The 57294-nt window shown below is 72.9% G+C and carries 46 protein-coding genes (2 of these 46 only partly in view); 21 read left to right on the top strand and 25 right to left on the bottom strand.

The window, feature by feature from the left end; translation table 11 throughout:
- A protein-coding gene (locus ACZ60J_RS15225) for an HtaA domain-containing protein (protein ID WP_469682093.1) crosses the window boundary here: on the top strand, positions 1–144 show its 3' portion. 1326 nt of this gene lie to the left of the window's left edge; only the last 144 of its 1470 coding nucleotides appear in the window; its start codon lies off the left edge, out of view; it ends in the stop codon at positions 142–144.
- A 19-nt stretch (positions 145–163) separates the two neighbouring features.
- Positions 164–817 (top strand): PhzF family phenazine biosynthesis protein, encoded by a 654-nt coding sequence (locus tag ACZ60J_RS15220; protein ID WP_469682091.1) that lies wholly within the window; start codon positions 164–166, stop codon positions 815–817.
- A gap of 78 nt (positions 818–895) precedes the next feature.
- On the opposite strand, the gene ACZ60J_RS15215 is transcribed toward ACZ60J_RS15220, so the two are convergent.
- The gene (locus ACZ60J_RS15215; RefSeq protein WP_469682089.1) at positions 896–1543 is read right to left on the bottom strand and encodes a biliverdin-producing heme oxygenase; all 648 of its coding nucleotides are present in this window, start codon (positions 1541–1543) and stop codon (positions 896–898) included.
- A gap of 139 nt (positions 1544–1682) precedes the next feature.
- Positions 1683–2540 (bottom strand): type I methionyl aminopeptidase, encoded by an 858-nt coding sequence (gene map / locus ACZ60J_RS15210; RefSeq protein ID WP_469682087.1) that lies wholly within the window; start codon positions 2538–2540, stop codon positions 1683–1685.
- 72 nt (positions 2541–2612) lie between these two features.
- Between map and ACZ60J_RS15205 the strand changes: the two genes are divergently transcribed.
- Complete coding sequence (locus ACZ60J_RS15205) at positions 2613–2858, top strand: hypothetical protein (protein ID WP_385378408.1); 246 nt, start codon at positions 2613–2615, stop codon at positions 2856–2858.
- Here ACZ60J_RS15205 and ACZ60J_RS15200 read toward each other — a convergent pair whose 3' ends face one another.
- Positions 2859–3464, bottom strand: a complete 606-nt coding sequence (locus ACZ60J_RS15200) for a hypothetical protein (RefSeq protein ID WP_469682085.1) — start codon at positions 3462–3464, stop codon at positions 2859–2861.
- 161 nt (positions 3465–3625) lie between these two features.
- On the opposite strand from ACZ60J_RS15200, the gene npdG reads away from it, so the two are divergent.
- Both npdG and ACZ60J_RS15190 read left to right on the top strand, forming a co-directional pair.
- Complete coding sequence (gene npdG / locus ACZ60J_RS15195; RefSeq protein WP_469682083.1) at positions 3626–4363, top strand: NADPH-dependent F420 reductase; 738 nt, start codon at positions 3626–3628, stop codon at positions 4361–4363.
- Positions 4364–4592: 229 nt separating this feature from the next.
- Positions 4593–4787 carry a hypothetical protein gene (locus ACZ60J_RS15190; protein ID WP_469682081.1) on the top strand — a complete coding sequence of 65 codons (195 nt, stop codon included), beginning with the start codon at positions 4593–4595 and terminating at the stop codon, positions 4785–4787.
- Here ACZ60J_RS15190 and ACZ60J_RS15185 read toward each other — a convergent pair.
- Positions 4784–5611, bottom strand: coding sequence for a site-2 protease family protein (locus ACZ60J_RS15185; protein ID WP_469682080.1), 828 nt, complete (start codon positions 5609–5611; stop codon positions 4784–4786). The genes ACZ60J_RS15190 and ACZ60J_RS15185 overlap by 4 nt on opposite strands.
- A 72-nt stretch (positions 5612–5683) precedes the next feature.
- Here ACZ60J_RS15185 and ACZ60J_RS15180 point away from each other — a divergent pair, with 72 nt between their 5' ends.
- Positions 5684–9286, top strand: a complete 3603-nt coding sequence (locus ACZ60J_RS15180; protein ID WP_469682442.1) for an AfsR/SARP family transcriptional regulator — start codon at positions 5684–5686, stop codon at positions 9284–9286.
- Positions 9287–9342: 56 nt separating this feature from the next.
- Here ACZ60J_RS15180 and ACZ60J_RS15175 read toward each other — a convergent pair whose 3' ends face one another.
- The 3 genes from ACZ60J_RS15175 to panB form a co-directional block, all read right to left on the bottom strand.
- Complete coding sequence (locus ACZ60J_RS15175) at positions 9343–10194, bottom strand: ABC transporter permease (protein WP_469682078.1); 852 nt, start codon at positions 10192–10194, stop codon at positions 9343–9345.
- Entirely contained in the window at positions 10191–11222 is a 1032-nt protein-coding gene (locus ACZ60J_RS15170) for an ATP-binding cassette domain-containing protein (RefSeq protein ID WP_469682076.1), read from the bottom strand. Before ACZ60J_RS15170 ends, ACZ60J_RS15175 begins: the two co-directional genes overlap by 4 nt.
- A gap of 112 nt (positions 11223–11334) precedes the next feature.
- On the bottom strand, positions 11335–12195 hold the full coding sequence (gene panB, locus ACZ60J_RS15165; RefSeq protein WP_469682075.1) for a 3-methyl-2-oxobutanoate hydroxymethyltransferase: 861 nt from the start codon (positions 12193–12195) through the stop codon (positions 11335–11337).
- Between the two features lie 285 nt (positions 12196–12480).
- Between panB and ACZ60J_RS15160 the strand changes: the two genes are divergently transcribed.
- Positions 12481–13509 (top strand): endonuclease/exonuclease/phosphatase family protein, encoded by a 1029-nt coding sequence (locus tag ACZ60J_RS15160; RefSeq protein WP_469682074.1) that lies wholly within the window; start codon positions 12481–12483, stop codon positions 13507–13509.
- 41 nt (positions 13510–13550) lie between these two features.
- Here ACZ60J_RS15160 and ACZ60J_RS15155 read toward each other — a convergent pair whose 3' ends face one another.
- The 4 genes from ACZ60J_RS15155 to ACZ60J_RS15140 all read right to left on the bottom strand — a co-directional run bounded on the left by ACZ60J_RS15155 (position 13551) and on the right by ACZ60J_RS15140 (position 19127).
- Positions 13551–15305, bottom strand: coding sequence for an NAD+ synthase (locus tag ACZ60J_RS15155; RefSeq protein WP_469682073.1), 1755 nt, complete (start codon positions 15303–15305; stop codon positions 13551–13553).
- A 50-nt stretch (positions 15306–15355) separates the two neighbouring features.
- Positions 15356–16690 (bottom strand): DUF4352 domain-containing protein, encoded by a 1335-nt coding sequence (locus tag ACZ60J_RS15150; protein ID WP_469682071.1) that lies wholly within the window; start codon positions 16688–16690, stop codon positions 15356–15358.
- Between the two features lie 175 nt (positions 16691–16865).
- Complete coding sequence (locus tag ACZ60J_RS15145) at positions 16866–18512, bottom strand: multicopper oxidase family protein (RefSeq protein WP_469682069.1); 1647 nt, start codon at positions 18510–18512, stop codon at positions 16866–16868.
- Positions 18513–18602: 90 nt separating this feature from the next.
- Positions 18603–19127, bottom strand: coding sequence for a hypothetical protein (locus tag ACZ60J_RS15140; protein ID WP_469682068.1), 525 nt, complete (start codon positions 19125–19127; stop codon positions 18603–18605).
- A 72-nt stretch (positions 19128–19199) separates the two neighbouring features.
- Between ACZ60J_RS15140 and ACZ60J_RS15135 the strand changes: the two genes are divergently transcribed.
- Positions 19200–19946: a DUF998 domain-containing protein gene (locus ACZ60J_RS15135; protein WP_469682067.1), complete on the top strand. Its 747-nt coding sequence runs from the start codon at positions 19200–19202 to the stop codon at positions 19944–19946.
- Positions 19943–20857: an alpha/beta fold hydrolase gene (locus tag ACZ60J_RS15130; protein WP_469682065.1), complete on the top strand. Its 915-nt coding sequence runs from the start codon at positions 19943–19945 to the stop codon at positions 20855–20857. Before ACZ60J_RS15135 ends, ACZ60J_RS15130 begins: the two co-directional genes overlap by 4 nt.
- 77 nt (positions 20858–20934) lie before the next feature.
- Here ACZ60J_RS15130 and ACZ60J_RS15125 read toward each other — a convergent pair whose 3' ends face one another.
- From ACZ60J_RS15125 to ACZ60J_RS15115, 3 genes are all read right to left on the bottom strand, one after another.
- Positions 20935–21639, bottom strand: coding sequence for a DUF305 domain-containing protein (locus ACZ60J_RS15125; RefSeq protein ID WP_469682064.1), 705 nt, complete (start codon positions 21637–21639; stop codon positions 20935–20937).
- Positions 21636–22289 (bottom strand): DUF3105 domain-containing protein, encoded by a 654-nt coding sequence (locus ACZ60J_RS15120; protein ID WP_469682063.1) that lies wholly within the window; start codon positions 22287–22289, stop codon positions 21636–21638. Before ACZ60J_RS15120 ends, ACZ60J_RS15125 begins: the two co-directional genes overlap by 4 nt.
- A gap of 73 nt (positions 22290–22362) precedes the next feature.
- On the bottom strand, positions 22363–22794 hold the full coding sequence (locus ACZ60J_RS15115; protein ID WP_469682061.1) for a hypothetical protein: 432 nt from the start codon (positions 22792–22794) through the stop codon (positions 22363–22365).
- 171 nt (positions 22795–22965) lie between these two features.
- Here ACZ60J_RS15115 and glnA point away from each other — a divergent pair, with 171 nt between their 5' ends.
- Complete coding sequence (glnA, locus tag ACZ60J_RS15110; protein WP_469682060.1) at positions 22966–24327, top strand: type I glutamate--ammonia ligase; 1362 nt, start codon at positions 22966–22968, stop codon at positions 24325–24327.
- Positions 24328–24397: 70 nt separating this feature from the next.
- Here the strand turns inward: glnA and ACZ60J_RS15105 are convergent, their stop codons facing one another.
- The 3 genes from ACZ60J_RS15105 to ACZ60J_RS15095 form a co-directional block, all read right to left on the bottom strand.
- On the bottom strand, positions 24398–24703 hold the full coding sequence (locus ACZ60J_RS15105) for an antibiotic biosynthesis monooxygenase family protein (RefSeq protein WP_469682059.1): 306 nt from the start codon (positions 24701–24703) through the stop codon (positions 24398–24400).
- 203 nt (positions 24704–24906) lie between these two features.
- A complete protein-coding gene (locus ACZ60J_RS15100; RefSeq protein ID WP_469682058.1) occupies positions 24907–27003 on the bottom strand; it encodes a PIG-L family deacetylase in 2097 nt (698 codons plus the stop codon).
- Positions 27004–27294: 291 nt separating this feature from the next.
- A complete protein-coding gene (locus tag ACZ60J_RS15095; protein WP_469682056.1) occupies positions 27295–29571 on the bottom strand; it encodes a PIG-L family deacetylase in 2277 nt (758 codons plus the stop codon).
- Between the two features lie 239 nt (positions 29572–29810).
- Here ACZ60J_RS15095 and ACZ60J_RS15090 point away from each other — a divergent pair, with 239 nt between their 5' ends.
- The gene (locus ACZ60J_RS15090; RefSeq protein ID WP_469682054.1) at positions 29811–32798 is read left to right on the top strand and encodes a bifunctional [glutamine synthetase] adenylyltransferase/[glutamine synthetase]-adenylyl-L-tyrosine phosphorylase; all 2988 of its coding nucleotides are present in this window, start codon (positions 29811–29813) and stop codon (positions 32796–32798) included.
- A gap of 45 nt (positions 32799–32843) precedes the next feature.
- On the opposite strand, the gene abc-f is transcribed toward ACZ60J_RS15090, so the two are convergent.
- Together abc-f and ACZ60J_RS15080 are read right to left on the bottom strand one after the other, a co-directional pair.
- Positions 32844–34529 (bottom strand): ribosomal protection-like ABC-F family protein, encoded by a 1686-nt coding sequence (gene abc-f / locus ACZ60J_RS15085; protein ID WP_469682052.1) that lies wholly within the window; start codon positions 34527–34529, stop codon positions 32844–32846.
- Between the two features lie 235 nt (positions 34530–34764).
- On the bottom strand, positions 34765–35640 hold the full coding sequence (locus ACZ60J_RS15080) for an NAD(P)H-binding protein (protein WP_469682050.1): 876 nt from the start codon (positions 35638–35640) through the stop codon (positions 34765–34767).
- Between the two features lie 133 nt (positions 35641–35773).
- Between ACZ60J_RS15080 and ACZ60J_RS15075 the strand changes: the two genes are divergently transcribed.
- A complete protein-coding gene (locus ACZ60J_RS15075) occupies positions 35774–36172 on the top strand; it encodes a winged helix-turn-helix transcriptional regulator (RefSeq protein WP_469682049.1) in 399 nt (132 codons plus the stop codon).
- 38 nt (positions 36173–36210) lie between these two features.
- On the opposite strand, the gene ACZ60J_RS15070 is transcribed toward ACZ60J_RS15075, so the two are convergent.
- From ACZ60J_RS15070 to ACZ60J_RS15060, 3 genes are all read right to left on the bottom strand, one after another.
- Complete coding sequence (locus tag ACZ60J_RS15070; protein WP_469682047.1) at positions 36211–36951, bottom strand: PP2C family protein-serine/threonine phosphatase; 741 nt, start codon at positions 36949–36951, stop codon at positions 36211–36213.
- A 118-nt stretch (positions 36952–37069) separates the two neighbouring features.
- The gene (locus ACZ60J_RS15065) at positions 37070–37756 is read right to left on the bottom strand and encodes a hypothetical protein (RefSeq protein WP_469682045.1); all 687 of its coding nucleotides are present in this window, start codon (positions 37754–37756) and stop codon (positions 37070–37072) included.
- A 70-nt stretch (positions 37757–37826) separates the two neighbouring features.
- Positions 37827–38459 carry a TetR/AcrR family transcriptional regulator gene (locus tag ACZ60J_RS15060; RefSeq protein ID WP_469682043.1) on the bottom strand — a complete coding sequence of 211 codons (633 nt, stop codon included), beginning with the start codon at positions 38457–38459 and terminating at the stop codon, positions 37827–37829.
- A gap of 121 nt (positions 38460–38580) precedes the next feature.
- Between ACZ60J_RS15060 and ACZ60J_RS15055 the strand changes: the two genes are divergently transcribed.
- Positions 38581–40119, top strand: coding sequence for an APC family permease (locus ACZ60J_RS15055; RefSeq protein WP_469682042.1), 1539 nt, complete (start codon positions 38581–38583; stop codon positions 40117–40119).
- An 88-nt stretch (positions 40120–40207) separates the two neighbouring features.
- Positions 40208–41809 carry an amidohydrolase gene (locus ACZ60J_RS15050; protein ID WP_469682041.1) on the top strand — a complete coding sequence of 534 codons (1602 nt, stop codon included), beginning with the start codon at positions 40208–40210 and terminating at the stop codon, positions 41807–41809.
- A 28-nt stretch (positions 41810–41837) separates the two neighbouring features.
- Here the strand turns inward: ACZ60J_RS15050 and ACZ60J_RS15045 are convergent, their stop codons facing one another.
- The 3 genes from ACZ60J_RS15045 to ACZ60J_RS15035 form a co-directional block, all read right to left on the bottom strand.
- Positions 41838–42758: a phosphatase PAP2 family protein gene (locus ACZ60J_RS15045; RefSeq protein ID WP_469682040.1), complete on the bottom strand. Its 921-nt coding sequence runs from the start codon at positions 42756–42758 to the stop codon at positions 41838–41840.
- Between the two features lie 126 nt (positions 42759–42884).
- Entirely contained in the window at positions 42885–43937 is a 1053-nt protein-coding gene (locus ACZ60J_RS15040) for a LacI family DNA-binding transcriptional regulator (protein ID WP_469682038.1), read from the bottom strand.
- Between the two features lie 26 nt (positions 43938–43963).
- Positions 43964–45646: a glycoside hydrolase family 13 protein gene (locus tag ACZ60J_RS15035; RefSeq protein ID WP_469682037.1), complete on the bottom strand. Its 1683-nt coding sequence runs from the start codon at positions 45644–45646 to the stop codon at positions 43964–43966.
- A 220-nt stretch (positions 45647–45866) separates the two neighbouring features.
- Here ACZ60J_RS15035 and ACZ60J_RS15030 point away from each other — a divergent pair, with 220 nt between their 5' ends.
- The 7 genes from ACZ60J_RS15030 to pulA form a co-directional block, all read left to right on the top strand.
- Positions 45867–47141 (top strand): extracellular solute-binding protein, encoded by a 1275-nt coding sequence (locus ACZ60J_RS15030; RefSeq protein WP_469682036.1) that lies wholly within the window; start codon positions 45867–45869, stop codon positions 47139–47141.
- 7 nt (positions 47142–47148) lie between these two features.
- A complete protein-coding gene (locus ACZ60J_RS15025; RefSeq protein WP_469682034.1) occupies positions 47149–48207 on the top strand; it encodes a carbohydrate ABC transporter permease in 1059 nt (352 codons plus the stop codon).
- Complete coding sequence (locus ACZ60J_RS15020; RefSeq protein WP_469682033.1) at positions 48204–49076, top strand: sugar ABC transporter permease; 873 nt, start codon at positions 48204–48206, stop codon at positions 49074–49076. The genes ACZ60J_RS15025 and ACZ60J_RS15020 overlap by 4 nt, the downstream gene beginning before the upstream one ends.
- A 75-nt stretch (positions 49077–49151) precedes the next feature.
- Positions 49152–50780 carry a glycoside hydrolase family 13 protein gene (locus ACZ60J_RS15015; RefSeq protein ID WP_469682031.1) on the top strand — a complete coding sequence of 543 codons (1629 nt, stop codon included), beginning with the start codon at positions 49152–49154 and terminating at the stop codon, positions 50778–50780.
- On the top strand, positions 50777–51787 hold the full coding sequence (locus tag ACZ60J_RS15010; RefSeq protein ID WP_469682029.1) for a LacI family DNA-binding transcriptional regulator: 1011 nt from the start codon (positions 50777–50779) through the stop codon (positions 51785–51787). The genes ACZ60J_RS15015 and ACZ60J_RS15010 overlap by 4 nt, the downstream gene beginning before the upstream one ends.
- A gap of 312 nt (positions 51788–52099) precedes the next feature.
- Positions 52100–53872: a carbohydrate-binding module family 20 domain-containing protein gene (locus ACZ60J_RS15005; RefSeq protein WP_469682027.1), complete on the top strand. Its 1773-nt coding sequence runs from the start codon at positions 52100–52102 to the stop codon at positions 53870–53872.
- Positions 53873–53913: 41 nt separating this feature from the next.
- Positions 53914–57294, top strand: partial view of a pullulanase-type alpha-1,6-glucosidase gene (gene pulA / locus ACZ60J_RS15000; RefSeq protein ID WP_469682025.1) — the 5' portion only. The gene runs 2001 nt beyond the window's last position; 3381 of the gene's 5382 nt are visible here — the first part of the coding sequence; the start codon lies at positions 53914–53916; the stop codon falls past the right edge of the window.

The raw sequence follows: 57294 nt of genomic DNA, 5'->3' as shown, positions 1-57294 counted from the left end.
GGCGGCGGCACCGTCGGGGGCGGCCTCGCCGCCACCGGCGCCGAGATCCCGGCCGGCGCGCTGCTCGGCGCCTCCGGGCTCATCGTCGCCGCGGGCGCGGGCGCGGTGTTCGCCGCGCGCAGGCGCCGCACCGCCCAGAGCTGACCCGTGCTTCAATTCCCGCGTGAACGATCTCGACGTCCTGAGGGTCTTCTGCGCGGGTGACGGCAGCCACGGCAACACGCTCGGCGTCGTACGCGACGGCCGGTCCTGCCCCGACGACGCGTCCCGGCAGGCGCTGGCCGCCGAACTCGGCTACAGCGAGACGGTGTTCGTCGACGATCCCGAGCGCGGGATCGTCGACATCCGCACCCCCGGCACCCGGATGTCCTTCGCCGGGCACCCGCTGGTCGGCGTCGCGTGGCTGCTCGACATCGAGGAGCTGCAGCCCCCGGCGGGCGCCGTATGGGCGCGCGACGACGGGGAGTTCACCTGGATCACCGCCCGCCCCGAGTGGGTCGAGGGCAAGCGCACCGAGCAGTACGCCGACGCCGCCGCGGTCGACGCCCTGCCCGGCCCGCCCCCGGGCGAGGGCTGGCTGTACGCCTGGGCGTGGGAGGACGAGGCCGCGGGCCGGATCAGGGCCCGCGGTTTCCCGCGCCGCCCCGACGGGGCGATCGTCGAGGACGAGGCCACCGGTTCGGCGGCGATCCTGCTGACGGCCGAGCTGAACCGCGCCCTCAACATCACCCAGGGTGCGGGCTCCCAGATCCTCACGGCCCCGGGCCCGGACGGCACGGTGGACATAGGCGGCCGCGTCCGCTTCGCCACCGCCTGAGCCCCGGCAACACGGAAGGGGGGTGGGCCCGATGGGCCCACCCCCCTTCCCCGTTCAGCCCGCCGCGGGCGGTACGCGTTACGCGCTGAGCGGGAACTGCTCGCCCAGCTCGCGGAAGACCGCGCCGTTGTAGTCGAAGGCGCGCTTGCACTCGTCGATGATGCGCTGCTTCTCCAGATCGTCCGCGGCGATCGTGTCCAGCAGCTCGCGGTAGGTCCGCTTGAAGGCGGCCGGGTTGGAGATGTCCGCGAAGACGTAGAACCGCACGCCGTCGCCCTTGCGCTCGAAGCCCCAGGTCCGCTCCGCCTTGTCGCGGATGATCTGGCCGCCGGAGAGGTCGCCCAGGTAGCGGGTGTAGTGGTGGGCCACGTACCCGCCCGGCCAGGAGGCGGCGCACTCGGCCACGCGGGCCGCGTAGGCCTCGGTGGCGGGCAGCGCGACCAGGGTCTCGCGCCATCCGGGACCCCGCAGGTGGGCCAGGTCCCGCTCGATCTCGGCGAGGCGCATCAGCTCGGGCTGTATGAACGGGCCGGCCACGGCGTCGTCCTTGAGGGCCTCCGCGGCGTCCTCCAGGGCCTTGTACACGAACCACAGCTGCTCGGTGTAACGCGTGTACGCGTCCACCCCGAGCCGGCCGCCGAGCAGGTCGCTCATGAACGTCGAGGTCTCTGCCTCGGTGTGCTGCTCGTGCGAGGCGACACGGATGACGGTGGAGAAGGCGTCCAAGGCGGACCTCCGAGGAATCGGAAGGAAAAGGGGGAGCCGGGCGTGGCGGTCGCGCCGCCACACCCGATCCTCCTACTTAGGCTTACCTAAGTCAATGTGTTCCCGACGCCTTGTCGGTAAAAACCTCCGCGAGCCGTTTTCAGGGGAGCGTCAGGATCTCCGCCCCGGTGTCCGTGACCACCAGTGTGTGCTCGAACTGCGCGGTCCGCTTCCGGTCCTTCGTGACGACCGTCCAGCCGTCCTCCCACATGTCGTACTCGTGGGTGCCCAGGGTCAGCATCGGCTCGATGGTGAAGGTCATCCCGGGCTCGATGACGGTGGTGGCGTGCGGGCTGTCGTAGTGCGGGACGATCAGGCCGGAGTGGAAGGACGAGTTGATCCCGTGGCCGGTGAAGTCCCGGACGACGCCGTAGCCGAAGCGCTTCGCGTACGACTCGATGACCCGGCCGATGATGTTGATCTGCCGGCCGGGCCTGACGGCCTTGATGGCCCGGTTCAGGGCCTCGCGGGTGCGCTCCACGAGCAGCCGCGACTCCTCGTCCACGTTCCCGCAGAAGTACGTGGCGTTGTTGTCCCCGTGCACCCCGCCGATGTACGCGGTCACGTCGAGGTTGACGATGTCGCCGTCCTGCAGGACGGTCGAGTCGGGGATTCCGTGGCAGATGACCTCGTTCAGCGAGGAACACAGGGACTTGGGGAAGCCCCGGTAGCCCAGCGTCGAGGGATAGGCGCCGTGATCGCACATGAACTCGTGGGCGACCCGGTCCAGCTCGTCGGTGGTCACCCCCGGCGCGATCAGCTTGGCGGCCTCTTCCATCGCCTGGGCGGCGATCCGGCCGGCGATGCGCATGGCCTCGATGGTCTCGGCCGTCTGCACCTCCGGTCCGGTGTACGGAGTGGGCGCGGGCTTGCCCACGTACTCGGGCCGGCGGATGTTTCCGGGAACGGAACGGACGGGACTGAGCTCGCCTGGTACGAGCAGCGACTGGCCAGACATGTGAGCGAGTGTATCGAGCGGGTATGGGGCAGCATGGCGACAGAGATCAGCCGTGAGAGGAGCCTGAGGACGATGGCCCTGTTCAAGAAGCGCCAGGTGGGCAAACCGGGCGAGTGGTACTACTGCCTGGTCCACAAGAAGGTCGAGGAAGGCCCCGAGTGCCCGGCGAAGGACCGTTTCGGCCCCTACGCGACACCCGAAGAGGCGAACCACGCCATGGAGACGGCGCAGGAGCGCAATCTCGAATGGCAGAACGACCCCAAATGGAACGACAAGACGCGCGAGACCGAAGAGGGGACCGGAACCGGTACCCCGTAGCTACCAGCGGCTGGGCGGCGGCGCGGCCAGCTGGTCGGCCAGCCGCGCCAGCCGGTCGCGGAAACGCTTGGGCCCGCGCTGCACCGGCAGGCTGTTCTCCCCGGCCGCCGCGCTGACCAGGTGCTGCACGGTGTCCAGGTCGAGCTCGGCGGCCCCGTCCGGTACGGACAGCACCTCGTGCGCGAGCGTGCCCAGATCCGGATCCCCGCCGTCCAGGGACAGTACGGTCGCCCCCGCGCGCCGGGCGCCGTGCACCCGCTCCAGCAGCCCCTCCCCGGGCTGCTCCGGAGCCACCACCAGCAGGGTGTGACCGCGCCGGGCCGCCTCCAGCCGGCTCAGACCGACCGACAGGTGCGGGGCGTCCCCGGGCAGCACCTGGTGGCGTACGAGCGTGGGCGCCAGCTCCGGCAGCCCCGACCAGGCGGCCTCGTCGACCAGGTGCGCCGCCAGGTGCCAGGGCTCGTACTGCTCGGTCCCGACCAGCAGCAGGTTCCCGCCGGCCGGTACGACCGACCGGCGCAGCGTCCCGGCGAACCGGCGTGCGGCGCCGGGCCACTGCGTACCGGCGAGCACCTCGCGCAGCAGCGCGACTCTCACGGCGTCCATATCGGCATCCTGCCGCATGGAAGGGACAAACGGGAGCCGTTCCCCCCATCTCCCACCCCACGACCGCTCCGGCATTCCCCCTGCGGGTTCTCCGGCCCGTCCGGGCATCTCACAGTGTCCGCGCATTCGCCTCTGACGATCTCGCGGTTACCCTCGCCCCCATGACCTCCACAGACAGCACGCAGCAGCCCGCGCAGGCCCCCGCCCAGGCCCCCGCGAAGGCTCCCGCCAAGGACCCGTGGGACCTCCCCGACGTCTCCGGCCTCGTCGTAGGCGTCCTCGGCGGCACCGGCGACCAGGGCCGGGGCCTGGCCTACCGGCTCGCCCGGGCCGGCCAGAAGGTGATCATCGGATCCCGCGCCGCGGACCGCGCGCAGACCGCGGCCGACGAGCTCGGGCTCGGGGTGGAGGGCGCGGACAACGCCGAGTGCGCGCGCCGCAGCGACATCGTGATCATCGCGGTGCCGTGGGAGGGCCACGCCAAGACCCTGGAATCGCTGCGCGAGGACCTCGCCGGCAAGCTCGTGGTCGACTGCGTCAACCCGCTCGGCTTCGACAAGCAGGGCGCGTACGCCCTCCAGGTCGAAGAGGGCAGCGCGGCCCAGCAGGCCGCGGCCCTCCTGCCGGACTCCCGCGTCACGGCGGCCTTCCACCACCTCTCGGCGGTGCTCCTCCAGGACGAGTCGGTCGACGAGATCGACACCGACGTGATGGTCCTCGGCGAGGTACGCGCCGACACCGACATCGTGCAGGCCCTCGCCGGCCGGATCCCCGGCATGCGCGGCGTCTTCGCCGGCCGGCTGCGCAACGCCCACCAGGTCGAAGCGCTGGTGGCCAACCTCATCTCCACCAACCGCCGCTACAAGGCCCACGCAGGCCTGCGCATCACGGACGTCTGACCAGCCGCCGGTCCGCCCGGCCCCCACGGGCCCGGGCGGACCGACCACCCCTCACCCGCGCCGCCCGCCGCCGAGGCGCTGCTCAAGCCCAGGCTCACGACGACCGCCCCGGCGTCCGCACTGAGGGCGGTCACGGGATGGCGGAAATCAAGCCGGACGGGAGCACGCCGGGGCATGGGGGACACTGGAAGGGCCTGAACCGCTTCAGTGTCTTCGAGGAGCCTCCGCCATGCCCCGCCTTGCCGTGTTCGCCGTCGTCCTCTGCGTCCTCGCCGTGGCCGCCGCCGTGGTCTCCTTCGTCGAGGGCAGCCTGCTCGGGATCGCGTGGGTGCTGATGGCGGGCGTCACGTCGAACATGGCGTGGTTCTACGTGCGCAAGTCGAAGATGGACAAGGCCGCGGCCCAGGCCCGCACCGCGGGCTAGGACGCCGCCTGGCAGAAGCCGTCGGTGTCCCGCCAGAACTGGTACAGGTCCCGGCCGCAGTACGCCTCCAGCTCGCTCACGCCCAGGGCGGACAGCACGCCGTACACCGCGTCGAAGAAGTACGCGTTGATCTCCGGGATCCACAGCAGCGCGAACACGGCCAGCAGGCCGAACGGCGCCAGCGGCGCCACCTCGCGGCGGATCCGGTGGGAGAGCCAGGGCTCGATGATGCCGTAGCCGTCCAGGCCCGGGACCGGCAGGAAGTTCAGGATCGCCGCCGACACCTGGAGCAGCGCCAAGAAGCCGAGCGCGAAGCGGAACGGGATCGGGACGCCGTCCAGGGCGTTCAGCCAGAACGGAGCCGTGCAGACGGCCGCGAACGCGACGTTCGTCAGCGGGCCGGCCGCCGAGATGAGGCTGTGCCGCCACCGGCCCTCGATCCGGTCGCGCTCGATGTACACCGCACCGCCGGGGAGACCCAGACCGCCCATGATCACGAAGAGCACGGGCAGGACGATGCTGAGCAGCGCGTGCGTGTACTTGAGGGGATTCAGCGTCAGGTAGCCCTTCGCGCCGACGCTGAGGTCGCCGCTGTGCAGGGCGGTGCGGGCGTGCGCGTACTCGTGCAGGCACAGGGACACGATCCAGGCCGCCGTGACGAAGAGGAAGACGGCCAGCCCGGTGCTGGTCGAGTACCCCGTCCACACCGCCCACCCCGTGACCGCCATGACGGCGAAGATGCCGATGAACACCGGACTGATCCGCCGGTCGCCGCGGTCGTGACTGCGGGGGTGGCTACGGTTCTGACTGCCCTGGAAACCCATGCGGCGAACCTATCCCGGAGGCGGCGCCCGGTGGGGTCCCGGGCCGGAGACAATGGGCCGGTGCGTTACACGATGCTCGGCACCACCCAGGCCCTCCGCGACGACGGGAGCACCGTACCCGTCGGCGGTGCGCGGCTGCGCGCGCTCCTGACCGCGCTCGCCCTGCGGCCGGGGCGGGCCGTCCCGGCGGCCTCGCTGATCGAGGAGGTCTGGGACGGCGACCCGCCCGCGGACGGCCTCGCGGCGCTCCAGGCACTCGTGGGACGGCTGCGCAGGGTGCTGGGGCGCGAGGCGGTGGGCTCCGGGGAGGGCGGCTACTGGCTCGTCGCCGACCGGGACGACATCGACCTGTACCGCTTCGAGCGGCTGACCCGGGCGGCGGCGCAGGCCGCCCCGGCGGAGGCGGCCGCCCTGTACGACGAGGCCCTGGCGCTGTGGCGGGGCGAGCCGCTGAGCTCCCTGCCGGGTTCCGGGCCGGAGGCCGCCCGCTGGGAGGCGCTACGGCTGGACGCGCGCCGGGGCCGCCTGGACGCGGCGCTGGCGCTGGGGGAGGCGGAGCGGGTCCTGCCGGAGCTGACCGCGCTGTGCGCGGGGCTGCCGCTGGACGAACCCCTGCAGGCCCTCCGGATCCGGGCCCTGCGCGACGCGGGCCGCCCCGCGGAGGCGCTGGCCGCTTACGACGAGGTCCGCCGGGAGCTCGCCACCCGCCTGGGCACCACCCCGGGCCCCACCCTGCGCACCCTCCACACGGCCCTGCTGACCCCCGCCCCGACACCCGGATCCGGACCGCTTCCGGCGCCGACCGGCCCGGCCCCCTCCGGGCCGGCCGCCGCCCCCGGCCGGACCGGCCCCGCCCCGGACGACACGGCCCCCGGCCACCCTGCCGAGACGCCGACGGGCCGGCAGGCCCCGGGCGGCTCCGCCGCGCCCGACGGGACGGACCGGCACCCCACCCGCCCCGGGCAGACCGGCCCCGCCCCTGCCGTTACCCCCGCCGCGCCCGCCGGGACGCTCCCGGTCCCTGCCGTGACCGCCCCGGTGCAGGACGGGACGGGGGCGGGGAATCTGCGGATGCGGCTGACCACCTTCGTCGGGCGGGAGGAGGACATCCGGGTTATCGGCGACGACCTGGCCCGGGCCCGGCTCGTCACCCTGCTCGGACCCGGCGGCGCCGGCAAGACCCGGCTGTCGCAGGAGGCCGCCGAGGCCCACGCACGGGCCGGCCGCGGCACGCCGGACGCCCACGCCGGAGCCCTCCCTCCCACCGCCGGAGGCACCGGCACCGGCACACGCTTCGCCCCCGCCTGGGCCGACGGGGTGTGGTTCGTGGAGCTGGCTCCCGTGGACGATCCGGAGGACGTCGCCGAGGCCGTGCTCGCCGCGCTCGGGGCCCGGGAGACCAAGCTGCGCGGCGGTTCCGCCGAGGAGATGCGGGCGCTGACCGAGCGGGGCGACCACCCCCTTGACCGCCTCGCGGAGCACTGCGCGCGGCGCCGGATGCTGCTGATCCTCGACAACTGCGAGCACGTCGTCGCCGCAGCCGCCCGCCTCGCGGAGGAAGTGCTCGCGCGCTGCCCCGGCGTACAGATCCTGGCCACCAGCCGCGAACCCCTCGGCGTACCGGGCGAGACGCTGCGCCCGGTGGACCCGCTGCCCGACCCCGTCGCACTGCGGCTGCTCCACGACCGCGGGGCCGCCGCCCGCGCCGGGTTCACCGTGGACGAGGACCCCGCCGCCGCCGTGGAGATCTGCCGCCGGCTCGACGGGATGCCGCTCGCCATCGAGCTGGCCGCCGCCCGGCTGCGCCTGCTCACCCCCCGTCAGATCGCCGACCGGCTGGACGACCGGTTCCGGCTCCTGACCGGCGGCGCCCGCACCCATCTGCCCCGCCAGCAGACCCTGCGCGCCGTGGTCGACTGGTCCTGGGACCTCCTCGACGAGCCCGAGCGGGCCGTCCTGCGACGGCTGTCCGTCTTCGCCGGCGGCTGCGACCTCGACGCCGCCGAGGCCGTCTGCGCGGACGGGCCGTCCCCCGACCGGATCGACGCCGCCGACGTCGCCGAGCTGCTCGGATCCCTCGTGGACAAGTCCCTCGTCGTCACCGCCCCCGACGGCGCCGCCGGCATGCGCTACCGCCTCCTGGAGACCGTCGGCGAGTACGCCGCCGACCGCCTCGCGGAGGCCGGCGAGGACCGTGCGGAGACCGAGCGGCGCCACCTCACCCACTACCGGGAACTCGCCCGCACCAGCGAGCCGCTGCTGCGCGGCCACGGCCAGCGCGCCGCCGCCGACCGGCTCGCCACCGAGTACGAGAACCTGCGCACCGCCCTGCGCCGGGCCGTCGCCGCCAAGGACGTGGGCGAGGTCCTGTGCCTCCTGCACTCCCTCGTCTGGTACTGGCACATGCACGACCTGCGCGCCGAGACCCGCCACTGGGCCGTTGCCGCCGCGGCCCTCGGCCCGGACCCCTTCGCCGCGCCCGTGGTGCCCGCCGAGCCCGTCTACGAACGGATCGTCGACACGCCCCCGCCGTACGAGGGCGAACTGCTCACCGAGGCCTGGCGCGGCATCCGGATGATGGTCCTGGCCTCCCGGGACCAGACCAGCGACACCTGGTCCAGCCCCGAGGCCCGCGACCAGATCGACGGCATGATCGCCGCCTACAGGCCGGGGCTGCCGCAGATCTGCCGTGCCCCCTCGGCCCTGTGGATCTACGCCGTCATGATCTGGGGGGACCCCGATCTGCTCCGCCGCGTGGCCGAGGAGACCGTGGAGACGGCCCGCGCCCTCGGCTACCGCTGGGAGCTGGCCTCCGCCCTCCAGCTCCGCGCCAACATCCTCGCCAACCGCGCGGACTGGGCCGGCAACGCCTCCCGGGACGCCGAGGAGAGCCTCGCCCTCTACGCCTCCCTCGGCGACGACTGGGGCTGCGCCGAAGCGCTCTCCGCCCGCGCCGAGACCCACGAGAAGCGCGGCGAGTACGCCCTGGCCGCCCAGGACTTCCGCGCCGCGGTCGAATACGCCCGGCGGCTCGGGGCCGAGGCCCAGGTCACGGTGTTGCAGGTGCGGATGGCCGGGACCCTCGCCGAGGACGGCCTCCTGGAGGAGGCCGAGGAACTCCTCACCGGCCTGCTCGCCGGGACCATCGGCCAGTTCGGCAACGAGGCCATGCCCGCCGCCAGGATGTTCCTCGCCACCGTCTACGGCCGCACCGGCCGCATCCCCGAGGCCCGCGTCCAGCTCCAGTACCTGCGCGACGAGTTCTCCTTCGGCGCGTTCGCCATCTTCGACGGCTTCCTGCTCGGCACGATGGCCTGGCTGGACAACGAGGAGGGCAAGTACGAGAACTCCCTCACCGTGCTCCGGCAGGCCCTGCAGGCCGTACGGGACCCGCTCGCCCAGATGGTCGCCCCGCACCTCCCGGCCGCGTTCCTGGTGACCGGGGCCCGCTCCCTGGTCGGGCTCGGCGGCCCGGAGCGGGAGTACGACGCCGCGCGGCTGCTCGGCGCCTACCGCGCGCTGCTTCCGCCCGAGCACGTCCAGGTCTCCATCGAGCGCGCGGACGCCGAACTGGCCGAGCGCCTGGCCCGGGCGGCGCTCGGCGACGCCGCGTACGAGGCGGCGTACGCCGAAGGCGGCCGCCTCACCCTGGAGGAGGCCGCCGCCCTCGTCTGACCCGTCCCCCGTCCGGGTCCGCCCGGGACGCGATCCGGAGCGGACCCGCCCGCGGATCAGGTCTTCTGGCGGAACTTCCGCACGGCGAGCGGCATGGTCACCAGCGTGATGCCGGCCGACCAGGCCAGAGTGATCCACACGGAGTTGCCGAGCGGGGTCCCGTTGATCAGGGAGCGGGCCGCGTCGGCCAGGTTGGACAGCGGGTTGACGTCGGTGAAGCTCTGCAGCCAGCCGGGCATCGTCGTCGGCGGGGCGAAGATCGAGCTGCCGAACTGCAGCGGCATCAGGACCAGCATGGCCATGCCCTGGACCGCCTGGGGGGTCTTCATGGTGAGACCCAGCAGGATGAAGATCCACATCAGCGAGGCGCCGAAGACGGCCGACAGCCCGATGGACAGGAACAGGTCCAGGATCGAGCCCTTGATGGACAGGCCGAGCAGGAAGCCCATGCCGAGCAGGATCGCGATGGCGACCATCATCCTGCCGAGCTCGACCACGATCTTGGCGATCAGCACCGAGGAGCGGGCGATCGGCATGGACCGGAAGCGGTCCATCACGCCCTTCTTGAAGTCGTCGTTGACTCCGGTGCCCACACCCATGGCGATGTTCATGCCCATCATCGCCATCAGGCCCGGGACCACGTAGTTGACGTACGCGTCCTGGTTGCCCTTGCCGGAGATCGCGCCGCCGAAGACGAAGACGAACAGCAGCGTGAAGATGATCGGCATGAACAGCACGTCGAACATCGACTCCGGGTCCTGCTTGATCTGCAGGACGTTGCGCCGGGCCAGGGCGCCGATGTGGCGCAGGTTGCCCCGCAGGCCGATCCGGCCCTCGTCCGCGAGGACGGGCCCGCCGGCCGGGGCGGCCGCGGTGGGGCTGGGCTTCGTCGTGGTTACGGTGCTCATGCCGCGACCTCCTCGGTCTGCTGGTTGGGGATGGAGTCCTCGGCGGTGGGCTTCTGTCCGGTGATGGACAGGAACACCTCGTCCAGGCTGGGCAGGTAGGTGCTGATGTCGGAGATCCCGTACCCGCGGGCCGCCAGCAGGCCCACCACGGCGGTCAGCTGCTCGTCGGCCAGGATCGGCACCAGCAGGGCGCCCTCGTCCGGGACGGCCTGCGAGCCGGCGACCCCGTCCAGACCGGCCTCGGCCAGGGCGCGGGCCATGCCCGGCAGGTCGGACGGGTCGGTGGGGCGGATCCGCAGGGTCCGGCCGCCGACGCGGGCCTTCAGCTCGTCGACCTTGCCGTTGGCGATGACCTTGCCCTTGTCGATGACCGTCAGCTCGCTGGCGAGCTGCTCGGCCTCCTCCATGTACTGGGTGGTGAGCAGGACGGTGGCCCCCTCGGCGACCATCCGCTGCACCTCGTCCCACACCTCGTTGCGGGTGCGCGGGTCCAGACCGGTGGTCGGCTCGTCCAGGTACAGCACGGCCGGGCTGCCGATCATCGAGGCGGCCAGGTCGAGCCGGCGCCGCATGCCGCCGGAGTAGGTCATCACGGCCTTCTTGGCGGCGTCCGTGAGGGAGAACCGCTCCAGCAGCTCGTCGGCGCGGTTGCGGGAGTCCTTGCGGGACAGGTCCAGCAGCCGGCCGATCATGTAGAGGTTCTCCCAGCCGGAGAGCTTCTCGTCGACCGAGGCGTACTGGCCGGTCAGGCCTATGGTCCGACGCAGCTGCCGCGGCTGGCGGACCACGTCGAAGCCGGCGACCCGGGCGGTGCCGGCGTCGGGGGTGATCAGGGTGGAGAGGATGCGGACCAGGGTGGTCTTGCCCGCACCGTTGGGGCCGAGGACCCCGAGGACGGTTCCCTCGCGGACGTCGAGGTCCACACCGTCGAGGGCTTTGGTCTCGCCGTAGTGCTTGACCAGCCCCCGGACCTCCACGGCGTTCGAGCCGTTCAGGGGATTCTTGTCGTTTCGCGTCATGTCCACCATGGGACCAGACACCACTGACAAAGCACCTACAGGCCACCTACAGGTCCCGACAGCCCGCCTACAGACCCGGGTGGCCCGCCTGCAGGAGGCGGGCCACCCGGGTCAGGCCGGGCTAGTGGAAGGCGTGCTCCGCCTGCGGGAACGTTCCGCCGACCACGTCCTCGGCGAAGGCCTTCGCCGCGTCGCCCATGGTCGCGCGGAGGTTCGCGTACTGCTTGACGAACTTCGGCATCCTGCCGCCGGTCAGCCCCATCATGTCCGTCCACACCAGCACCTGCGCGTCGCACTCCGCACCCGCGCCGATGCCGACCGTCGGAATGTGCAGGGACCGGGTCACCTCGGCGGCCAGCTCGGCCGGGACCAGCTCCAGCACCACCGCGAAGGCGCCCGCGTCCTGCGCCGCCTTCGCGTCGCGCAGCAGCTGGTGGGCGGCCTCGTCGCCGCGGCCCTGCACCCGGTAGCCCATGGCGTTCACGGACTGCGGGGTCAGGCCCAGGTGGGACATGACCGGGATGCCCGACTGCACGATCAGCTCGGTCTGGGCCAGCGAACGCTCGCCGCCCTCCAGCTTCACCGCTCCGACCCCGGCCTCCTTGACGAGCCGGGTGGCACTGCGCAGCGCCTGTACGGGGCCCTCCTGGTAGGAGCCGAAGGGCAGGTCGCCGACGATCAGGGCCCGGCTGGTGCCGCGTACGACGGCCGCCGACAGCAAGGTCATCTCGTCCATCGTCACCGGGACGGTGGTCTCGTAGCCGAGGTGGCAGTTGCCCATCGAGTCGCCGACGAGCATGACCGGGATGCCGGCCTCGTCGAACACGGACGCCGTCATGGCGTCGTAGGCGGTGAGCATGGGCCACTTCTCGCCGCGTTCCTTGGCGAGGGTGAGGTCGCGGACGGTGATGCGCCGGGTGCCCGAGCCTCCGTACAGGGTGGGGGAGGAGGCTTCGCGGGCAGGCGAAACGGCATGCGTCATTGCAACTGCTCCTTGATGTTCATCTCGAGGCGCCCTTACGACGTCCCCGGACTCACCTCCATGGTGGCACTCTCGGGGCCCGGGCGGGAAGTGGCACGGAGCACGTCTCCCCGTGGCGGGCGCACCGCGGATCAATGTGCGCGTTTGGTGACAACCGGAACTGAGGCCGCTCGGCCGTTCGTCCTCCCGGACGTACGGCCGACACAATCGGCGCGGAACCCTCCGTATATCGCCTAGGGTCAAGAGGCGGGGACGGAGCGCGAGCACGGCAGCGAGGGCAGTGGCATGGCACAGGCGTACATGACGGAGACCGGGAGCGACGGCTCGGAGCCCGAGCCCTCCCGAGCGGGTCTCCGGCGCCGGCTGGCCGAGCTGCGGCGCGATCCGGGCATCTGGCGCCGCGGGATCGTGCTCGCCGCGTTCGCCGTGCTGATCTCCCTCGTCATGATCCTGCACGCCGAGCTGCCCAACGACATCGGCAACCTCGGCAGCCTCACCGAGACCTTCCTGCCCTGGCTGGGCCTGGCCGTCCCGGTGCTGTTCGCCGCCGCGCTCTTCCGCAAGTCCGCCACCGCGCTCATCGCGATACTGCTGACCGCCGTGGTCTGGGTGAACCTCTTCGGGGGCCTGGTCACCGACAAGTCGCGGACCGGCGGCAACCTCACGGTCGCCACCCACAACGTCGACGCCGACAACGCCGACCCCGCCGGCACCGCCGCCTCGATCGCCAAGTCCGGAGCCGACGTCCTGGCCCTGACCGAGCTCAAGGGCACCGTCGTCCCGGTCTACGAGAAGGCCCTCGCGGCGACGTACAAGTACCACGCCGTCGAGAACACCGTCGGGATCTGGAGCAAGTACCCGCTGGTCTCCAGCCAGCCCGTCGACATCAAGATGGGCTGGACCCGGGCCATGCGCGCCACCGTCAAGACCCCCTACGGAGAGGTGGCCGCCTTCGTGGCCCACCTCCCCTCGGTCCGCGTCAAGCTCAATGCCGGCTTCACCGCCAACCAGCGCGACAACAGCGCCGACGCCCTCGGCGCCGCGCTCGCCGCCGAACCGCTGCGCCGGGTCATCCTGCTCGGCGACCTCAACGGAACGGTCAACGACCGTGCCCTGTCCGAGGTCACCTCGCAGCTGCGTTCCACCCAGGGCGCGTCCGGAGACGGCTTCGGCTTCAGCTGGCCCGCGCAGTTCCCGATGGCCCGCATCGACCAGATCCTGGTCCGCGGGGTCACCCCCGAGGCCTCCTGGACCCTGCCCCGCACGGGCAGCGACCACCTGCCGATCGCCGCCCGCGTCACCGTGAAGCCGTAGGGCCGTACGACCGCGCGGTAGGTACGGCGCGGGCGCGGGCGCTACGCCTGCTCGCGCCAGCCGTTCGTGATGGGCAGCCGGCGGTCCTTGCCGAAGCCCTTCGCGGAGATCTTCGTGCCCGGCGGGTACTGCCGGCGCTTGTACTCGGCGGTGTCCACCATCCGTAGCGTCTTCGCGACGAGCTCGCGGTCGTAACCGGCCGCGACGACCGCTTCCAGACCCTGGTCGCGGTCCACGTACAGCTCCAGGATCCCGTCGAGCACGGGGTAGTCCGGCAGCGAGTCCGTGTCCACCTGGCCCGGGCGCAGTTCGGCGCTCGGCGGCTTGACGATGGAGTTCTCCGGGATCGGCGGGGTCTCGCCGCGCTCGGCCGCCGCCCGGTTGCGGTACTCGGCGAGGCGGAAGACGTCCGTCTTGTAGACGTCCTTGATCGGGCCGTACGCGCCCACGGAGTCCCCGTACAGGGTGGAGTAGCCGACGGCCAGCTCCGACTTGTTGCCCGGGGCCAGCACGATGTGGCCCTCCTGGTTGGAGAGCGCCATCAGCAGGGTGCCGCGCAGCCGGGACTGGAGGTTCTCCTCGGCGAGCCCGGACAGGCCGAGCGCGCCCATGTAGGCGTCGAACATCGGCTCGATCGACACGGTCCGGAAGTTCAGGCCGGTCCGCGTCGCCAGCTCGGCCGCGTCGCCCCGGGAGTGCTCCGAGGAGTACTTGGACGGCATCGAGACGCCGTACACGTTCTGCGCGCCGATCGCGTCGCAGGCGATCGCGGCGACGAGGGCGGAGTCGATGCCGCCGGAGAGGCCGATCAGGACCGACCGGAAGCCGTTCTTCCGGACGTACGCGCGCAGGCCCACGACCAGCGCGTCGTAGATCTCCTCGTCATCCTCCAGCCGGTCGGCGTAGCCGCCCGTCACGACCGGCTCGTACGGCTCCACCGGCTCCTCGGTGAGGATCACGCGGTCGATGCGCAGGCCGTCGTCCACGGTGCCCTCGACGGGAGTGTCCGAGGCCGCGGGCAGCTCCAGGTCGACCAGGACGCAGCCCTCGGAGAACTGCGGGGCGCGCGCGATGACCTCGCCGGCGGAGTCGACGACGATCGAGTCACCGTCGAAGACGAGCTCGTCCTGGCCGCCGATCATCGCCAGGTAGGCGAGGGTGCAGCCGGCCTCCTGGGCGCGCTTGCGCACGAGCTCCAGCCGGAGGTCGTCCTTGTTGCGCTCGTACGGGGACGCGTTGATCGAGATCAGCAGCCCGGCCCCGGCGGAGCGGGTGGCGGGGACGCGCCCGCCCTCCTGCCAGAGGTCCTCGCAGATGGCCAGGGCCACGTCCACGCCCCGCACCCGGATCACCGGCTGGGTGTCGCCCGGCACGAAGTACCGGAACTCGTCGAAGACGCCGTAGTTGGGGAGGTGGTGCTTGCCGAAGCGCAGGACGACCTGCCCGCCGTACAGCACGGCGGCCGCGTTCTCCGGGGACCCCGCCGGGCGGCCGAGACGGGGCGCGGCCTTCTCCGTACGGTCGAGGTAGCCGACGACGACCGGGAGGTCTCCGAAGCCCTCGGCCGCCAGGCGCTGCGCGAGGGCGAGCAGGGCCCGGCGGGAAGCCTCGACGAAGGAGCCGCGCAGGGCGAGGTCCTCGACGGGGTACCCGGTCAGCACCATCTCCGGAAACGCCACCAGGTGGGCGCCCTGTTCGGCGGAGTGCCGGGTCCAGTGGACGACCGAGTCGGCGTTGGCGGCGATGTTGCCGACCTGCGAGTCGATCTGATTCAGAGCGAGGCGTAGTTGAGGCACGCGGCCCAGTCTAATCGTCTTTCTGACGCGATGTCCTGGGAGTCGCCGGTTCAGCCGATCGGGCCGCTCCAGATCGCGTCGTCGTACCTGGTGCCGGGCGCGATCTCGAAGTGCAGGCTCTTGCTGCCCTCGGGGACCACGAAGGCGAAGGTGCCGGTCATCGATTCCCCGGCCATGACCGAGCCCTTGAACATCTTCGGCACGGAGCCGTCGAAGGCCATCTCGGCCTCGGTGCCCTGGTCGTCGCGGGCGTGCGGCAGGGCCAGGCTGACGTCGAGCGCGGCCCCCGAGTTGTTGACGATCTTCACCGTCACCTTGACCGCGTTGCCGTTGCGGGCCGAGGGCGGGTAGGCCGTCGAGGACGGCTTGTACGGGGCCGCGCCCTGCACGGTGACCTGGACCCCGTCCTCGTAGGTGTAGGGCTTGCCCCAGGCCAGGGCCGAGGTCTTGCCCGGGACGTCGGAGGGCGAGGGCTTGGGGGTCGGGCTCGCGGGGCTGCTCGGGGTGCGGGGCTCGTAGTCGTCCTCGTAGCCATAGCCGTAGTCGTACTCGTCGTCCGCGCGGCTCGCGGCGATGTTCCTGTCGATCCTGTCGAAGACGGCCGTGGTGATGAACCAGCCGCCGACGGAGGCGGCCAGGGCGAGGACGCTCAGGGCGGTGCCGACCGCGGCCAACGTGGCGCGGGGGGCGCCGCGGCGGGCCTTGAGGACGGCCGCGATGCCGATGCCGAAGCCGGTCACCGCGAGGAGGGCGCCGGCCCAGAAGAAGAAGGGGACGAGGCCGACGAAGATGCCGAACAGCCCGAGGAGCAGGGCGGCGACGGCCAGGCCGTTCGAGGCGGGCGGCGGCTCCGGGAAGCCGTGCGCCTGCGGGCCGCCGGGGTGACCGCCGGCGCCGACGGGCGTCGCCCAGGGGTTGCCGGGCGCGGGGGCGCCGGGGGCGCCGTACGGGGCTCCCCACGCGTGCGCCGGGGGAGCGCCGGCAGCGACCGCCGCCGGGGCGGGGGCGACCGGGGCGAAGGCGGCGGGGGCGGCGTCCGCGGGGGCGGAGCCGGCGGGCACGGTGGCCGTGGTGGGGGTGCCTGCCGGGACGGCGTCCGTGGGGACGATGTCCGCGGTGGGGGTGGCCGGAGCGGCGTCCGCGGTGACGATGTCCGCGGTGGGGATGGCCGGAGCGGCGTCCGCGGGGGCGGCGCCGGCCGGGACGGTGTCCGTGGTGTCCGCCGGGATGGCGTCCGCGGGCTCGGCCGGGGTCGCGGCCGGAGCCTTGTCGAGGGACAGGGGCTGCGCGGGCGCCGGTATGGGAACCGCCTCGGATGCGGGGGTGCCCGCGGACTCCGTCGGCTGGCCGGACGGGGTGCTGGGCGGGTTCGGCGGGGTGCTCATACCGGCGGGAAATCCTTCAGATCGCAATCGGCGCGGGACGATCACCACCCTGTCATGGAATTCGGCCTCCCTGCCGGGGATTTCGGCCCCCTCCCGGGCTCCCGGGCCGGGCCGCCGGCGCGCGGAACGCGGCGCGCAGGCGGCCCGGCCCGGGGCAAGATCCGAAAGAGACGGCCTAGCGCAGGTAGCCCAGTACGGTCATCATCCCGGCCTCCGCGTGGTAGACGTTGTGGCAATGCGCCATCCACAGGCCGGGGTTGTCGGCGTCGAAGTCCACCGTCAGCTTCCCGTTCGGCAGGATCACCGCGGTGTCCTTGCGGGCCCCGCCCGGCCGGTTGCCGAGGGCGAAGGTGTGCCCGTGCAGGTGGAGCGGGTGCCACATCGTCGTGGAGTTGTCGAACTCCATCCGGACCCGTTCCCCCGCCTTCACCGGGTGCCGCTGGTCCGGGGCGTACGGCTTGCCGTCGAAGGCCCAGTCGTACGCGGCCATCCCGCCGGTCAGCTTGATCCGCACCGTGCGGTCCGGTTCGCGGGCGGCCAGGGCCACCGGCTCCGCCGCCTTCAGGGCGTCCGCCGTCAGCGGCGGCCCGGACAGCTCCGCGGGCCGGGTCGCGGCGGTCGGCGCCGCCCCCGCACCGGTGCGCAGCACCGCGAGCGCCGAGGCCGCGTCGCCCTTGCCCTCCGCGAGGGCGGTCAGCGGGAACACCCCGTCGCCCGCCGTCACCAGGACGTCGTAGCGCTCGCCCATGCCCAGCAGGACCGATCGGGCGGTCGCGTGCTCGACGGGGAAGCCGTCGGTGTGGGTGACCGTCAACGCGTGGCCGCCCAGGGCGATCCGGAAGGCGGTGTCCCCGCCCGCGTTGATGATCCGGAGCCGGATCCGGTCGCCCGGGCGGGCGGTGAAGACCGAGGGATCCTCGGGGGTGCGGCCGTTGACCAGGTAGTGCGGGTACGCGACATCGCCCGGGTCCTTGCCGAGGACCTCGCTGACCCCGCCCATGAGGAGCCGGGAGGGGCCGCCGCTTGCGGCGGGCGCGGGCGTGCCCGCAGTGCCGGAGCCGGAGCCGTGGCCCGAGTGGCTGCCGCCCGGGCTCATGTCCATGCCCTTGCGGAGTTCGCCGAGCACGGCGTCGGGGGTGGAGCCGTCCACCCCGTCGAGCCAGTCGTCGAGTACGACCACCCACTCCTTGTCGTAGGAGAGCGGTTCCTTGGGGTCCTCGACGATCAGCGGCGCGTACAGCCCGCGGTCCTGCTGGACCCCGGAGTGCGGGTGGAACCAGTACGTCCCGGGGTGCGGGACGGCGAACTTGTACGTGAACGAGCCGCCCGGCGCGATGTCCCGCTGGGTCAGCCCCGGTACCCCGTCCATGTCGTTGCGCAGGGCCAGGCCGTGCCAGTGCAGGGAGGTGGCTTCGGGGAGGTTGTTGGCCAGGGTCAGGGCGAGGGTGCCGCCCGCGGTGACCCGGACCTCCTGGCCGGGGAGCCTGTCTCCGTACGCCCAGGAGCGGACGGAGCGGCCGGCGCCGAGGTCGAGCGGGGTGGCGGTGGCCGTCAGCCGGACCTCGGTGAGCGGGCCGGTGGCCTTGCGGGCGGCCTCGGCGGCGTGCACCTCGGGGCCGGCCGGGTCCACGTAGCCGCCGGGGGCGGGGGAGGAGGCTCCCTTGCCCGTGGCGCCCGCGCCGTGGTCCATGCCGGCCATGCCGGAGCCTCCCGAGCAGGCGGCGAGCAGCCCGGAGCCGGCGAGGGCGGCGCCGGCTCCGAGAACGGCTCGGCGGGAGGGGGAAGGAGAAGAGGGGGACGCGGGAGAAGCGGAAGAGCGCATGGTGGAACACCTCGTGATGGTGTGAGGCAGGCAGGTGGGCACCGTCTGCCGCCGCCCCGGAGGCATGCGGGGGCGACGACGGAGCCCGGCCTATACGCGCAGCACCGCCAGCAGGGTGAGGAGTTCGCGGGGTGGAGGCGGGTCCCGGCCGCCGGGCCGGCCCGGCGCACGTGTCGCGCCCCCGAGCGGCGCGGCACGGCGCGGGCCGGCCAGTCCGGCTCCGAGGACCAGCAGGGTGAGGGCGCCGAGTACGGCGAGACACACGGACATGGGATCCATGCCGGTGTGCTGCGGGCGCGGTGCCCCGACGGTGACGGTGGCCGCGGCGGCATCGGTCACCGCCGTGCCGGCGGCGGCTGCGGCGGCGGCTGCGGCTGCGGTTGCGGCCGCCGGGTCCGGCATCGCCCCGACCGGTCGGCCGCCGTGCTCCGCCCCGGACGGCGCATGACCGGCTCCGGGAACGAAACGGACCGCCGGCACGTCCTCCATGGCGTGGGCCGGTGTCGGATGGCCCAGCGTGTGCATGCCCGCGATGCCGAGCAGCAGCGCGGCGAACAGCAGCAGCCGGGACCACCGGACTGCTGGTCGCTGTGTGCGCGAGGCTGGGCGGGTCATGGGCAGAACCCTACCCGGGGTGGGTATCCGATCGGAGGACCGGGCCCGGCCGCGTTTAGGATTAGTCACACTATGTCCACAAAAGACCCGAAGTCCGTGATCGGCCCCTCCGTGGGGGCGGGTCCCGCCCCCACGGCCGGGCCCGGTGCCCGCTCCGTGGCGCTCCTCGTCGGGCTCGGCGCCGCCGCCTACACCGCGTGGGTCCTCGAAGTCGTCCTCTCCACGGGCCTCAACCCCATCGAGACGTACGTCAGCGAGCTCGCCGCCCAGGACCAGCCGCTCGGCGGCCTGTTCCGGGCCACCGACTTCACCGCCGGCCTCCTCGTGCTCCTCGGCGGCCTCCTGGCCCTGGTCCGCTTCGTCCGGCGCGTCGAGGCCCGCCGCCCCTGGTCCGTCGCCGGCTGGTCCGGAGTCACCCTCTTCGGCGCCGCCACCGCGGCGGACGCCTGGCTGCCGCTGAGCTGCACGCCGACCGTGGACCCCGAATGCGCGGCCCGGGAGACCGCCGGGCTGGTCCCCGCCACCCATCAGGCGCACGCCGTCAGCAGCAGTCTCGCCATGACGGGAGCGCTGGTCGGGATCGTGGCCCTCACCCTCGCCGCCCGCCGCTACGGCCGCCTCGCCCCGCTCGCGCGGTTCGGACCCGTGCTCGTCGTGCTCGAACTGCTCGCCACCGCCTGGACCCTGGTCTCCATCGCCCTGTTCACCGCCGGGCACGGCACCTGGGCGCTCGGCGCCGGTCAGCGGCTCCAGGTGCTGTTCGTGGCCGTCTGGCTCGGCCTGCTCGCATACTCCGTCCACCGGGAACGCCGTACATGAGCGGAAGCGGCCCCGGGAGGTTCGTACGCCTCCCCGCAGGTCCCGACACCGACGGGGCCGTGCTGCACGTCCTCGTGGAGGGCTCCGGCCCCCCGGTCGTCCTCAGCGCCGGGCTCGCCATGGCCTGGTTCGACTGGGATCCCGTGGCGGAGCTGCTCGTCGCCGCAGGCCGTACCGTCGTCCGCTTCGACCGTCCCGGGCACGGGCTGAGCGCCCCCGCCGTACGTGCCCCGTCCGCCGCCGGGGAGGCGCACCGGATCGCCGGACTGCTGGACGCGCTCGGCCTGGGCGCCGAACGCGTCACCGTGGCCGGGCACTCCATCGCTGCCTTCCACGCCGAAGCCTTCGCCCGCCTGTACCCGGGGCGCACCGCCGCCGTTGTGCTGGTCGACGGCAGCGTGGAGGAGCGGCCCCGTACGGTCCTGCCCGCCGGGGTGCGGACCGGCGCCGCCCGGGTGCTCGGCCGGGCCGTGACCGCCGCGGGGCTGCCCGCCGCGCTGGGCCCCCGGGCCCGGCGGACCGCCGTACGGGCATCGCGCGCGGGCCGCGCGGACGACCCGGCCGCGCGGGACCTCGTACGCCGCTGCTACCGGACCGGCCGGGTCTGGCGCGGGGCCCTGCTGGAGAACGCCGCCTACCCCGACACGGCCGCCGAGGTGCCGGCGCTGCGCGCGGAGCTGCCGCTGACCGCGCCCGCCACCGTCCTGGCCGGCCACGACCCCGGCGCCCGCCGCCCGGACCTGCGCTGGCTGGGCCGCCAGGCGGCGCTGGCCGACGCACTCGGCGCCCGCTTCGTGGTCGCGGAGCCGTCCGGACACCTGGTCATGCTGGACCGCCCGCACCAAGTGGCGCGGGCGGTCCTGTACGCGGCGGAAGCGGTGGAAACGGCGGAAGCGGATGCGGAGGCCTAGCCCCGGGCCGTACGGGTGCGGCCGCGGAGCGCGCAGCGGCGCCGCCCCCCAAGGGGCGGCGCCGCCCGTGCGACCGGTTACTCCGCGGCCAGCAGATCCGCTCCGCGCTGCTTCAGCATGTCGGCCATCAGCTTGATCTCCGACTGCTGGGCCTCGACCATGCCCTGGGCGAGCGCCCTCTCGGCCGGGTTCCCGCACGCGTCGGCGCAGCCCTGGGCCATGGCGACGCCGCCCTTGTGGTGCTCCGTCATCAGCCGCAGGTAGAGCACCTCGGCGTCCCGGCCCTCGGCGGCGCCGAGCCGGGCCAGGTCCTCCTTGGTGGCCATGCCGGGCATCAGCGCGCCGGGCTTGGTGACGGCCCCGCCCATGGCGTGACCCTCCATGCCGTGCTCGGCGCCGCCGGCCGTCATCCAGGACATCGGCGGCTCACCGGCCACCACCTTCGGCAGGCCCCACATGTCCAGCCAGCCCAGCATCATGCCGCGCTGGTTGGCCTGGGTGTTGGCGATGTCGTAGGCGAGCACGCGCACCGGTTCGTCCTTGGTGCGGTCGCGCACGATGAAGGACATCTCCACCGCCTGCTGGTGGTGCACCGCCATGTCCCGGGCGAAGCCCGCGTCGGCGGAGTAGAGCCCCGGCGTCCGGGAGGCCTCGGGGGCGGAATCGGCTCCCCCCGCGGTGGCGACCGTGGCCCCCACCGCGAAGAGCAGCGCCAGGCCCACGGCCGTGCCCGCGGCCCAGTACGTACGGGTCACGGAACCCTTGCCGGCCGTACGGGTCACTTGTCGGCCAGCCCGTTCGTGCAGGCCGCGCCCGGCTCGGGGGTCTGCGTGCCCTGCACGTACTTGCCGAGGAAGTCGGCCACCCGGGCGTCGTCCGCACTGTCCACGGTCAGCTGCTTGCCCCACGCGCTGAGCATGATCGTGCCGGCCTGCTCCTTGACGGGGCTCATCAGCGTGTAGGGGGTCTTGGAGACCTTCGCGGCGAGCTTCTCGACGTCGGCCGCCGCGGCCTTCTCGTTGTACGTCACCCACACGGCGCCGTGCTCCAGCGAGTGGACGGCGTTGATCTCGGGGATCGGGTTCTTGTAGACGTCGCCGTTGCAGTTCATCCAGCGGGGGTTGTGGTCCCCGCCGACCGGCGGGTTCATCTCGTACTTCACCGGGGTCTCGACGTGGTTGCGGCCGAGCTTCTTCGCGTCCCAGGTCTGCTCGCCGGCGACCGGCGCCTTGAGCTTGGCCTCGGCGGCTTCCTTCTTGTTCTGCTGGTCGACCATCACCCACGCGCCGAAGCCGATGAGCGCGGTGACGATGGCGGCCGACGCGGTGATCGCGATGGCCTTGTTGCGCCGGTCGCGCGACTGGTCGGCGCGGCGCATCTCGGCTATCCGCGCCTGGCGGGAGTTGTTGGTTTCGGACTTCCTGCTGGCCATGGCCCTGATTCCTTCGTGCTGAGGGGGGTGGAGTGGAGAACGCGCTGCCTGAGCGCCGCCGAGCCGGGACCGGTCAGGTCCGCAGCACCTGGAGGGCGTACAGGTCGGGGCCGCGCGCGAGCGCCGAGGGAGGCCGGATCCCCGCCGCAGCCCCGGGACGCACGGCGGCCGCGGGGACCGCGCCCGCCAGCAGGACCGCGGGCGGCGCCGGGGGCAGCAGCCCGGGGAGAACGTGCGAGAGCGGGGAGCAGCCGGGCCGGTCGTACGGCGCCACGCAGACGGCGCGCTGCGCACCGGCAGCGTGCGCACCGGAACCGTGGGCGCCGGCAGCGTGCGCGGTGTGCCCGGTCCGCGGAACCGTGCCCGCCGCGGCCGGATCCCCGGCCCAGGACGCCCGGCACAGGAACGCCGTGCCGGCCAGCACCCCGAAGGCCATCAGGAGGACGGCACGCCGGAGCAGCGGACGTCTCCGACGTCCCTGCTCGTCATGCGCATGGCCCCCCATGGGCGCCGATGGTAATGCTCATGACCGGCCCTAGGTCAGTGCGGGGGTGCCACCGGCTTTCCGGGGTGCGTAATCTGGCGGAAACCACTGCTGGCGATACTGGGGCGGCCCGACTGTGCCCACGCCCCGCGGCGGTGGTGCACAGGCCGCCTGAACTGCGAGGATGAAGCCATGGACAAGCAGCAGGAATTCGTCCTCCGGACGCTCGAGGAGCGCGACATCCGCTTCGTGCGCCTGTGGTTCACCGACGTACTGGGCTTCCTGAAGTCCGTCGCGGTCGCGCCGGCGGAGCTGGAGCAGGCCTTTGACGAGGGCATCGGGTTCGACGGCTCGGCGATCGAGGGCTTCGCACGGGTCTACGAATCGGACATGATCGCCAAGCCGGACCCGGGCACCTTCCAGATACTGCCGTGGCGCGCGGAGGCCCCCGGAACGGCGCGGATGTTCTGCGACATCCTGATGCCGGACGGCTCGCCCTCCTACGCGGACCCGCGGTACGTCCTCAAGCGCATCCTGAACAAGACCTCCGACCTGGGCTTCACCTTCTACACCCACCCGGAGATCGAGTTCTTCCTGCTGAAGGACAAGCCGCTGGACGGCACCCGGCCCACCCCGGCCGACAACTCCGGCTACTTCGACCACACCCCGCAGAACGTCGGCATGGACTTCCGCCGCCAGGCGATCACGATGCTCGAATCCATGGGCATCTCGGTCGAGTTCAGCCACCACGAGGGCGCCCCCGGCCAGCAGGAGATCGACCTGCGCTACGCCGACGCCCTCTCGACGGCCGACAACATCATGACCTTCCGCCTGGTCATGAAGCAGGTCGCCCTCGAACAGGGCGTCCAGGCCACCTTCATGCCGAAGCCCTTCTCGGAGTACCCCGGTTCGGGCATGCACACCCACCTCTCCCTCTTCGAGGGTGACCGAAACGCCTTCTACGAGTCGGGCGCCGAGTACCAGCTGTCCAAGGTCGGCCGCTCGTTCATCGCGGGCCTGCTCAGGCACGCGGCGGAGACGGCAGCCGTGACCAACCAGTGGGTCAACTCCTACAAGCGCATCTGGGGCGGCTCCTCGCGCACCGCCGGCTCCGGCGGCGAGGCCCCCTCGTACATCTGCTGGGGCCACAACAACCGCTCGGCCCTGATCCGCGTCCCGATGTACAAGCCGGGCAAGACGGGCTCCTCCCGCGTGGAGGTCCGCTCGATCGACTCGGGCGCCAACCCGTACCTCACCTACGCCGTCCTGCTGGCCGCGGGCCTCAAGGGCATCGAGGAGGGCTACGAACTCCCGGCCGGCGCCGACGACGACGTCTGGGCCCTCTCCGACTCGGAGCGCCGCGCGATGGGCATCGAGCCCCTCCCGCAGAACCTCGGCGAGGCCATCGCCCTGATGGAGAAGAGCGAACTGGTCGCCGAAACCCTCGGCGAGCACGTCTTCGACTTCTTCCTGCGCAACAAGAAGCAGGAGTGGGAGGAATACCGCAGCGAGGTCACGGCGTTCGAGCTGCGCAAGATGATGCCGGTGCTGTAGGCGCGCGCGTACCGATGCTCGGGGCCGGTGGTCGTCGACCGCCGGCCCTGAGGCGTCTCGTGGGTGGGGGCTACGCCGTGAGGAGTGGGGCGCCGTAGTGTTCGACCTCGGGGAACGGGGCGTAGAAGTGGTGAAGCAGGGCTCGCCACTGGGCGTACTCGGGCGACCGGCGGAAGCCCTCGGTGTGGTCGGCCAGGGTGTCCCAGGCGACCTGGAGGAGGAAGCGCGATCCGCGTCCCTCGTCGAGGCAGCGCCGGAGCTCCAGGGAGCGGAAGCCCTTCTGTACCGAGATCAGCGGCTTGGCCTCCGCGAACGCGGCGAGGAACTCGTCCTCCAGGCCGGGCCGGACGTCGAGCAGTGCACTCTCCAGGATCATGGGGCGCATCCTAGGTCGTCTCTTTCGGATCTTGTCGGCCGAGTCCGCGGTGTCCGGTGCCGTGCCTGGGCGTGCTGTCGGGGCGCTCGCGTACTGGGCGTACGTGGTCGTCTCGGCAGTGCGGCCGGGCGCGGCACCGGACACCGCGGGCCCGGCAAGATCCGAAAGAGACGGCCTAGGCCGGAGGTCGCTGGGCCGATCGGCTACGCCTGCCGGGGTACCGCCCGGTGCCAGGTGGTGCGGGTCGGGGTGGGGGTGGCCGTGGTGACGTGGAGTTCGGCGTCCAGGCCGAGGACCGCGACGGTCGTGCCGCCGCCCGGTTCCTGGATGCCGGCCGGGGCGCCCGCGTAGAGCATGCGGGACTCCGTCCACGCCGGGGGGCCGCCGAGGCCGGTCGTGCTGATGGTGCCCGAGTCGGCGCGGCCCGATATGACGCGGCCCGCCACGCCCACCGCGCCGTAGCCGGCCCGGCCGCCGGCCTCCGTCACGCTGGAGACCGCCGGCTTCGCGGCGTCGGCCGCCGCCGTGACCAGGGCGGTGCGGACGACCCCCGAGTCGGGGCGCCGGAAGTACAGGCGGATGCCCGCCGCCTCCGGGGTGGCGGTGAGGGGGACGGTGGTGGCCGGGAGCCCGGTCGGGAAGGGGCCGGTCAGCGGGGCGCCCGGGGCGGGCTGGATCCAGACCAGGACCGACTGGGTGGTGGCGGCGTAGACGTGGCGGCGCCCGGCGGAGTCGGTGGCCGCGACCGGGTCGGACTGGAGGTCGGCGCCTCCCAGGTGCTGCCAGCCGCCGAAGGCGCCCGAGGGTTCCTGGGTACGGGCGAGCAGGGCGCGCCGGGAGTTGCGGACGTACACCGTGAGCCGCCCGTCGGGGTCGGAGACGGCCGAGGGTGCGCTGATCGCGGAGGTGCCGGGCTCGTCGCCGGGTTCCGGGGTGCCGAGGGAGGCCCACGCCCCGAAGGGACCGCCGGGGACGGACTGGGCGGCGTAGACGATCTCGCGCCGGTACTCCTCCGGCCGGTCGCCGAAGACGGTGCGGGTCGCGAGGACGGCGACGCGGCCGTCGGGGAGGCGGGTGGTGCTCGCGCCGGGGTCGATGCCGGTGCCCGGCAGCAGCACCGGTCCCTGCCAGGCGGCGCCGGGGCCGGTGCCGGCCCCGCGGTTCCAGACGGCCATCTGGCCGTCGAGGACGGCGAAGGCGTACAGCCGGCCGGGCGTGCCCTGTACCAGCCAGGAGGAGTGGTCGCCGCGCGCGTACCGCAGCGACTGGGCCCAGTTGCGGCCGGTCGGGCTGCCCGCCACCTTGCGGTCGCCGCAACCGGAGCGCGAGCCGCAGTAGTTCTGCTTGTCGTGCCACGCGTACGTCTTCAGGAAGCCGATCTTCGTCTCGGCCGTCTGCGGGTCCAGCGAGTGCGGCAGGGTGCTGTTGTGGTAGCCGAGGTAGCTCTGCACCGTGAAGCGGGGCCGCTGCCCGACCGGGACCCGCGCGGCGTACGAGGCGGCCCCGGCCTGCGCGAACCGGGCCGCGTACATGTGGTCCTGGTGGTCGGTCAGCCGGCCGGAGTCGAGGTACCGGCCCGGCGACGGGTCCTGCATGCGTATCGTCGTCGGCTTGTACCGCTCCAGGATCCCCGATATCGCCGCTATCACCTGGTCCTTGGTGTACGTGGGCGGCTGCGCGACCGGAGTGCCCGCGGTGAGCTGCGGGGTGAGCGCCGGTATCCGGCCGTTCCACAGTCCGCGCAGGCTGTCCGGGGTGTCGGCGACGGGGGCCCGGGCCTCGCGCATCTGCAGCCAGACCAGGTTGACCTCGGGCTTCGCGATGAGGACGTCGAGTTCGGCGTCCCCGCCGCCCGCGGTGGGGATGACCGTACGGCGCCACGGGCTGGTGCGGTCGCCGGTGGCCATCTGCGCGTAGGCGGAGCGTATGCCGTTCTGCCGGGCTTCCGCGTAGTGCCGGCGGTCGGCGGGCTGCTCCGGGTCCTTGGCCGCGCCGCCGTGGGCCTCGTTGCGGCCGTCGGCCTCGCCGGAGGTGAGGTAGAGGGTGGTGAGCGGGGTGCCGGACAGCAGGGAGCGGCTGACGTCCGGGTTCATGAAGAACAGGTCGTCGTCCGGGTGGGCGACGATCTGGACGACCGACCCGGCGGTGGCGCTCACCGGCAGTACGGCGGGGGAACCGGATCCCGGGACGGCCTCGGCCGCGGTCTGCTGGCCGGATGCGACGGCGAGCGCGCCGGTGACCCCGATGGTCAGCATCGGGACCACGGTCGCGAGGAGGAAACGTCGACGGGATACGGGCATGGGCTACGCCTTGGGGTCGTTCCGGCAGGAAAGAACCGTGTGAAGCTGTCGGTCAGTCAGTGAGAGTTCATTCCGGGCGCGTTGGTTCACCCTGTTCGCCGATGACTTCAGATGTGTGGAAATGACCGCCCGAGTGCGCCTCTTATGGGCATTTCGTACGTGTCCGCCGTCACAGTGGGGTGTCGCGATGTGCGGGCCCACCAAAAAACGCCCCCTTGGGGGGCGTTGATGGGGTGCGCGCTCACCGCGCCCGGACCGCGCGCACACCGCGCGCCGACCTCTGCCTGCCGGTCAGGGCGAGCCGTTCGGCGCTCCCACCGGCTGCCACGGCGCCAGGTGCGCGTCCGGGTCGTCCGCCGACGAGGTCACGTACAGCCGCCCGTCCAGGCCCATGACCGCCAGGTCCACCGTGCTCTTGCCGTTCATCGTCGAGGAGGGCGCCCCGACGAACATCAGCGGCGACCGCGCCCACGGCCGGCCCCGGCCGACGTCTGAGCCCAGCTGCCCGCCCGCCGAGCGCCCGGCCAGCAGATGCCCGCTCGCCGTCACCGAGCCGAAGCCCGACAGCCCGCCCACGTCGGTGACCCCGGTCGTCTTCAGGCCGCCCTCGCCCGTGAACGAGGCCGTACCGACCGCACCCGAATCCGGCTTGCGGAACCACAGCCGTACGCCGTCCTCCCGGCTCTGGGCCGTGATCGGCAGGGCCGGCGCCGGCAGTCCGGTCGCGGTGGCGGGGCCGAGCGGTGCACCGGCCTTCGGCTGGGCCCAGCCCAGTACGGTCTTGGTGGTCGCGGCCAGGACGATGCGCCGGCCGCCGGCGTCCGTCGCGGCGGCCGGGCTGCCGTGCAGGTCCGAGCCGCCGTACCGGTCCCACGGACCCCAGGCGCCGGTCGGCGACTGCACCCGCCCCCGCAGGGTGTACGCACCGTCGCGCACGTAGACCGCGAGCTGCCCGGAGCCGTCCACGGCCACCGCGGGCGCGCTGATGTCGGAGGTCCAGTCCGCGTCGGCGGTCTCCGGCGTCCCGAGCGCCGTCCACTCGCCGAACTCCTGCGAGCCGGGCGCCCGCTGCACGGTGTAGACGACCTCGCGCCGGTAGTCGGTCGGCTTGGCGCCGAAGGAGGTGCGGGTGCCGAAGGCGGCGATCCGGCCGTCGGGCAGCGTCACGGTGGAGATGCCCTGGTCCATGACGGTGCCGTCGGCGCCGGGGAGCAGTCGGGGGCCGCTCCAGGCGCCGAGCAGGCCGTCGCGGTGCCAGAGGGCGAGCTGCCCGTCGAGCACCTTGAACGCCCACAGGCCGTGTTCCTTGTCGGAGGCCAGCCAGGAGGTGGCGGTGCCGCGGGCGTAGTTGATGGAGGAGGTCCAGCGGTTGCCGGCCGGGTGGTCGGCGACCTTCAGGTCCCCGCAGCCGGCGGCGCTGCCGCAGTGGTTCTGCCGGTCGATCCACGCGTACGTGTCCAGGATGTCCAGCTTGGTCCTGGCCTCGTCCGCGTCGAGGGCGCTGGGGAGCGAGCCGTTGAAGTAGCCGAGGTAGTTCTGCACGGAGAAGTGCGGACGGTCCTTGACCTCCTTCGCGTAGGCGCCGAGCGCGACCTGCACGAAGCGGGCGCCGTAGAAGTGGTCCTGGTGGTCCGTGTAGTGCCTGGTGTCGGGGAACCGGCCGGGCGTCGGGTCCTGGGAGCGGACGGTGGTCGGCCCGTACTGCTTCAGGAAGCCGACGAGGGTCCGTACGACCTGGTCCTTCGTGTACGTGAACGGCTGCTTGACCGGGGAGCCGGAGGCGAGCATCGACTCCAGCCGGGGGACCTTGCCGTCCCAGAGGCCGTGCAGGCTGTCGGGCCGGTCCGCCCAGACGTTGCCGGCCTCGCGCATCTGCAGCCAGACCAGGTTGACCTGCGGCTTCGCCGTGAGGACGTCGACCTCGGCGTGGCCGCCGCCCGCGGTCGGCACGACGGTGCGCCGCCAGGGGCTGTCCCGGTTGCCGGTGGCCATCTTCGCGTAGGCGGAGCGGATGCCGTTCTGGCGGGCTTCGGCGTAGGCGGGCTTGTCGGCCGGGGTGGCGGCCAGCTGGGCTTCGCCCGCGTTGATGCCGTCGGCCTCGCCGGAGGTGAGGTAGACGGAGGTGACGGGATGGCCCGCCACTATCGAGTAGCCCAGGTCCGGATTCATGAAGTAGAGGTCGTCGTCGGGGTGCGCCACGATCTGCAGCACCCGGCCCGGGTCCGCGGGGGCGGCCGGGTCGCCGGTCACGGAGGCGCCGGAGGCGGCGCCCACCGCCTTGCCGTCGGGGGCGGCGGGGCGGCCGAGCGCGTCGAGCGCCGCGTTCCCCCGCAGCAGCAGCATCCCCCCGGCGGCGGCCGCCGCACAGAACCCGACGGCCTTCACGACCCGCCTCCGCCGCCCGTGGGCCACCGCACGGGCCCGCCGCGCACGGGCGCCGGCGGCACCACCGGCGGCACCACCAGCGACACCGCCGCCGGGACCACCGCCGGGACCTTCGGCCCGGCCGCCCGGGCCGGTCGGACGGGCGGAGGAGGGCCCCTCGGCCGGGAGTTCGGGGTCGGGCATCGGGGGTCCTCCTGGCCGGTCGGCGGGGACCGGGCCCCATTGCGCGACAAGTCTGCCAAAAATCTGACAAACAGTCCCATCGGGCATGCGGTGAGTCGAACGCCTGCTCCGGCTAGGCTCTCCCCGGGCGGCAGCGCGGCCCCGCCGACGGCGACATCCGCCGAAGGCGGGCGACACCCCGCGAACCGCCCGGCCAGGGCAGTGGCAGAGGCAGGCCGACGCACGCGGGAGGCGGCGGGATGACAGTCCCGGGACGCAGGAGCAGTACCTTCAGCCGGCTGCTGCGCAGCGGGTTCACCGACCCCTCGGCCGCCGCCCGGCTGCTCGACACCGACGTGCTGGCCGCCGTACGCACCGATCCGGTGCTCCTCGACGCCCTCGGGGCCACCGCCGACCCCGACCTCGCCCTCCTCGGGCTGGTCCGGATCGCCGAGGCGCAGACCCCCGAAGAACTGCCCGTCCTCCTCGACACCCTCGTCAGCGCCAAACCCCTGCGCGACCGCCTCCTCGGCGTGCTCGGCGCCTCCGAGGCCCTCGGCGACCACCTCGCCCGCCACCCCCGCGACTGGCAGGCCCTGGTCACCTACGAGGCCGCCGATCTGCACCCCGGGCTACCCGAGTTCGAGCAGGGCCTGGCCGGCGCCCACGACCCCGTCGCCCTGCGCGTGGCCTACCGCCGGTGCCTGCTCTCCATCGCCGCCCGCGACGTCTGCGGGACCATAGACGTAGCCCAGACCGCCGCCGAGCTCGCCGACCTGGCCACCGCCACCCTCCGCGCGGCCCTGCGCATCGCGACCGCCGCCGCCCCCGAGGACGCGGCGCTCTGCCGGCTCGCCGTCATCGCCATGGGCAAGTGCGGCGGCAACGAGCTGAACTACGTGTCCGACGTCGACGTCATCTTCGTCGGCGACGCGGCCCCCGGCGCGGACGAGGGCAAGGCGATCCAGGCCGCCACCCGCCTCGCCTCCCACCTCATGCGGATCTGCTCCGAGACCACCGTCGAAGGGACCATCTGGCCCGTCGACGCCAACCTCCGCCCCGAGGGCAGAAACGGTCCACTGGTCCGCACCCTCGCCTCCCACCTCGCCTACTACCAGCGCTGGGCCAAGACCTGGGAGTTCCAGGCCCTCCTCAAGGCCCGCGCCGTCGCGGGCGACGAGGCGCTCGGCGCCGAGTACGTCGACGCCATAACTCCCCTCGTCTGGCAGGCCGCCGAGCGCGAGAACTTCGTCCCCGACGTCCAGAAGATGCGCCGCCGCGTCGTCGACAACATCCCCGCCGCCCAGGTCGAACGCGAACTGAAACTCGGCCCCGGAGGCCTGCGCGACGTCGAGTTCGCCGTCCAGCTCCTCCAGCTCGTGCACGGCCGCTCCGACGCCACCCTGCACTCCGGCACCACCCTCGACGCGCTCACCGCCCTCGCCGCCGGCGGCTACGTCGGCCGCACCGACGCCGCCCAACTGCACGACGCGTACCGCTTCCTGCGCGCCATGGAACACCGCATCCAGCTCTACCGGCTGCGCCGCACCCACCTCGTCCCCGAGGACGAGGCCGACCTGCGGCGCCTCGGCCGCTCCCTGGGCCTGCGCACCGAACCCGTCGCCGAGCTCAACAAGGCCTGGCGCCGGCACGCCTCGGTGGTCCGCCGCCTGCACGAGAAGATCTTCTACCGGCCGCTCCTCGACGCCGTGGCCCAGCTCGCCCCCGGCGAGACCCGGCTCTCCCCGCGCGCCGCCGGCCAGCGCCTCGAAGCCCTCGGGTACGCCGACCCGGCCGCCGCCCTGCGCCACCTCGAAGCCCTCGCCTCCGGCGTCACCCGCGCCGCCGCCATCCAGCGCACCCTGCTGCCCGTGCTCCTCGGCTGGTTCGCCGACTCCGCCGACCCGGACGCGGGCCTGCTGAACTTCCGCAAGGTCTCCGACGCCCTCGGCAAGACCCCCTGGTACCTGCGTCTCCTGCGCGACGAGGGCGCCGCCGCGGAGAACCTCGCCCGGGTGCTCTCCGCCGGACGCCTCGCCCCCGACCTGCTCATGCGCGCCCCCGAAGCGGTGGCCCTGCTGGGCGATCCCGAGGGCCTGGTTCCCCGTACCCACGAGGCCCTGGAGCAGGAGGTGCTCGCCGCCGTCGGGCGCGCCGAGAACCCGGAGGCCGGGGTGGCCGCCGCCCGCGGAGTCCGCCGCCGCGAGCTGTTCCGTACCACCGCCGCCGACATCATCGGCTCCTACGGTACGGAGGACACCCCGGCCGAGGAGGACCACGGAGCCCTGGTCGACCGGGTCGGCCGCGCCGTCTCCGAACTCACCGCCGCCACCGTCGCCGGCGCCCTGCGCGCTGCCGTGCAGGGCCACTGGGGCGACACCCTGCCCACCCGCTTCGCGGTCATCGGCGTCGGCCGGTTCGGCGGCCACGAGCTCGGCTACGGCTCCGACGCCGACGTCCTCTTCGTCCACGAGCCGCGCGAGGGCGTCGACGAACAGGAAGCCGCCAAGGCCGCCCAGAACGTCATCGCCGAGATGCGCAGGCTCCTCCAGCTCCCCACCGCCGACCCGCCGCTGCTCATCGACGCCGACCTGCGCCCCGAAGGCCGCTCCGGCCCCCTGGTCCGCACCCTGCCCTCCTACGCCGCCTACTACCGCCGCTGGGCCCTGACCTGGGAGTCCCAGGCCCTGCTGCGCGCCGAACCGGTGGCCGGCGACGCCGACCTCGGCCGGCGCTTCATCGACCTGATCGACCCGCTGCGCTACCCGGTGGAAGGCCTCGGCGAGGACGCCGTCCGCGAGATCCGGCGCCTGAAGGCCCGGATGGAATCCGAACGCCTGCCCAGGGGCGCCGACCCGACCCTGCACACCAAACTCGGCCGCGGCGGCCTCAGCGACGTCGAGTGGACCGTCCAGCTGATCCAGATGCGGCACGCCTGGGCGGAACCGGGCCTGCGCACGACCCGGACCCGGGAGGCCCTGGCGGCCGCCCACGCGGCCGGCCTGATCCCGACCGAGGAGGCACAGATCCTCGACGAGGCCTGGGTGCTGGCCACCCGGGTCCGCAACGCCGTGATGCTGGTCCGCGGCCGCGCGGGCGACACCTTCCCCTCGGAGGCCCGCGAACTGGCGGCGGTCGGCCGCTACCTCGGCTACGCGGAGGGCACGGTCGGCGACATGCTGGAGGACTACCGCCGCATCACCCGCCGCGCGCGGGGCGTGGTGGACGAGCTGTTCTACGGGGGGTAGGGCGCCCGGCCCGGCCCTGCCGGGCCCTGTCTTGGCGAGGGCCCGTCACGCCGCGGGCCGAATCGGCGCCCCGTTCCGCAGCTCCAGCCGGTCGCCCGTGAAAGCGGCACGGAAACGCGGGTCGTGGGAGACGGCGACCACCGCTCCCGGGTAGCCGGCGAGCGCCTGCTCCACCTCCTCGACGAGCGCGAGGGACACGTGGTTGGTCGGCTCGTCGAGGACGAGGACATCGGCCGGCCGGGTCACCAGGCGGGCCAGTTCGAGGCGCCGCCGCTGCCCGGCGGACAGGGCCGCGACCGGCACCGGCAGGTCCTCCTCGTGGAACAGCCCGAGCGCCAGCAGCTCCTCCGCGTGCTCCTCGGGCAGTCCGGGCAGCCCCGCCGCGAAGGCGGACAGCAGCGGGAGCCGGACCGGGGAGCGGGGCAACTCCTGTGCCAGGTAGCCGAGCCGTACGTGCTCCCCGCGGCGCACCGTGCCCGCGTCCGGGGCCAGGTCCCCGGCCAGGACCCGCAACAGGGTGGTCTTCCCGGCCCCGTTCGGCCCCGACACCAGCAGCCGCTGCCCCGGCCGCACGGTCAGCGCGGGCAGCCGGAGCCGGTCGCCGACCCGGATCCCGGTGAGTTCGAGCAGCGGCCCTTCGGGGGTGCTGCCGGGAGCGGCGATCCCGGCGTCGAAGCGCAGCGGCACCGGGGGCGGTGCCACCGGCTCGGCCCGGAGCCGTTCCAGGTGCCGGCGGGCCGCCCTGACCTGCCCGGACAGCTTGGCCTCGGAGGAGCGGCGGTGCTTGCCGAAGCCCTGCCCCGGGTCCTTGCCGGTGCGGTCGAGCCGCTGGCCCGCCGCCGCGACCAGGTTCTCGGTGCGGGCCAGGTCCTCCCGCCACTCCGCGTGCCGCTGCGCCCACCGGCCGCGCGCGGCGGCCTTCGCCGCCAGGTATCCCGCCCAGCCGTCCCCGTACCGCACGACCGTGCGCAGGTCCCGGTCGACCTCCAGGACGGTGCTGGTGATCCGCTCCAGGAAGTCCCGGTCGTGGGTGACGACGACGAGCGTGCCGCGGTGGCCGCGCAGTCGTTCCGCGAGCCAGTCGACGGCCCGCCGGTCCAGGTGGTTGGTGGGCTCGTCCAGGAGCAGGAGTTCGGGGGCGGCGGCCAGGACGCAGGCCAGCGCGAGGCGGGAGGCCTCGCCGCCGGAGAGCGAGCCGATGGTGCGGTCCCGGGTGAGGTGGGCGAGGCCGAGCCCGTGCAGCGCGGCGTCGGTGCGGGCGTCGGCCTGGTAGCCGCCGCGCTCCTCGTAGGCGGTCAGGAGCTCGCCGTACGCGTCGAGGGCGCCGGGACCGGGTTCGCCGCCGGAGCCCAGGGCGGTCTCGGCGGCGCGGATCCGGTCCGCCAGCTCCCGCAGGTCGGCGAGGGCGAGGTCGACGGCGTCCTGGACGGTGTGCCCGGGCGCGAGGTCGAGGGTCTGGGCGAGGTGTCCGGCGCCGCCGGGGAAGACGGCGGTGACCTCGCCGCCGTCGGGCCGCTCGGCCCCGGCGAGCAGCCGGAGCAGGGTGGACTTGCCGGAGCCGTTCTCGCCGATGACGGCGGCCTTCTCGCCGGGCCGTACGGTCAGCGACACCTGGTCGAGCACGACCCGGTCGCCGTAGGCCTTGGTGACTCCGGACAGGGTCAGCTGGGACCGGGTTCGGGACTGGGAGCCGGCCCGGGTCTGTGACGGGTGATGGGCGCGCGAGCGCATGGGGGATCCCCTCGGGTTACTCGGTCTTCCGCCGCGTCGTCCGTGTCGTCGGTGTCGGCGGCGTCTCCTTCTGGATGCGAGCAGCGCGGACGCGCGGCGCGGGGGGCCATGCCCCTCACGCCGCGTCCGCGCCGCTGATCAGCGGAAGAAGTAGTACGAGTACGAACCCATGGGCCCAGGGTAACGCCGGGCGAGTCGTTGCGTCTCGCGAGTTTCGGCGGTGTCCCGACCGCCCTCAGCCGGCGCTGCGCGCCGAGGCCACGGCCTCCGCGACCGTCACTGCCATCGGCGTCGTGGGGCGGCCGATCAGGCGGGACAGGTCGCCGGAGGTGCCGGCCAGGCGGCCGCGCTCGATGGCGAGGTCCACGTCGACCAGGATCTCGGCGAAGGGGGCGGGGACCCCGGCGCCGGTCAGGACGGAGAGGTGGGCCTCGGGGGTCACGGCGTTGTACGCGATCTCCTGCCCGGCGGCCTCCGCCACCGCCGCCGCGTACTCCGCGAAGGACCACGCCACGTCGCCGCTCAGCTCGTACGCCCTGCCGAGGTGGCCCTCCCCGGTCACCACGGCCGCGGCGGCCGCCGCGTAGTCGGCGCGTGCTGCCGAGGCCACCCGGCCCTCGCCCGCGTTGGACAGGACGGCCCCGTGTGCGAGCACCGGCGCGAGGTTGCCCGTGTGGTTCTCGGTGTACCAGCCGTTGCGCAGGAAGGTGTGGGGCAGCCCCGAGGCGAGGATCAGCTCCTCGGTCGCCCGGTGCTCGGCCGCGAGGTCGAAGTCAGCCTCGGGCCCGCCCAGGATGCCGGTGTACGCGAACTGCGCCACCCCGGCCGCCTTCGCCGCGTCGATCGCGGCGGCGTGCTGGGGCACCCGCTGTCCGACCGCGCTGCCGGAGATCATCAGGACCCGGTCGCCGGACCGGAAGGCCCCGGCCAGCGTCTCGGGCACGTCGTAGTCGGCGATGCGCAGTTCGATGCCCCGGGCGGCGAGCGGGGCGGCCTTCTCCTTGTCGCGGACGACGGCGGCGATCTCGGCGGCGGGGACGCCGCGGTCGAGCAGCTCGTCGATGACGAGACGGCCGAGGGATCCGGTGGCTCCGGTGACGACGATGCTCATGGCGGTTGACTCACTCCTGGGCTGGGCCCTGCTGGTGCTCCCGTTTTCCGGGCTGTGCACTCACCGTACGGCGGGCACTTACGAAACGGCAGTACCCACTTTGAAGTAAGGTACTGGCATGGGAGTAAGTGAGATGCGTGAGAAGTGGGCCCGGGCCGAGGCCATGTGCCCGCACCGGCTCGTCCTGGAGCACGTCACCAGCCGCTGGGGCGTCCTCGTGCTGGACGCCCTGCTCGACCGCTCGTACCGCTTCAGCGAACTGCGCCGGCACGTGGGAACGGTCGCCAAGGTCAGCGAGAAGATGCTGACGCAGACCCTCCAGACGCTGGAGCGCGACGGCTTCGTGCACCGCGACGCCAAGCCCGTCATCCCGCCCCGCGTCGACTACTCGCTCACCCCGCTGGGCCGCGAGGCCGCCGAGCGGGTCCGGGCCCTCGCCCACTGGACGGGCCTGCGCATGGACGACGTGGAGAAGGCCCGCGCGGCCTACGACGAAGCGAAGCAGCGGGAGGCGGCGGCCGCCGCGAACTAGCCGCGCACCAGCCGCGCACCAGGTACGCCCTCTTGGGATCAGGCCCCGATGCGCACCAGCGCGAGCGTGATGTTGTCGGGGCCGCCCGCCTCGATGGCGGCCTTCCACAGCTCGAACGCCGCCCTGCCGTCGTCGTGCAGCCGCAGCAGCTCGTCGATGGCCTCGTCGGGCACCGGGTCGGTCAGCCCGTCCGTGCACACCAGGTACCGGTCGCCCGTGGACAGCGGGAAGGCCGCCACGTGCGGGGTCAGGACGTGCTCGGCGCGGCTCCCGCCGAGGGTCTGCGTCACGGCCGAGGTGGTGCGCTGACCCGGCGGAAGCGGCGGGCTGTCGTCCACACTGACCTGGCGCAGCCCGTCGTCGGCCACCCGGTACACCTTGCTGTCGCCGACGTTGAACGACAGCAGCGACTCCGGCAGGACCAGGGTGCCGGCGACCGTGGTCCCCATGGAGGTCAGCTCCGGACGGCCCTCGGTGGCGGAGTGCACCGCGCGATTGCAGAGGTTCAGCGCGTCCTCGATCGCCTCGGCCCCTTCCAGGGTCGGGCCGAGGAGCGCGAGTTCCCGTACGACCAGCTCGCTGGCGACCTCGCCCGCCGGCTGCCCGCCGAGGCCGTCGGCCACGGCGACGACCAACGGTCTGCCGAGGGGGAACAGCAGTGTCTGCGGGCTGCGGGTCGTGGTCCCGCACAGCGTCCACGGCCCGATGACCAGGCTGTCCTCGTTGTGCTCGCGGACCAGCCCGACATGGCTCAGGGCGGTCACGGCTACGTACGCCACCACGGGCTCCCGCCTCTCCGCGCGCGCGGACGCGCGCAGCCGCGTTCCTTCCTCGTCGCCCCCGTTCCCCCCGTCGCCCCATTGTCCCGCCGCCGGGCGAGCCGCGCGTGTCCGCGGCTCAGTACTGCGCCCTCCCGGCCGCGAACGGGCCGGTCGCGGGGGCCGCGCACTTCTCGGTGACGGGCTCCTCGCCGCCCACCGAGCCCGTCACGCAGAGCCGGCCGCCGTTCTCGCGGAGGTCGAGGGTGAAGGTGGTGGTCGCACCGGACTGCTTCAGGTCGTGGATGCGCTCGTCGGGGTAGCCGAGGCCGTTCAGGATGGACCTGATCCCGGCCGGGGTGGGGGCCGTGACCTTTTCCACGCCCAGGTAGACGTACTGCTCGTGGAGGACGCCCGCGCACCAGTCGCGCGTGTCCAGTTCCACCACCGGGCCGGATGTGGGTGCGGCCGGCCCGACGGCGCCGGCCGGAGCCTCCTCGCCGGCCGGCGGCGCCTGTCGGCTCGGCGGCCCCTCCTGGGGGGTGCCCGGAGCCGGGCACGTCTGCGCGATGTCCGCCTGGAGCCCCGCGAGGGCGGGCGACGTCAGGCTTCCCATGGGCTTCGCGGATGCGGCGGACGCAGCCGATGCGGCCGATGCCGCCGACGGGCCCGGTGCCGCCGGCGCGGCCGGCTCCCCGCCGCCGTTCGCCTTCGTGGTGCCGCACGCGCCGAGCGCCAGAACGGCGAGGGCCGTCAGGGCCAGGGTGATCCGCGGGCGGCGCGCGGAGCGGGCGAAGGTGCTGGTGGAGGCGTGGGTTCGGGTCATGCGCACAGTCTCCGATCATGCCGAGCCCGGCGCGTGAGTACGCATACTCACCCGGGCGGGGGGTACTTGCTCAACTCCCCGATGGGCAGGCGCCGGTCGCGCCGCCGCCGCGCAGGTCCCGTGCGTACGCCAGGAACGCCGTCAGGCCCACCTCGAAGGCGGCCTCCGCACGCCCCGGGCCCTGGGCGGCCAGGGCCCGGGCGAGCAGCGGGGTGCCCGGGGTCGGCTCCCACATGGCGTCCGGGGCCGCGAGGTCCAGGGCCGAGCCCAGGACCAGGTTCTCCAGGCCCGTGAGCAGCGGCATCACCTCCTCGGTGGCGAATCCGGCCCGCAGCAGGAGGGCCACCGCCCGTTCGTACTGCGCGAGCACCGCGGGCGCCCGTACCGGGGTGGTCATCAGCAGCGGGATCGCCCGCGGATAGGCGGCGAAAGCGGCCCGGTACGACCGGGCCCACGCCTCCAGCGCCCGGTCCCAGGGCTCCGGCGAGGACAGCATGCCGCCGTCGATCCCCGCGCACACCCGCTCCCGGATCAGCTCGACGACCCCCGCCCGGCCGTCCACGTGGTGATACAGCGACCCGGTCTGCACCCCGAGCGCCCGGGCGATCTGCGGGACGCTGAACTCTCCCTGCTCGGCGAGGAGTTGCAGGGCGGCAGCACCGATCCGCTCCCGGTCCAGCAGTGGGGTGCGCGGCCGCGCCATCGTTTTTCTCCCGCCGTCAGGTCTTCCCGTACGTCAAAAACGGAGGCTACATTGCCGAAAACCGAAAGCCTTTAGGTTTTCGGCTCCCTGCCGCCTGCCGTTCGCAGAAGGGTGCTCCCGCATGCCCGAAACGCCAGAGCCGCCGCAGCGGCCGAGATCCGGAACCGACCTGCGCCGCGGCGCGCTCGGTACCGCCGACATCTCCTTCTTCGTCGTCTCCGCCGCCGCCCCGCTCACCGTCATGGCCGGCGTCGCCCCCGTCGCGATCCTGCTCGGCGGCGTCGGCGCCCCCGCCGGCTACCTCCTCGCCGGACTCACCCTCACGGTCTTCGCCGTCGGCTTCACCACCATGAGCCGCCACGTCCGCAGCGGCGGCGCCTTCTACGCCTACATCGCCCGCGGCCTCGGCAAGCGCGTGGGCATCGGCGCCGCCCTGCTCGCCCTCATCGGCTACAACGGCATGGAGATCGGCGTCTACGGACTCCTCGGCACCACCACCGCCGACACCGGTCACGCCCTCGCCGGCCTCGACATCCCCTGGCTGCCCGTCTCCCTCGCCGGCCTGCTCCTCATCTGGTACGGCGGCTTCCGCTCCGTTGACTTCGGCGCCAAGCTGCTCGGCGTCCTGCTCGTCGCCGAGACCGGGATCCTCGTCCTGCTCGCGGGCGGCGTGCTCGTCGAGGGCGGCGCCCACGGACTCTCCGCAGGCTCCTTCGCCCCCGGCGCGGTGCTCGTCCCCGGCACCGCGGCCGTCCTGGCCTTCGCCTTCGCCGCGTTCACCGGCTTCGAGTCCACCGTCATCTACCGCCGCGAGGCCCGCGACCCCGACCGGAGCGTCCCGCGCGCCACCTACATCGCCGTCGCCTTCCTCGGCCTCTTCTACGCCTTCATCGTCTGGACCGTCATCCAGGCCTTCGGCTCCGAGGAGGTCCTCGCCGCGGCCGCCGACGACCCCGCCGGCCTCTTCTTCACCGCCATCACCACCTACGTGGGCCCCTGGGCGGCCGACCTGATGCACGTCTTCATCGTCACCAGCGTCATCGCCTCCCTCCTCGCCTTCCACAACGCCATCAACCGCTACGCGCTCGCCCTCGCCGAGGAAGGCGTCCTGCCCGCCGTCCTCGGCCGGATCCACCCGCGCCACGGCTCCCCGTACGTCGCCGGCGCGGCGCAGACCGCCCTCGGCGCCGTCATCGTCCTCGGCTTCGCCCTCGCCGGAGCCGACCCGTACCAGCAGCTCCTGCTCTGGGTGAACACCCCGGGCATGATCGGCCTCATGGCCCTGATGCTGCTCGCCGCCATTGCCGTACCCGTCTACTTCCGCCGCGTCCGGCACGACGAGGGCCCCTGGCGGACCCTGATCGCGCCCGTCGCCGCCGCCGTGCTGCTGGCCGTCGCGATCTGCCTCGTCGTCTCCAAGGTGGCCCTCTTCACCACGGCCTCCACCACCGTCAACACCCTCCTCGTGGCCCTCGTCCCCGCCGTGTTCCTCGCCGGTCTCGCCCTGGCCCAGCGCCTGAAGACCCGCCGCCCCGAGGTCTACGCCCGGTTCGCGGAGGAGCCCGGCGAGACCGCGGAACCCGGCGGACCCGCAGCCGCGGCAGCCCCCGCAACGCCCGAGGGACACGGGGCGTCCGAGGCGCCCGTGGCGTCTGCGTAGCCCGCAGCCCGCAGCACCTGCAGAGCCCGACCGGCCCGCAGCACCCCGTCCATCCCGACCAGCCCGAACCCCCACAAGGAGCAGAGCCGTGCCCGCTGCCGACACCGTCCTCACCGGAGCCCGCGTCCGCACCCTCGACCCCGCCCGCCCCGAGGCCCGCGCGGTGGCCGTCCTCGGCGGCGAGATCGTCGCCGTCGGGGACGAGGCCGACGTCCGCGACTGGCGCGGCCCCGGCACCGAGACCCTCGACCTCGGCGGAGCCACCCTCACCCCCGGCCTCACCGACGCCCACAGCCACCCCGTCTGGGGCATCGAGATGGCCACCGGTACGGACCTCTCCGCCGTCACCGACCTCGACCAGCTCCGCGCCACCCTGCGCACCGCAGACCGCGGCCCCGGCGGCTGGGTCACCGGCTTCGGCCTCGACCACAACGCCTTCGGCGGCCGCCCCGTCGACAAGGCCCTGATCGAGGAGGCCCTCGCCGGAGCCCCCGCCTTCCTGCGCCTCTACGACGGCCACTCCGCGCTCGCCTCCGGCGCGGCCCTGGCCGCCGCCGGGATCACCGGCCCGCGCGCCTTCGCCCAGCGCTCCGAGATCGTCTGCGACCCGGACGGGCGGCCCACCGGCCACCTGATCGAGCACGCCGCGATGGACCTGGTCGGCTCGCTCGCGCCGAAGCCCACGTACACCGAGCGCCGCGAACGCCTCACCGGGCTGCTCTCCGACATGGCCGCCACCGGCCTGACCGGCGCGCACGTCATGGACCTCGGCGACGGGGACGTACCCGCCCTGCTCGCGACCGCCGAGTACGAGGGCGATCTCCCGCTGCGGCTGAACCTCTCGCCCTGGTGCATGCCCGGAGCCACCGGGGAGGACCTGGAGGAGCTCATCGAGCTCCAGCGGCTCCTGGGCCGGCACTGGAAGGTCGGCGGGGTCAAGTTCTTCATGGACGGCACCGTCGAGGGGGGCACCGCCTGGCTGGAGCACGCCGACTGCCACGGCCGGGGCACCGACGCCTTCTGGCCCGACCCGCAGGCCTACGCCGAGGCGGTACGGGTCCTCGACGCGGCCGGGGTGCGCACCGCGACCCACGCCATCGGCGACGCGGCGGTCCGGCACGTCCTGGACACCGTCGAGTCGCTCGGCCCGCGGGGCCGGATGCGGCACCGGATCGAGCACATCGAGACGGTCCCCGACGGCCAGCTGAACCGGTTCGCGGAGCTCGGGGTGATCGCCTCGATGCAGCCGCCGCACACCGCGTACACCCGGGCCGACCACAGCGACGAGTGGTCCAAGCGGCTGGGGGAGGAGCGCGCCGGCCGCGCCTGGCGCTGCCGGGACCTGCGCGAAGCCGGCGCCGTGCTCGCCCTGGGCTCCGACTGGCCCATCGCCCACTACGACGCCCGCCAGGTCCTGGCCACCGCCCGCGCCCCGCGCGGCGCGGCCTCGGCCGGTACGGGGGCCTGGACCGGGGCGGCCCTGAGCGGGCTGATGGCCCTGGAGGGCATGACCTCGCACGCGGCACTGGCGGCGGGGGAGGAGGCCGTCGCGGGACGGATCGCGGTCGGCTTCCGGGCGGACCTGACGGCCCTCGGCCTGGACCCGGTGGAGGCCCCGGCCGACGAACTGGCGGCGGCCCCGGTCCGGCTCACGATGTCGGGCGGCCGGATCACCCACAGGGCCGGGTGAGCGGCCGGCACCGCTGAGGGGGCGCGGCTCAGTCGCGGAAGCGGGCCAGCGCCGGATGGTTCAGTACGGCCGCCGCCACCGGGTGGCGGCCGGTCTCCTCGGGCCGGCGCGGCAGCCGGTGCGGGAGCGATCCGTACCAGGAGCGGGAGACGGCGTAGCCGAAGGCCAGGCAGAGCATGCCGCCGACGGCGTCGAGCCAGAAGTGGTTGGCGGTGGACACGATCACGACGAGCGTCGCCGCCGGGTAGAGCAGGCCCAGGATCCGGGCCCAGGGGGCGGAGGCGACCGCGAAGATCGTCAGCCCGCACCAGAGCGACCACCCTATGTGCATGGACGGCATGGCCGCGTACTGGTTCGACATGTGCTTGAGGTTGCCCGAGGCCATGGAGCCCCAGGTGTGGTGGACCAGCACGGTGTCGATGAAGGTGGGCCCACCGGAATCCTGCCCGTTCATCAGGCGGGGCGGCGCGAGCGGGTAGAAGTAGTAGCCGACCAGGGCCACGCCCGTGGTGGCGAAGAGGACGAGCCGCGTCGCCGCGTAACGCCCGGGATGAAAACGGTAGATCCAGACCAGTACGCCGATGGTCATGACGAAGTGGAGCGTGGCGTAGTAGTAGTTCATGCCCACCACGAGCCAGGTCACCGAATTGACGGCGTGGTTGACCCGGTCCTCGATGGCGATGCCGAGGCTCTGCTCCACCTTCCAGATCCAGTCGGCGTTCGCGAGCGCGGCCGCCTTCTGCTCGGGCACGGCGTTGCGGATCAGCGAGTAGGTCCAGTAGCTGACCGCGATCAGCAGCACCTCGAACCAGATCCGGGGTCGCCGGGGGACGCGCAGCCTGGAGAGCAGTGCACGCTCGGACGACTCCGGGCGGTCCTGGCTCTCGGTCACGGGGGGTGACGAGACGTCCGTCCGGGTATCCAGTGTCTTCACGCTCGCTTCACCCATAGGAAAAGAGTCTGCCAGATGCGGACTCGCCTCCGATCATCCCTTGGGACGGTCTTGGCCGCAGCCCCTCAGCCTCGAGAACGAGCGGAGGCCTTACGTCCCTAGGGGAAACGGCAGGGGCGCCCGTCAGGGGCGTGCGGGTCCGCGCGCGGGTCCGCGGCCCTGGTGGGGCCCGGAGGCGGTCGAGCCGCGGACGACCAGCTCGGGGAGGAACACGAACTCGCTGTGCGGGGCCGGCGTACCGCCGATCTCCTCCAGCAGGGTCCGCACCGCGGCCTGGCCCATGGCCTGCACGGGCTGCCGGATGGTGGTCAGCGGCGGATCCGTGAACGCTATGAGCGGGGAGTCGTCGAAGCCGACCACCGACACGTCCTGCGGGACCCTGAGGCCCTGCTGCCGGGCCGCCCGGATCGCGCCGAGCGCCATCATGTCGCTCGCGCACACCACCGCCGTGCAGCCGCGCGCGATCAGCGCCGCCGCGGCGGCCTGGCCGCCCTCCAGCGTGTAGAGGGAGTGCTGGATCAGCTCCTCGATCTCGTCCTCGCCGAGCCCGAGCCGTTCCTTCATGCCCAGCCGGAAGCCCTCGATCTTGCGGACCACCGGCACGAACCGCTTCGGTCCGACGGCCAGCCCGATCCGGGTGTGCCCGAGCGCGGTCAGGTGGGTCACCGCGAGCTGCATCGCGGCCCGGTCGTCGGGGGAGACGAAGGGGGCCTGCACCTTGTCGGAGAATCCGTTGATGAGGACGTACGGGACGCCCTGCCCGCGGAGTTGGTCGTAGCGGCCCATGTCGGCGGTGGTGTCCGCGTGCAGTCCGGAGACGAAGATGATCCCGGAGACCCCGCGTTCGACGAGCATCTCCACGAGCTCGTCCTCGGTGGACCCGCCGGGCGTCTGCGTGGCCAGCACCGGGGTGTAGCCCTGCCGGGTCAGCGCCTGGCCGATGACCTGGGCCAGCGCCGGGAAGATGGGGTTGTCGAGCTCGGGCGTTATCAGGCCGACGAGTCCCGCGCTGCGCTGGCGCAGCCGTACGGGGCGTTCGTAGCCGAGCACGTCGAGGGCGGCCAGCACGGACTCACGGGTGCCTGCGGCCACACCGGGCTTGCCGTTGAGCACGCGGCTGACTGTGGCTTCGCTGACCCCCGCCTGGGCTGCGATGTCGGCTAGCCGTGCGGTCACGGGATTGGACTGTACCGGTCGGACGTTCACAATGACCACCACGTGCACGAATCCGGGGGAAGCCGGACGGTCCGGCCGTCCGTCTCCACCGGCGCACTGGACAGGACGGGCCGTCCGGGCGAGGGCATCTCGAGCGGGACCGGGCGGGTGTTGAGGGTGCACGCGAAGCCGGGGCGGGTGAAGAGCAGCACCCCTTCGGGCGCGGGCAGCCACTGCATGCCGGACTCCGCGGCCCCGGCCGTGGACCCGGGTGAGGCCCCGGCCCCCGTCGTTTCCGCTCCCGCCGCCGGGAGCCCCGCCTCTGGCGCCCCGAGGCCCGGCATCGCGCGGCGCAGTTCCAGGGCGGCGCGGTAGAGCTCCAGGGTGGAGTGGGGGTCGCCGGTCTGCGCGGCGACGCTGAGGCCGCCCCAGCCGGCCGGCTGCGGGAGCCAGCTCCCGGCGGGCCCGAAGTCGTACGGGGGCTCCGCCCCGGACCACGGGATCGGCACGCGGCAGCCGTCGCGCAGCCCGTCCTGCCCGGAGCTGCGGGCGAAGGCCGGGTCCTGGCGGGCGGAGTCCGGGAGCTCCGTCACCTCGGGGAGGCCGAGCTCCTCGCCCTGGTAGACGTACGCCGATCCGGGCAGGGCCAGCATCAGCAGCGCGGCGGCCCGCGCCCGGGCCAGGCTGCCGTAGCGGGTGCGGTGCCGTACGACGTCGTGGTTGGACAGCACCCAGGTCGTCGGGGCGCCGACCGAGGTGGTGGCGGCGAGGGACTCGTCGATGACGGTGCGCAGGGCGGTGGCGTCCCACGGACAGTTCAGGAACCGGAAGTTGAAGGCCTGGTGCAGTTCGTCGGGCCGGACGTAGAGCGCGAGCCGCTCGGAGGTGGGCGCCCAGGCCTCGGCGACGCCGATCCGCGGGACCTCGTAGGAATCGAGCAGCCGCCGCCAGGAGCGGTGGATGGCGTGGACGCCGTCCTGGTCGAAGAAGGGGAGCGGCTCGATGCCGATGAGGGTGGCCTGCGCGCCGCGGCCGATGTCCGGCAGACCCGGGGCCTTGACCATGCCGTGGGCCACGTCCACCCGGAACCCGTCGACGCCGAGGTCGAGCCAGAACCGCAGGACGGCGGAGAACTCCTCGGCGACCTCCGGGTTCTCCCAGTTCAGGTCGGGCTGCTCGGGGGCGAAGAGGTGCAGGTACCAGGCGCCGTCAGGGGTCCGGCTCCAGGCGGGCCCGCCGAAGACCGACTCCCAGTCGTTGGGCGGGAGCTCCCCGCAGGCACCCCGGCCGGGGTGGAAGTGGTAGCGCTCGCGGGCTCCCGGCTCCCCGGCCAGCGCCGCCCGGAACCAGGCGTGCTGCTCGGAGGTGTGGTTCGGGACCACGTCCACGATCACCCGCAGCCCCAGCGCGTGCGCGGCGCGGATCAGGTCGTCGGCGTCGGAGAGGTCCCCGAAGAGCGGGTCGACGGCCCGGTAGTCGGCGACGTCGTAGCCGCCGTCCGCCTGGGGGGAGACGTAGAAGGGGGTCAGCCACACCGCGTCGACCCCGAGCCGGGCCAGGTGGGGCAGGCGCTCGCGGACCCCGCGGAGGTCGCCGATCCCGTCGCCGTCGCTGTCCGCGAAGGAGCGGACGTACACCTGGTAGATGACGGCATCGCGCCACCAGCCGCCGCTTGCGGTGGCGTTGCTGGAAGCGCTTGCAAGCCGGGAGGCCGTCAACTCGTGGGTCATATCGGGTCAACGCGCGCACGCACCCCCTGGTTGCGGGCCCGTACCGTCGAAGACGGTTCGAACTAACAGCAAGCTGCGGCAACCGTCCGGACACGCAGATGTAACGATCCCCCCTTCTTGCAGAAAGTTCCCGCAAGGTCTTTCGGTCGGCTTTCAGGCTTGTTACGTTCTCGGCAACTCGGAACCGCGAGGCGCGGCCGGGATCATCGAAGGAGTTCATATGCGGCGTGGCATAGCGGCCACCGCGCTGGTCGCGGCTCTGGCGCTCGCGGCGACGGCTTGCGGCGGTGACACCAAGGACGGCAGCGAAGGCGCCAAGGCCGACGGGGAGCTCTCCGGCACGGTCACGTGGTGGGACACCTCGAACGACGCCGAGAAGGCGTCCTTCCAGAAGATCGCCGAGGCGTTCACCGCCAAGCACCCCAAGGTGACCGTCAAGTACGTCAACGTCCCGTACGGCGACGCGCAGAACAAGGTCAAGAACGCCTTCAGCAGCGGCTCCGAGGCCCCCGACGTGATCCGCGCCGACGTGGGCTGGGTCGCCGACTTCGCCTCCCTCGGCTACCTCGCCGAGGTTCCGGCCGACACGGCCAAGAAGATCGACACCGAGTTCCTGCCCCAGGCCGCGGCCAGCGGCAAGTACGAGGGCAAGACCTACGGCGTCCCGCAGGTCATCGACACCATGGGCCTCTTCTACAACAAGAAGATGCTCGCCGACGCCGGCGTCGAGCCGCCCAAGACGCTGGAAGAGGTGAAGACCGCCGCCGCGGCCATCAAGGCCAAGACCGGCAAGGCCGGCCTCTACCTGCGCGGCGACGACTCCTACTGGTTCCTCCCCCTCATCTACGGAGAGGGCGGCGACCTCGTCGACGCGAAGACCAAGACGGTCACCGTGGACAACGCCGCGGGCGTCAAGGCCTTCAAGGCCGCCCGCGACCTGGTCACCTCGGGTGCGGCGATCACCAACGCCACCGACGGCTGGACCAACATGCAGACCGCCTTCAAGACGGGCGAGGCCGCAATGATGATCAACGGCCCCTGGGCCGTGGCCGACACCTACGCGGGCGACCAGTTCAAGGACAAGGCCAACCTCGGCATCGCCGCCGTCCCGGCAGGCTCCGTCAAGGCGGGCGCCCCGCAGGGCGGCCACGACCTCGCCGTGTACGCGGGCTCCAAGAACATCGCCGCCGCGAACGCCTTCGTCGACTACATGACCTCGCAGGAGGTGCAGGTCCAGTCCGCGAAGGAGCTGAGCCTGCTCCCGACCCGGACGGCCGCCTACGAGCAGCCCGACGTCAAGTCCAGCGAGATGGTGCAGTTCTTCAAGCCGGCCGTGGACAAGGCCGTCGAGCGCGCCTGGATCCCGGAGAACGGATCCCTCTTCGAGCCGCTCAAGGTCGAATACACCAAGGCGATCACCGGGGCGTCGAGCCCGGAGGACGCGGCCAAGGCCGCCGGCGCCGAGTTCCGCAAGATCCTCAAGGGTTGGAAGTAACGAAACCATGGCTGCTCACACCAGCCAGTCGGTGGCGAAGGCCGCGGGCAGCGAGACCGGTCCTGATGCCGGTCCCGCCGCCCGCGGCCGGAGCCGCAGGACTGACAAGAGGACGGGACGCGGCGCCGGCGGGAGCAACCGCCCGGGGCTGAAGCGGGCGCTCGCCACCCACTGGTACGCCTGGGCCATGATCACCCCCGTGGTGCTCGTGCTCGGCATCATCATCGGCTGGCCGCTCGTCCGCGGCGTCTACCTGTCGCTGACCGACGCCACCGAGCGCAACGTCAGCCGGACCATCGGCGTCAACCACATCGAGGCGACGTACCAGTTCGTCGGACTCGACAACTACGCCGACGTCCTCGCCGACCCGGTGTTCCTGCAGCGGCTGGTGTGGACGGTCGTGTGGACCGTCGCCTGCGTGTCGATCACCTTCGCGCTCGGCCTGGGCCTCGCCACCGTGCTCAACCGCGAGTTCAAGGGACGCGCCGCCTACCGGATGGCGCTCATCCTTCCCTGGGCCGTGCCCGGATTCGTCTCCGTCTTCGCCTGGCGGTTCCTCTTCAACCGCGACAACGGCATCCTCAACAAGATCCTCGAAGGCGGCGGCATCTCCGCCGTACCGTGGCTCGACGACCCGACCTGGGCGAAGATCGCGGTCATCGCCGTCAACGTCTGGCTCGGCATCCCCTTCATGATGGTCGCCCTGCTCGGCGGCATGCAGTCCATCCCCGGCGAGCTCTACGAAGCGGCCGAGATGGACGGGGCGACCCCCTGGCAGCGGTTCCGCCACATCACCCTGCCGGGACTGCGCACGGTCAGCATGACCGTGATCCTGCTCTCCACCATCTGGACCTTCAACATGTTCCCGGTGATCTTCCTGCTCACCCGGGGCGGCCCCGGCGACTCCACCGAGATCCTGGTGACCCAGGCGTTCCGCGAGGCGTTCGTGACCAGCCCGCGCGACTTCGCGGTCTCGGCGACCTGGGGCGTACTGATCCTCCTGCTGCTCACGATGTTCGCGCTGGTCTACCGGCGGTCGCTGCGCAAGCAGGGAGAGGTGTGGTGACCGTGACGACGACCGAATCTGTGAAGGCCGCCTCCGGACGGCCCCGCGGCAAGCGCTCCCCGCTCGCCTCCGCCGGACTGCACGCCACCCTGGCCATCGCCTCCGTGATCGCCGTCTTCCCGGTGCTGTGGATCCTGCTGACCTCGCTCAAGCCCGCGAAGCACGCCATCTCCACGGACTTCGTCAAGGAACCCACCCTCGACAACTACCGCTACCTGGTGGAGTCGACCTCCTTCCTCAGCTGGTTCGGCAACTCCGTCCTGGTCGCCGGCATCACCACCGTCCTCGGGGTGTTCATCGCCGCCACCACCGGATACGCCGTCAGCCGCTTCAAGTTCCCCGGAATGAAGCCGCTGATGTGGACCCTGCTCATCACGCAGATGTTCCCGATGGCCATCCTCATCGTCCCGCTCTACAACCTCATGGGCGACCTGGGGCTGCTGAACCAGCCGATCGGCCTGGTGATCACGTACCTCACCATCGCCGTGCCGTTCTGCGCCTGGATGATGAAGGGCTTCTTCGACACCATCCCGGTCGAGATCGACGAATCCGGCCGCGTCGACGGGCTCAACCCCTTCGGCACCTTCTGGCGCCTCATCCTGCCGCTCGCCAAGCCCGGCCTCGCCGTCACCGGCTTCTACGCCTTCATCACCGCCTGGGGCGAGGTCGCGTACGCCTCCGCCTTCATGGTCGGTGACGAGCACCTGACGCTGGCGGGCGGGCTGCAGACCTTCGTCACGCAGTACACCTCCAACTGGGGTGCGATGAGCGCGGCTTCCATCCTCATCGCCATCCCCGCGGCGTTCTTCTTCCTCTTCGCCCAACGTCACCTCGTCGCCGGGATGACGGCAGGCGCGACCAAGGGCTGACCAGCCCCGCGCGCACGGGCCGACCACCCGATGCCTGCCCCCTCTCACCCCCGGCCCGATCTCCCCAAGGACGACATGACCCAGCACCTCGCCGCCGAAACCTCGTGGGACGGCCTCCCCACCTCCACCGGCACCCTGCCCGGCTGGTGGAGAGAAGCGGTGATCTACCAGGTCTATCCGCGCAGCTTCGCCGACTCCAACGGGGACGGCATGGGGGACCTCGAAGGCATCCGCAGCCGACTGCCGTACCTGAAGGAACTCGGCGTCGACGCCGTGTGGCTCAGCCCCTTCTACGCCTCCCCGCAGGCCGACGCCGGCTACGACGTCGCCGACTACCGGGCCATCGACCCCATGTTCGGCACCCTCCACGACGCCGACGCCGTGATCCGCGAGGCACACGGACTGGGCCTGCGGATCATCGTCGACCTCGTCCCCAACCACTGCTCCGACCAGCACGAATGGTTCAAGCAGGCGCTGAGGGAGGGGCCGGGTACGCCGCTGCGCGAGCGCTTCCACTTCCGCGCGGGCCGCGGCGCCGACGGCGCCGAGCCCCCGAACGACTGGGAGTCCATCTTCGGCGGACCCGCCTGGACCCGGGTCGCCGACGGGGAGTGGTACCTGCACCTCTTCGCGCCCGAGCAGCCCGACTTCAACTGGGAACACCCGGCCGTCCAGGACGAGTTCCGCTCGATCCTGCGGTTCTGGCTCGACCTCGGCGCCGACGGCTTCCGCATCGACGTGGCGCACGGCCTGGTCAAGGCCCCCGGCCTGCCCGACCTGGGACGGGGAGAGCAGCTGAAGCTGCTCGGCAACCAGGTGCTGCCCTTCTTCGACCAGGACGGCGTCCACGAGATCTACCGCTCCTGGCGCAAGGTGCTGGACGAGTACGCCGGCGACCGGATCGGCGTGGCCGAGGCCTGGACGCCGAGCGCCGACCGCACGGCCATGTACCTGCGGCCCGACGAGCTCCACCAGGCCTTCAACTTCCACTACCTGAACACCGGATGGGACGCGCAGGCGCTGCGCGCCACCATCGACGAGTCCCTGGACGCGATGCGCCCGGTGGGCGCGCCGACGACGTGGGTGCTGTCGAACCACGACGTGGTGCGTCACGTCACGCGGTACGGGGGAGGGGAGCAGGGCCTGGCCCGGGCGCGGGCGGCCGCGCTGCTGATGCTGGCCCTGCCCGGATCGGCGTACGTCTACCAGGGCGAGGAGCTCGGCCTCCCCGAGGTGCTCGACCTCCCGGACTCCGCCCGCCAGGACCCGGCCTTCTCCCGCGGCGCGGGGCAGGACGGGCTGCGCGACGGCTGCCGGGTACCGATCCCGTGGTCGGGCACCGAAGCCCCGTACGGCTTCGGCAGCGGCGAAGGCGACGCCGGCAGCTGGCTGCCGCAGCCGGCCGAGTGGGCTGGCCTGAGCGTGGCCGCGCAGACCGGCGACCCGGCCTCCACCCTGGAGCTCTACCGGGCCGCGCTCCACCTGCGCCGCTCGCACCCGGAGCTGGGCGCGGGCGACGCGGTCCAGTGGCTGGAGGCCCCGGCGGGCGTCCTGGCCTTCCGCCGGGGGGACTTCACCTGCACGGTCAACACCACGGCCGAGCCGGTACGGATGCCCGCGCCGGGCACCGTACTGCTGGCGAGCGGGGACCTCTCCGACCCGTCGGAACTGCCGGCCGACACGGCGGTGTGGTGGCGGGGATGACCTCCCCGCTGCGGCTGACGGACATCGCCGCGCAGGCCGAGGTCAGCGAGGCGACCGTCAGCCGCGTGCTCAACGGCAAGGCGGGCGTGGCGTCCGGCACCCGGCACAAGGTGCTGGCCGCCATGGACCTGCTGGGCTACGAGCGCCCGGTCCGGCTGCGCCGGCGCAGCAACGGGCTGGTGGGGCTGGTGACGCCCGAGCTCACCAACCCCATCTTCCCGGCGTTCGCCCAGGTCATCGAGCAGACCCTCGCGAGCCACGGCTACACCCCGGTGCTGTGCACGCAGACCCCCGGCGGGGCCACCGAGGACGAGCTGGTGGAGCAGTTGGAGGAGCGCGGGGTGACGGGGATCGTGTTCCTGTCCGGCCTGCACGCGGACTCCTCGGCCGACCCTTCGCGCTACCAGAGGCTGGCGGCGCGGGGGGTCCCCTTCGTGTTGATCAACGGCTTCAACGAGCAGGTCCAGGCCCCGTTCATCTCCCCGGACGACCGCGCGGCGGCGGAGATGGCGGTCCGCCACCTGGAGGACCTGGGCCACCGCAGGATCGGCCTGGCCATCGGTCCGACGCGCTACGTCCCGTCGGCGAGGAAGGAAGCCGGGTTCGTCGCCGCCCTCCCGGCGGCGGCGTCCGAAGGCCTGATCCAGCGCACCCTGTTCACGGTCGAGGGCGGCCACGCGGCGGGCGGAGCCCTGCTGGACCGCGGCTGCACGGGCATCGTCTGCGGCAGCGACCCGATGGCCCTGGGCGTCATACGGGCCGCCCGCGAACGGGGCCTGCGCGTCCCGGAGGACGTCTCGGTGGTCGGCTTCGACGACTCCCCCCTGATCGCCTTCACCGACCCCCCGCTGACCACGGTCCGCCAGCCGGTCCGCGCCATGGCGACGGCAGCGGTGGGCGCCCTCCTGGAGGCCGTGGCCGGCACCCCGGTCCAGCGGACCGAGTACGTCTTCCAGCCGGAACTGGTGGTCCGCGGCTCCACAGGGCAGGGGCCCGGGGTGGAGTAGGGGCGGCCGGGTCTGCGATGCCCGCGCGTCCTTCGGGCCGTGGTCGTCCCGACCCGTGGCGCATGTCCTTGCAGGTGATGAACAGCGAGCGAAATCAGCGCTCGGGAACGTACGCCCACCAACCCCCGTCGGGTTGGTGGGCGTTCGCGTGCCCGCCCCGCCCCGCCTCGACTCGGCCCGGAAACAATTCTGCAATCTCTTGCGCAAGGTCTTGCAGCGCTTCCGCCGGGCACCTACGGTCGCTGCAATCCCCGACTCGGCCGTGACCGGTCCCCACCCGGTCCTGCGCCTCTCCGCCAGGAGGAACACCGCATGCCCACCCGTGCCCGCGCCGCCAGAGCCGCCGCCGCGCTGCTCTCCGTATCCGCCGTCACCGCCGTGGCCGCCCTCGCCGTCGTCGGGGGGACCGCCCCCCGGGCCGCGGCCGCCGCGCCGGGCGAGAAGGACGTCACCGCCGTCATGTTCGAGTGGCGGTTCGACTCCGTCGGGAAGGCCTGCGGGGAGAGCCTCGGGCCCGCCGGCTACGGCTACGTCCAGGTGTCACCCCCGCAGGAGCACATCCAGGGCGGCCAGTGGTGGACCTCGTACCAGCCCGTCAGCTACAAGATCGCCGGTCGGCTGGGTGACCGCGCCGCCTTCAAGGCCATGGTCGACGCCTGCCACGCCGCCGGCGTGAAGGTGGTCGCCGACTCCGTCATCAACCACATGGCGGCCGGGGACGGCACCGGCACGGGCGGGAGTTCGTACACGAAGTACGCCTACCCGGGCATCTACTCCGGCGCCGACATGGACGACTGCCGGTCCTCGATATCGAACTACCAGGACCGCGGGAACGTCCAGAACTGCGAGCTCGTGCAGCTCGCCGACCTGGACACCGGCGAGGACTACGTACGCGGGCGGATCGCCGCCTATCTGAGCGACCTGCTCTCGCTCGGCGTCGACGGCTTCCGCATCGACGCCGCCAAGCACATGCCGGCCGCCGACCTCGCCAACATCAAGTCCCGCATGACCAACCCGAACGCCTACTGGAAGCAGGAGGCGATCTACGGGGCGGGCGAGGCGGTCTCGCCCGCCGAGTACCTCGGGACCGGGGACGTGCAGGAGTTCCGCTACGCGCGGGACCTCAAGCGGGTCTTCCAGAACGAGAACCTCGCCCACCTGAAGAACTTCGGCGAGGCCTGGGGGTACATGCCTTCGGGGCAGTCCGCCGTCTTCGTCGACAACCACGACACCGAGCGCGGCGGCGACACCCTCAGCTACAAGAACGGGTCCGCCTACACGCTCGCCAACGTCTTCATGCTCGCCTGGCCCTACGGCTCCCCGGACGTGCACTCCGGCTACGAGTGGACCGACCGCGACGCCGGACCGCCCAACGGCGGCACGGTGAACTCCTGCTACACCGACGGGTGGAAGTGCCAGCACGCCTGGCAGGAGATCTCCTCCATGGTCGGCTTCCGCAACTCCGCGCGCGGCCAGGCCGTCACGGACTGGTGGGACAACGGCGGCGACCAGATCGCCTTCGGGCGCGGAACCAAGGCCTACGTGGCGATCAACCACGAGGGTTCGGCGCTGACCCGGACGTTCCAGACCTCCCTCCCGGCCGGCGCCTACTGCGACGTGCAGAGCGGGCGGGCCGTGACCGTGGACTCCGGCGGGCGGTTCAGCGCCACCCTCGGGGCCGGGACGGCCGTCGCCCTGCACGTGGGCGCCCGCACCTGCGGCGGCGCCACGCCGAGCCCGACGCCCACGCCGAGCCCGACGCCCACGCCGAGCCCGACGCAGACGCCCGCCACCGCCGGCGCCTCCTTCGCCGTCAACGCCACCACCGTGCTCGGCCAGAACATCTACGTCACCGGTGACCGCGCCGAGCTCGGCAACTGGAACACCGGCACCGCCCTCAAGCTCGACCCGGCGGCCTACCCCGTCTGGAAGCTCGACGTCACGCTCCCGCCCGGCACGGTCTTCGCGTACAAGTACGTCCGCAAGGACGCCGCCGGCAACGTCACCTGGGAGAGCGGAGCCAACCGGTCCGCCACGGTCCCCGCCAACGGCAAGGTCACGCTGACCGACACCTGGCGCAACTGACCCTCCCGCCCCACCCCGTCCCGTACCCGAGGAGATCCGCCTTGATACGCCCCGCCCTCGCCGGCGCCGCAAGAGTGCTCGCCGCCACCCTGGCCGTGACGCTCCTGCCCGCCCTGCCCGCCGCCGCGGCGACCGCCGCCAAGGGGCCACCGGCCCCGCCCTCGGACGCCAGGCTGGCGGCCGAGGCCGCCCGGCACGACCTGACCCGGGAGCAGTTCTACTTCGTGCTCCCGGACCGGTTCGCGAACGGCGACCCGCGCAACGACCGGGGCGGGCTGACCGGTTCCCGCCTGGAGACCGGACTGGACCCGACGGACAAGGGCTTCTACCAGGGCGGGGACCTCAAGGGGATCACCGACCGGCTGGACTACATCAAGGGGCTCGGCACCACGGCCATCTGGATGGCGCCGATCTTCAAGAACCAGCCGGTGCAGGGGACGGGCAAGGACGTCTCGGCCGGGTACCACGGGTACTGGATCACCGACTTCACCCAGGTCGACCCGCACTTCGGGACCAACGCCGATCTGGAGCGGCTGATCGACAAGGCGCACGCGAAGGGGATGAAGGTCTTCTTCGACGTCATCACCAACCACACCGCCGACGTCGTCGACTACCGGGAGGCGTCCTACGGGTACCTGTCGAAGGGCGCCTTCCCGTACCTGACCAAGGACGGGGAGCCGTTCGAGGACTCCGACTACGCGGCGGGGGAGGGGAGGTTCCCGAAGACCGACGCCGACTCGTTCCCCCGCACCCCCTTCGTCCCGGCCGCGAAGAAGAACCTGAAGGTCCCGGCCTGGCTCAACGACCCGACGATGTACCACAACCGGGGCGACTCCACCTTCGCCGGCGAATCCTCCGACCAGGGCGACTTCTTCGGCCTCGACGACCTGTGGACCGAGCGTCCCGAGGTCGTGGAGGGGATGGAGAAGATCTACGAGAAGTGGGTCGAGGAGTACGACGTCGACGGCTTCCGGATCGACACCGTCAAACACGTCAACAAGGGGTTCTGGACGCAGTGGGCCACCGCCCTCGACGCGTACGCCGCCCGCAAGGGCCGCAAGGACTTCTTCATGTTCGGCGAGGTCTACTCCGCCGACACCGCGATCACCTCCCCGTACGTGACGCAGGGCCGCCTGGACGCCACCCTTGACTTCCCGCTCCAGGAGGCGATCCGCTCGTACGCCGCCCAGGGCGCGGAGGCCGGGAGGCTGGCCTCCGTCTTCGCGGACGACTACCGCTACACCACCGACAAGGCGAACGCCTACGAGCAGGTCACCTTCCTCGGCAACCACGACATGGGCCGCTTCGGGACCTTCCTGAAGCAGGACCGTCCCGGGGCCGGTGAGCAGGAGCTGCTGGACCGGTACCGGCTGGCCAACGAGCTGATGTTCCTCTCCCGGGGCAACCCGGTGATCTACTCCGGCGACGAGCAGGGCTTCACCGGCGCGGGCGGGGACAAGGACGCCCGCCAGCCCCTCTTCGCCTCCAAGGCGGCCGACTACCTGGACGACGACCAGCTCGGGACGGCGCGCACGCACGCGAGCGATGCTTACGATCCGGGGCACCCGCTCTACAAGCAGATCAGTGCTCTCGCGAAGCTGACCAAGGACCACCCGGCCCTGCGCGACGGCGTCCAGAGCGAGCGCTTCTCCGACGGTTCGGCCTACGCCTTCGCCCGCACCGACAGCCGCACCCGCACCGAGTACCTGGTCGCGGCCAACAACGCCACCGCGCCCCGCACCATCGACCTCGACGCCCCGGCCGGCGTCCAGTACGCAGCCCTCTACGGCGGCACGGCCACGCTGATCCGCGCCTCCGCCGCCGGCAAGCTGACCGTCACCCTCCCCGCTCTCGGCACCGTGGTCCTCCGGGCCACCACCCCCGCCGCCAAGCCCACCACCAAGCCCGCCCTCACCCTCAAGGCCCCGGCCCCCGGCGCCACCGGCACCGTCGAGCTCTCCGCCGAGGTCTCCGGCGACCCCCTCGCCCGGGTCGTCTTCGCCGCGCAGACCGGCACCGGCACGTGGCAGGTCCTCGGCTCCGCCGACCACGCCCCGTACAAGGTCACCCAGTTCATCGACCCGGCCACCGCGGCCGGCACCCCGCTGCGCTACAAGGCCGTCGTCGTCGACTCCGCCGGCCGCACCGCGAGCGCCCTCGCAGCGTCCGTCACCGGCGAGACCCCGCCCGCCGAGGTCCCCACCGCCACCCAGCGCGACTACGCGGTCGTCCACTACAACCGCCCCGACGGCGACTACACCGACTGGCGGCTCTACGCCTGGGGCGACCTCGCCGAAGGCGAGGCCACGCCCTGGCCCGCCGGCCACGAGTTCACCGGCCGCGACGCCTACGGCGCCTTCGCGTACGTCAGGCTCAAGCCCGGTGCGAGCAGCGTCAGTTACCTCGTCATCGACAAGAACGGCACCAAGGACGTCGCCGCCGACCGCACCATCGACGTGACGAAGACCGGCGAGATCTGGCTCGAACAGGGCAAGGAGCCCGCCCGCACAGAGCGCCCCGCCTACCCGCCGCAGGACACCGCCAAGGCCGTCCTGCACTACCAGCGCCCCGACGGCGCCTACGACGGCTGGGGCCTGCACGTCTGGACCGGCGCGGCCACCCCCACCGACTGGTCCAAGCCGATCCTCCCCACCCGCACCGACTCCTACGGCGCCGTCTACGAGGTCCCCCTCGCCGCCGGAGCCGCCAGCCTCAGCTACATCCTCCACAACGGCGACGCCAAGGACCTCCCCTCCGACCAGTCCCTCGACCTGCAGACCAACGGGCACGAGGTGTGGATGCTGGGCGGCAAGGAGAAGTACCTCCTGCCGCAGCCCGCCGGGTCGGCCGCCGCCCTGGACCTCACCAAGGCCCAGGCCGTCTGGATCGACCGCGACACCGTAGCCTGGAACGCCCCGCCCGCCGCCGCCTCCCTCCAGCTCCTCGCCTCCCGCGAAGGCGCCGTCAAGGCCGAGAACGGCACCCTGACCGGCCGGGCCCAGTGGCTGCGCCTGGCGAAGACCGAGCTGACCGCTGCCCAGAAGCAGAAGTACCCGCACCTGGCCGCGTACGCCGCCTACACGGTCGACCCGCGCGACCGGGACCGCGTCCGCGAAGCCCTGCGCGGCCAGCTCGTCGCCAGTGCCCGCGCCGCCAACGGCGCCGTCCTCGCCGCCACCGGGGTCCAGCTCGCCGGGGTCCTCGACGACCTCTACGCGACCGGCGCGCAGAAGTCCGCCCTCGGCCCCGTCTTCAAGGACGGCCGCCCCACCCTCTCGGTGTGGGCCCCGACCGCCCAGCACGTCGCCCTCGAACTCGACGGCGGCCGCACCGTCCCGATGCGCCGCGACGACAGCACCGGCGTCTGGTCGGTGCGCGGCGAGCGCGACTGGACCGGCAAGCGCTACCGCTACGCCGTCACC

Source organism: Streptomyces sp. NPDC104226, from assembly GCF_055584085.1.
Note: the sequence above shows the minus strand (reverse complement) of the source record. Positions and strands in the feature narration are given on the sequence as shown.

Excerpts from the sequence above, each read along its gene's own strand:
- map (WP_469682087.1), bottom strand. The coding sequence starts at position 2,540 with ATGTCTGGCCAGTCGCTGCTCGTACCAGGCGAGCTCAGTCCCGTCCGT.
- ACZ60J_RS15205 (WP_385378408.1), top strand. The coding sequence starts at position 2,613 with ATGGCCCTGTTCAAGAAGCGCCAGGTGGGCAAACCGGGCGAGTGGTAC.
- ACZ60J_RS15200 (WP_469682085.1), bottom strand. The coding sequence starts at position 3,464 with ATGGACGCCGTGAGAGTCGCGCTGCTGCGCGAGGTGCTCGCCGGTACG.
- npdG (WP_469682083.1), top strand. The coding sequence starts at position 3,626 with ATGACCTCCACAGACAGCACGCAGCAGCCCGCGCAGGCCCCCGCCCAG.
- ACZ60J_RS15190 (WP_469682081.1), top strand. The coding sequence starts at position 4,593 with ATGCCCCGCCTTGCCGTGTTCGCCGTCGTCCTCTGCGTCCTCGCCGTG.
- ACZ60J_RS15185 (WP_469682080.1), bottom strand. The coding sequence starts at position 5,611 with ATGGGTTTCCAGGGCAGTCAGAACCGTAGCCACCCCCGCAGTCACGAC.
- ACZ60J_RS15180 (WP_469682442.1), top strand. The coding sequence starts at position 5,684 with ATGCTCGGCACCACCCAGGCCCTCCGCGACGACGGGAGCACCGTACCC.
- ACZ60J_RS15175 (WP_469682078.1), bottom strand. The coding sequence starts at position 10,194 with ATGAGCACCGTAACCACGACGAAGCCCAGCCCCACCGCGGCCGCCCCG.
- ACZ60J_RS15170 (WP_469682076.1), bottom strand. The coding sequence starts at position 11,222 with ATGGTGGACATGACGCGAAACGACAAGAATCCCCTGAACGGCTCGAAC.
- panB (WP_469682075.1), bottom strand. The coding sequence starts at position 12,195 with ATGACGCATGCCGTTTCGCCTGCCCGCGAAGCCTCCTCCCCCACCCTG.
- ACZ60J_RS15160 (WP_469682074.1), top strand. The coding sequence starts at position 12,481 with ATGGCACAGGCGTACATGACGGAGACCGGGAGCGACGGCTCGGAGCCC.
- ACZ60J_RS15150 (WP_469682071.1), bottom strand. The coding sequence starts at position 16,690 with ATGAGCACCCCGCCGAACCCGCCCAGCACCCCGTCCGGCCAGCCGACG.
- ACZ60J_RS15145 (WP_469682069.1), bottom strand. The coding sequence starts at position 18,512 with ATGCGCTCTTCCGCTTCTCCCGCGTCCCCCTCTTCTCCTTCCCCCTCC.
- ACZ60J_RS15140 (WP_469682068.1), bottom strand. The coding sequence starts at position 19,127 with ATGACCCGCCCAGCCTCGCGCACACAGCGACCAGCAGTCCGGTGGTCC.
- ACZ60J_RS15135 (WP_469682067.1), top strand. The coding sequence starts at position 19,200 with ATGTCCACAAAAGACCCGAAGTCCGTGATCGGCCCCTCCGTGGGGGCG.
- ACZ60J_RS15130 (WP_469682065.1), top strand. The coding sequence starts at position 19,943 with ATGAGCGGAAGCGGCCCCGGGAGGTTCGTACGCCTCCCCGCAGGTCCC.
- ACZ60J_RS15120 (WP_469682063.1), bottom strand. The coding sequence starts at position 22,289 with ATGGCCAGCAGGAAGTCCGAAACCAACAACTCCCGCCAGGCGCGGATA.
- ACZ60J_RS15115 (WP_469682061.1), bottom strand. The coding sequence starts at position 22,794 with ATGGGGGGCCATGCGCATGACGAGCAGGGACGTCGGAGACGTCCGCTG.
- glnA (WP_469682060.1), top strand. The coding sequence starts at position 22,966 with ATGGACAAGCAGCAGGAATTCGTCCTCCGGACGCTCGAGGAGCGCGAC.
- ACZ60J_RS15105 (WP_469682059.1), bottom strand. The coding sequence starts at position 24,703 with ATGATCCTGGAGAGTGCACTGCTCGACGTCCGGCCCGGCCTGGAGGAC.
- ACZ60J_RS15100 (WP_469682058.1), bottom strand. The coding sequence starts at position 27,003 with ATGCCCGTATCCCGTCGACGTTTCCTCCTCGCGACCGTGGTCCCGATG.
- ACZ60J_RS15095 (WP_469682056.1), bottom strand. The coding sequence starts at position 29,571 with ATGCCCGACCCCGAACTCCCGGCCGAGGGGCCCTCCTCCGCCCGTCCG.
- ACZ60J_RS15090 (WP_469682054.1), top strand. The coding sequence starts at position 29,811 with ATGACAGTCCCGGGACGCAGGAGCAGTACCTTCAGCCGGCTGCTGCGC.
- abc-f (WP_469682052.1), bottom strand. The coding sequence starts at position 34,529 with ATGCGCTCGCGCGCCCATCACCCGTCACAGACCCGGGCCGGCTCCCAG.
- ACZ60J_RS15080 (WP_469682050.1), bottom strand. The coding sequence starts at position 35,640 with ATGAGCATCGTCGTCACCGGAGCCACCGGATCCCTCGGCCGTCTCGTC.
- ACZ60J_RS15075 (WP_469682049.1), top strand. The coding sequence starts at position 35,774 with ATGCGTGAGAAGTGGGCCCGGGCCGAGGCCATGTGCCCGCACCGGCTC.
- ACZ60J_RS15065 (WP_469682045.1), bottom strand. The coding sequence starts at position 37,756 with ATGACCCGAACCCACGCCTCCACCAGCACCTTCGCCCGCTCCGCGCGC.
- ACZ60J_RS15060 (WP_469682043.1), bottom strand. The coding sequence starts at position 38,459 with ATGGCGCGGCCGCGCACCCCACTGCTGGACCGGGAGCGGATCGGTGCT.
- ACZ60J_RS15055 (WP_469682042.1), top strand. The coding sequence starts at position 38,581 with ATGCCCGAAACGCCAGAGCCGCCGCAGCGGCCGAGATCCGGAACCGAC.
- ACZ60J_RS15045 (WP_469682040.1), bottom strand. The coding sequence starts at position 42,758 with ATGGGTGAAGCGAGCGTGAAGACACTGGATACCCGGACGGACGTCTCG.
- ACZ60J_RS15035 (WP_469682037.1), bottom strand. The coding sequence starts at position 45,646 with ATGACCCACGAGTTGACGGCCTCCCGGCTTGCAAGCGCTTCCAGCAAC.
- ACZ60J_RS15030 (WP_469682036.1), top strand. The coding sequence starts at position 45,867 with ATGCGGCGTGGCATAGCGGCCACCGCGCTGGTCGCGGCTCTGGCGCTC.
- ACZ60J_RS15025 (WP_469682034.1), top strand. The coding sequence starts at position 47,149 with ATGGCTGCTCACACCAGCCAGTCGGTGGCGAAGGCCGCGGGCAGCGAG.
- ACZ60J_RS15015 (WP_469682031.1), top strand. The coding sequence starts at position 49,152 with ATGACCCAGCACCTCGCCGCCGAAACCTCGTGGGACGGCCTCCCCACC.
- ACZ60J_RS15010 (WP_469682029.1), top strand. The coding sequence starts at position 50,777 with ATGACCTCCCCGCTGCGGCTGACGGACATCGCCGCGCAGGCCGAGGTC.
- ACZ60J_RS15005 (WP_469682027.1), top strand. The coding sequence starts at position 52,100 with ATGCCCACCCGTGCCCGCGCCGCCAGAGCCGCCGCCGCGCTGCTCTCC.